30 protein-coding genes and 2 pseudogenes are annotated in these 42,782 nt (G+C 49.4%); 20 read left to right on the top strand and 12 right to left on the bottom strand.

Going from position 1 to position 42,782, the window contains the following annotated elements:
* From IAE30_RS28000 to IAE30_RS28030, 7 genes are all read left to right on the top strand, one after another.
* On the top strand, nt 1-535 hold a 535-nt coding region (locus tag IAE30_RS28000; protein ID WP_200681432.1), incomplete at its 5' end, for a cytosine permease.
* A 604-nt stretch (nt 536-1,139) separates the two neighbouring features.
* On the top strand, nt 1,140-2,489 hold the full coding sequence (locus tag IAE30_RS28005; RefSeq protein ID WP_234472889.1) for an amidohydrolase family protein: 1,350 nt from the start codon (nt 1,140-1,142) through the stop codon (nt 2,487-2,489).
* Nucleotides 2,490-3,146: 657 nt separating this feature from the next.
* Entirely contained in the window at nt 3,147-5,576 is a 2,430-nt protein-coding gene (locus IAE30_RS28010; RefSeq protein WP_200681433.1) for a membrane-bound PQQ-dependent dehydrogenase, glucose/quinate/shikimate family, read from the top strand.
* A gap of 125 nt (nt 5,577-5,701) precedes the next feature.
* Nucleotides 5,702-6,526 carry a sugar phosphate isomerase/epimerase gene (locus IAE30_RS28015; protein WP_234472890.1) on the top strand — a complete coding sequence of 275 codons (825 nt, stop codon included), beginning with the start codon at nt 5,702-5,704 and terminating at the stop codon, nt 6,524-6,526.
* A 106-nt stretch (nt 6,527-6,632) separates the two neighbouring features.
* Complete coding sequence (gene iolE, locus IAE30_RS28020) at nt 6,633-7,547, top strand: myo-inosose-2 dehydratase (RefSeq protein WP_200681435.1); 915 nt, start codon at nt 6,633-6,635, stop codon at nt 7,545-7,547.
* A 14-nt stretch (nt 7,548-7,561) separates the two neighbouring features.
* Nucleotides 7,562-8,992 carry a sugar porter family MFS transporter gene (locus tag IAE30_RS28025; RefSeq protein WP_200681436.1) on the top strand — a complete coding sequence of 477 codons (1,431 nt, stop codon included), beginning with the start codon at nt 7,562-7,564 and terminating at the stop codon, nt 8,990-8,992.
* Nucleotides 8,993-9,450: 458 nt separating this feature from the next.
* Nucleotides 9,451-10,527, top strand: a complete 1,077-nt coding sequence (locus IAE30_RS28030; RefSeq protein WP_370585642.1) for an oxidoreductase — start codon at nt 9,451-9,453, stop codon at nt 10,525-10,527.
* A 409-nt stretch (nt 10,528-10,936) separates the two neighbouring features.
* On the opposite strand, the gene IAE30_RS28035 is transcribed toward IAE30_RS28030, so the two are convergent.
* The gene (locus IAE30_RS28035; RefSeq protein ID WP_200681438.1) at nt 10,937-11,959 is read right to left on the bottom strand and encodes a LacI family DNA-binding transcriptional regulator; all 1,023 of its coding nucleotides are present in this window, start codon (nt 11,957-11,959) and stop codon (nt 10,937-10,939) included.
* Nucleotides 11,960-12,397: 438 nt separating this feature from the next.
* Here IAE30_RS28035 and IAE30_RS28040 point away from each other — a divergent pair, with 438 nt between their 5' ends.
* The 3 genes from IAE30_RS28040 to IAE30_RS28050 all read left to right on the top strand — a co-directional run bounded on the left by IAE30_RS28040 (nt 12,398) and on the right by IAE30_RS28050 (nt 15,465).
* Nucleotides 12,398-13,432: a LacI family DNA-binding transcriptional regulator gene (locus IAE30_RS28040; protein WP_200681439.1), complete on the top strand. Its 1,035-nt coding sequence runs from the start codon at nt 12,398-12,400 to the stop codon at nt 13,430-13,432.
* A 245-nt stretch (nt 13,433-13,677) separates the two neighbouring features.
* Nucleotides 13,678-15,024: an ISNCY family transposase gene (locus IAE30_RS28045; RefSeq protein WP_200538898.1), complete on the top strand. Its 1,347-nt coding sequence runs from the start codon at nt 13,678-13,680 to the stop codon at nt 15,022-15,024.
* A gap of 69 nt (nt 15,025-15,093) precedes the next feature.
* Nucleotides 15,094-15,465: a helix-turn-helix domain-containing protein gene (locus IAE30_RS28050; RefSeq protein WP_200538883.1), complete on the top strand. Its 372-nt coding sequence runs from the start codon at nt 15,094-15,096 to the stop codon at nt 15,463-15,465.
* A gap of 135 nt (nt 15,466-15,600) precedes the next feature.
* Here IAE30_RS28050 and IAE30_RS28055 read toward each other — a convergent pair.
* Together IAE30_RS28055 and IAE30_RS28060 are read right to left on the bottom strand one after the other, a co-directional pair.
* Nucleotides 15,601-17,133 (bottom strand): annotated as a pseudogene (locus tag IAE30_RS28055) (IS3 family transposase).
* Nucleotides 17,134-17,590: 457 nt separating this feature from the next.
* The gene (locus IAE30_RS28060; protein WP_200538881.1) at nt 17,591-18,061 is read right to left on the bottom strand and encodes a zinc-binding dehydrogenase; all 471 of its coding nucleotides are present in this window, start codon (nt 18,059-18,061) and stop codon (nt 17,591-17,593) included.
* A 377-nt stretch (nt 18,062-18,438) separates the two neighbouring features.
* On the opposite strand from IAE30_RS28060, the gene IAE30_RS28065 reads away from it, so the two are divergent.
* The 3 genes from IAE30_RS28065 to IAE30_RS28075 are packed head-to-tail and all read left to right on the top strand — an operon-like array spanning nt 18,439 to nt 22,578.
* Nucleotides 18,439-20,250: an AAA family ATPase gene (locus tag IAE30_RS28065; RefSeq protein WP_200681440.1), complete on the top strand. Its 1,812-nt coding sequence runs from the start codon at nt 18,439-18,441 to the stop codon at nt 20,248-20,250.
* A gap of 1 nt (nt 20,251) precedes the next feature.
* Nucleotides 20,252-21,151 (top strand): HAMP domain-containing sensor histidine kinase, encoded by a 900-nt coding sequence (locus IAE30_RS28070; protein WP_200538879.1) that lies wholly within the window; start codon nt 20,252-20,254, stop codon nt 21,149-21,151.
* A 2-nt stretch (nt 21,152-21,153) separates the two neighbouring features.
* Nucleotides 21,154-22,578, top strand: a complete 1,425-nt coding sequence (locus IAE30_RS28075) for a hypothetical protein (RefSeq protein ID WP_200538878.1) — start codon at nt 21,154-21,156, stop codon at nt 22,576-22,578.
* 261 nt (nt 22,579-22,839) lie between these two features.
* On the opposite strand, the gene IAE30_RS28080 is transcribed toward IAE30_RS28075, so the two are convergent.
* Both IAE30_RS28080 and IAE30_RS28085 read right to left on the bottom strand, forming a co-directional pair.
* Entirely contained in the window at nt 22,840-24,051 is a 1,212-nt protein-coding gene (locus IAE30_RS28080) for a PcfJ domain-containing protein (RefSeq protein WP_200538877.1), read from the bottom strand.
* Nucleotides 24,048-24,410 carry a hypothetical protein gene (locus IAE30_RS28085; protein WP_200538876.1) on the bottom strand — a complete coding sequence of 121 codons (363 nt, stop codon included), beginning with the start codon at nt 24,408-24,410 and terminating at the stop codon, nt 24,048-24,050. The genes IAE30_RS28080 and IAE30_RS28085 overlap by 4 nt, the downstream gene beginning before the upstream one ends.
* 426 nt (nt 24,411-24,836) lie before the next feature.
* Between IAE30_RS28085 and IAE30_RS28090 the strand changes: the two genes are divergently transcribed.
* Nucleotides 24,837-26,000 (top strand): SH3 domain-containing protein, encoded by a 1,164-nt coding sequence (locus tag IAE30_RS28090; protein WP_200681441.1) that lies wholly within the window; start codon nt 24,837-24,839, stop codon nt 25,998-26,000.
* 318 nt (nt 26,001-26,318) lie between these two features.
* Here the strand turns inward: IAE30_RS28090 and IAE30_RS28095 are convergent, their stop codons facing one another.
* Complete coding sequence (locus IAE30_RS28095; RefSeq protein WP_200538874.1) at nt 26,319-26,618, bottom strand: helix-turn-helix transcriptional regulator; 300 nt, start codon at nt 26,616-26,618, stop codon at nt 26,319-26,321.
* A 239-nt stretch (nt 26,619-26,857) separates the two neighbouring features.
* Nucleotides 26,858-27,643, bottom strand: coding sequence for a MipA/OmpV family protein (locus IAE30_RS28100; protein ID WP_200538873.1), 786 nt, complete (start codon nt 27,641-27,643; stop codon nt 26,858-26,860).
* A 125-nt stretch (nt 27,644-27,768) separates the two neighbouring features.
* Here IAE30_RS28100 and IAE30_RS28105 point away from each other — a divergent pair, with 125 nt between their 5' ends.
* From IAE30_RS28105 to IAE30_RS28120, 4 genes are all read left to right on the top strand, one after another.
* Complete coding sequence (locus tag IAE30_RS28105) at nt 27,769-28,464, top strand: response regulator (RefSeq protein ID WP_200538872.1); 696 nt, start codon at nt 27,769-27,771, stop codon at nt 28,462-28,464.
* Nucleotides 28,461-29,630: a cell wall metabolism sensor histidine kinase WalK gene (locus IAE30_RS28110; RefSeq protein ID WP_200681442.1), complete on the top strand. Its 1,170-nt coding sequence runs from the start codon at nt 28,461-28,463 to the stop codon at nt 29,628-29,630. The genes IAE30_RS28105 and IAE30_RS28110 overlap by 4 nt, the downstream gene beginning before the upstream one ends.
* A gap of 99 nt (nt 29,631-29,729) precedes the next feature.
* Complete coding sequence (locus IAE30_RS28115; protein ID WP_200538870.1) at nt 29,730-30,872, top strand: efflux RND transporter periplasmic adaptor subunit; 1,143 nt, start codon at nt 29,730-29,732, stop codon at nt 30,870-30,872.
* Complete coding sequence (locus tag IAE30_RS28120; protein ID WP_200681443.1) at nt 30,872-33,943, top strand: efflux RND transporter permease subunit; 3,072 nt, start codon at nt 30,872-30,874, stop codon at nt 33,941-33,943. The genes IAE30_RS28115 and IAE30_RS28120 overlap by 1 nt, the downstream gene beginning before the upstream one ends.
* 302 nt (nt 33,944-34,245) lie before the next feature.
* On the opposite strand, the pseudogene IAE30_RS28130 reads toward IAE30_RS28120, so the two are convergent.
* From IAE30_RS28130 to fdhF, 4 genes and pseudogenes are all read right to left on the bottom strand, one after another.
* Nucleotides 34,246-35,184: pseudogene (locus IAE30_RS28130) on the bottom strand (cytochrome d ubiquinol oxidase subunit II).
* A gap of 12 nt (nt 35,185-35,196) precedes the next feature.
* Complete coding sequence (locus IAE30_RS28135) at nt 35,197-36,564, bottom strand: cytochrome ubiquinol oxidase subunit I (RefSeq protein WP_200681446.1); 1,368 nt, start codon at nt 36,562-36,564, stop codon at nt 35,197-35,199.
* Nucleotides 36,557-37,039 (bottom strand): DUF1641 domain-containing protein, encoded by a 483-nt coding sequence (locus tag IAE30_RS28140; RefSeq protein WP_200681447.1) that lies wholly within the window; start codon nt 37,037-37,039, stop codon nt 36,557-36,559. Before IAE30_RS28140 ends, IAE30_RS28135 begins: the two co-directional genes overlap by 8 nt.
* Complete coding sequence (gene fdhF, locus IAE30_RS28145; protein ID WP_200681448.1) at nt 37,039-40,011, bottom strand: formate dehydrogenase subunit alpha; 2,973 nt, start codon at nt 40,009-40,011, stop codon at nt 37,039-37,041. Before fdhF ends, IAE30_RS28140 begins: the two co-directional genes overlap by 1 nt.
* A gap of 637 nt (nt 40,012-40,648) precedes the next feature.
* On the opposite strand from fdhF, the gene IAE30_RS28150 reads away from it, so the two are divergent.
* The gene (locus tag IAE30_RS28150; protein WP_200538866.1) at nt 40,649-41,542 is read left to right on the top strand and encodes an SDR family oxidoreductase; all 894 of its coding nucleotides are present in this window, start codon (nt 40,649-40,651) and stop codon (nt 41,540-41,542) included.
* A 252-nt stretch (nt 41,543-41,794) separates the two neighbouring features.
* Here the strand turns inward: IAE30_RS28150 and IAE30_RS28155 are convergent, their stop codons facing one another.
* Nucleotides 41,795-42,214, bottom strand: coding sequence for a DUF393 domain-containing protein (locus IAE30_RS28155; RefSeq protein ID WP_200538865.1), 420 nt, complete (start codon nt 42,212-42,214; stop codon nt 41,795-41,797).
* A gap of 262 nt (nt 42,215-42,476) precedes the next feature.
* Between IAE30_RS28155 and IAE30_RS28160 the strand changes: the two genes are divergently transcribed.
* A partial coding sequence (locus IAE30_RS28160) for a 2Fe-2S iron-sulfur cluster-binding protein (protein ID WP_200681449.1) occupies nt 42,477-42,782 on the top strand: 306 nt, incomplete at its 3' end.

The raw sequence follows: 42,782 nt of genomic DNA on the forward strand, positions 1-42,782 counted from the left end.
GGTCAATATTATCTGCCACAACTCAATGAATTTGTATGGTGCGGTATTATCACTGATTACGGCAGTACAAACATTCCGCCCACACTGGACGCCGGGTGCGACGGTGCGATTAGTGGTTTCAGCGCTGGTATTAGTGGGAAGCGTATTAGTCGCTCTGGCAGCATCACAGAACTTTGTTTCGTTCTTTATTAACTTGATTCTGGCATTGATTGCGGTATTGATTCCGTGGATTGTAATTAATCTACTGGATTTTTATTATGTGAATAAGCAAAAGTATGACGTTGAAGCGATATTTCGTGCAGACGGCGGACGTTATGGATTGCTGAATACCCAGGCCTTGCTGGTCTACTTCGCCGGGATTTTAGTGCAAATTCCGTTTGTTGAGAATGCGTTCTTTTCCGGACCTTATGCGAATTTAATACCGGGTGTGGATATTTCCTGGATTATCAGCCTCGTGGTAACCTGCATTGCCTACCCACTGTTTCACCGAAAAATGGAACCCATACTCACACGGGTTATTGATCGTGAAACTTGAAGTAAAAGTATCTTTATATTAAAAAAGGGTATAGATAAACATAAAAAAATATGTTGAGCCTTCTCTATCCAATCAGGAAAAAGTTGTCTGGTTTATAATAAAAAACCTAACCGAATTAATTCGTAAATAACCATGATCGAGGACCTGGATGACTGCATCCTAAAATGGATCTACTCGTATAGGTGAAGGTACAGATACGTGATAAATAAATTCCATGCAATTTCTAAAACTAAACAGAAAAGAGCGATTTTGTAGAGCGTGCAGGATAATAGCCATAATAATAGGGTAGTATAAAAGCACCTTGAATATTTTATTGCCCTCGATTATAACGCCTCGAGCTTAGGTGGGCTGACAGTAAATTTTATTAAATATGAACTCTATGTTTAAAATTAGTCAGGCCTTGGATTATTTATAAATAACTAAAGAGACGATCATCAAGCAATTGATAACAAGTTAGTTTCAAATGACTGATATAGTCTCATTATATTTAACAAGATATGTAAATTGCCAATAGAGTCATGCGTCAAGAATCACCGCTATCTAACCATATTTATGGCAATGCCTATACTCTGAGTTATCCTCATTAATTAGGAAAGGAGTAAGTATGTCCTGTAAAATTCGCACTATACTTTTTACCGTTAGCTGTGTTTCTGCTTCGGTTTTCGCCGCCCCAGATCACACGTTACTCATCCGCCAAGGTTACCTATTACCCATGACAGTCAACGGAAAGGATCAGCCCTCCACTGACATACTGGTGCGCAATAATCAGATAGTAAAGATTGGCAAAAATCTCGTCGCCCCTGACGCTAAGGTAATAGACGCACGCGGTAAATATGTCATGCCGGGGTTTGTCGATGCGCATAATCATTTATGGGTCACCACTATGCGTGGTCAGTTCAGAAACAAGCAGGGAAAATTTTTTCCCGTCAGTAACAAGTTAGCAAAGGGGATGCAGCCGTATGATATCTGGCAGGCAATGTATACGGGTTCGCTAGAACTGCTACAGTCAGGCGTCACTACGACGGGCGACTTCTTTGATAACATCCGCGGTCCAGCCTGGGGTGATGCTGGCTTCAGGGCGCTGCAAAAGAGCGGCATTCGCGCCATCATGTATTACGGTGGTCCCGATAAAACCACTAAAAACATGATTGATTTGGCGCACCTGGCGGAGCTCCAAAAGCAGTCAACAGATCGAATTCAACTCGGGCTTGGCTGGCGAATCCCTAGGGACTTATCCAGCCAGCAGAACTGGGCAATGCGGGATAAAGAATACAGGTTTGCTGTTCAACATAAATTGCCGATTCAGGTACATGTCAGCGGAGATGCCCGCGCAATGTTCGATGCACTGACAGACCGTCAATACTTATCGACATCACTGACGGTGGTACACGCGAGCGATGCACTCCCGCAGCAGTTGAACGCTCTGCAGAAAGCAGGCGGTGCGCTGGTCTTAACACCGATCAGCGAACAACGCGTCGGTTATGGGCTGACGCTGCTTAATCATTTTAAAAGCGTTGAAAAGCAGGGTCTTGGCTTAGACGGTAATGCCTTGTCTGGCAGTGCTAACATGTTTGAAACGCTTCGCACAGCAGCGCTGACTGATAGTGGTGAAGCAAAAGATGAAACACTTCCAGACCCACGCGCGCTTCTGGCGCTGGCCACTCGCCGCTCAGCTGAATCGATAGGACTGGGCAACATAACCGGCACACTTGAAGAAGGTAAGCGTGCTGACATCCAGATAATTAATCCCAACACATTGAACATGGCAGGATTTGGCGGTGGCGATCCAGCTGCGCTAATCGTCTACTCGGTTCAGCCGGAAAATGTTGAGACGGTCATTGTCGACGGCCAAATCATCAAAGCGGATGGAAAACTGCAGGGTGTCAATCTGGAAGAACAACTGAGAGCGGCTAACGCATCAGCAAAAAGGCTTCTGGAGCAAAGTGAGTTGTAGCTATAGCGATGCCGGCTAAAGTTGCGCACATAAGATGATTTACCTATCAAACTGAGAGGCATATTGCCTCTCAGTTGTGCAGGGAAAGGGCCATTGCATGTGATACCCCCGAAATCGATATTCATTTCTTATCCAGATCGACAGGGGTACAACGGTGAATCCCCATTGGGCTGATGCTAGCCAACTCTCCCTGCTAGACTGATGCAAACTGATTCGTAGAACCAATCTGACCACCTAGGTGTCGGGATATTACTGGTGACTGAGTTGGTTAATTTCATGCTTTGTTGAGTAGTGAAAACCCTCCTTGTTCCACTACCTAGCTCCTTTCTTACACCCCCTTCAAATCAAATCCGCATTATAAGACAGCACGTTTTTGAGTCTTTTTGAATCATTTTTATAAGAGTACTGGGTCTTTCTTATGTTCTGATGCCACACGCAACGCTATTTTGAGATTTTTTTAGATTGCATGATTCATTTCAAGATTTATTTGAAACAAAAATTCGATTTACGTCTCAATTTTGATCTTCTTCCATTGTTTTGTGTGTTTAGAATGATCTATTTTGTCTCTATTATGATTCGTTGTGTTTCATAGATAGACAAATTGCCGCAATAGTGGTGTTTCATAATAACAATGGTAAGAAAGTGGAAGAAGACGAAATGAAAAAATCTGTTTGGCTCCTGGGCGTTATCGGCGCTCTGGTAACATTAGCGGGGGTCGCGCTGGCAGCAGGCGGTGCGTATCTCGCGGTTCTGGGGGGAGCTTGGTTCTATTTGTTCGCAGGGATCCTTTTGTCCATTACTGGTCTCGGGTTGCTGTGTAGGCGTTACTATGCCTGGCCGGTAGCGATCGCGCTGGTGCTTTACAGCGTGATATGGGCCTTCTGGGAAATTGGCGGCGACTTCTGGCAATTCCTGCCACGCGTGACGGTATTTCTCGGCATCGGCATGCTGGCATCTCTCTGCGTGCCGTGGTTGACCCGAAAAAATGGTCTTCCAGTACCAAGAAAGTCTGCTTTCACCATGGCAGGTGCCTGCTTCATTGCACTGGTGGCACTGATTAGCGGCATTTTTTTCCCACACGCGGAAGTCACCGCTACGGGCGAAGCCGCGCAGGTAATTAATCCTCAGGCGGGTCACGAAGGTGGTAACGACTGGTCAGCCTGGGGGCGTAATACTCTCGGCGAAAAATATGTCCAGTTTGATCAGATCAATAAAAGCAATGTGAAGGATTTGAAAGTCGCCTGGACCTATCGCACTGGAGATATGGCCGTAGATGGTGCCGAATATCAGGTCACCCCGCTTAAAGTGGATGAGACTGTTTATCTGTGTACACCGCTGAATAAGGTTATTGCCGTTGACGCCACAACAGGGAAGGAGAAGTGGCGTTTCGATCCGCAACCGAAAGTCTTCGAAAGTAACAAGGGCTGGAAGCGTTGCCGCGGGGTCGGATATGCGGATCTTGACCAGTTGTCTGCAAATAACCCGAATACCGTCGGGGTTGCCGCAGCTGCAGTTTCTACATCTGCCACCTGTCGTAAACGTATCATTGAAACAACTATTGATGCGCGCATAGTGGCCGTGGATGCCGAAACGGGGAAACTGTGTGAAGACTTTGGCAACGGTGGCTACGTAGATCTCACGGAAGGACTTCCCGCTGATGCCAAAGGCGGTCAGCAGGGCAGCTATAACGTGACCTCTGCACCACTGGTGGCTGACGGCGTGATAATGGTTGGGGGCCGTCTGAATGATAACCTTACCATTGGCGAGCCTGGCGGGGTAGTACGTGGATATGATGTGGAAAGCGGCAAAATCCTGTGGGCATGGGATGCGAAGCGTGGTGCCAGTGACAGTAGCCCACTGCCAGCCGGCCAGACTTACCCGATTGAAACACCTAACTTCTGGGGAACCGCCGCGTACGATCCTAAACTGGGTCTGGCCTATTTCCCGACCGGCAACCAGACGCCTGACTTCTGGACTGGCGATCGCCATCCGTACTCAAACGAGTATAACGATGCCATCGTGGCCGTTGATCTGAGAACCGGCAAGGAGCGCTGGCACTTCCGTACTGCCAACATTGACCAGTTTGACTACGACGTCTCTACTCAGCCAATCCTGTATGACATGCCGCAGAAAGATGGCACTACCATTCCGGTAATCATCCAGGGCACCAAACGCAGTCAGATCTTTATACTGGACCGTCGTACCGGCAAGCCGGTTTACCCGGTAGAGCAGCGTAAAGTACCGACTGATGCGATGCCGGGGATGCAGGTCGCGGAAACTCAGCCTTATTCCGCGCTCTCCGTCGGCGTCGATCGGCTGAAAGAGTCTGACATGTGGGGAGCCACGATATTCGATCAGCTTTATTGTCGCGTTCAGTTTAAGAAACTGCGCTATGAAGGCGAGTGGACACCGCTTTCTGACAAACAGGATACGTTGATCTGGCCTGGCTACTATGGCGGTCAGAACTGGGGCAGCATGGCGATCAACCCGGCTACAGGAACCCTTTTCATCAACGACATTCGTATGGCGATGGTGGGTCGTTTCCTGTCTCGTGAAGATGCAGCTAAGGGCGGTCTGAAACCATCAACGGAAGGCGAATATTCTGAGCAGAAGGGCACGCCGTGGGGTGTGGAGCGCGGTATGTTCCTGTCACCACTGGGTACGCCGTGTTTTAAACCACCGTTTGGCTCACTGACCGCCGTCGATCTTGCCAGTAATAAGGTTAAGTGGCAGGTTCCGCTTGGTGGTATTCAGGATGCCCCGATCCACAACAGCTTCTTACCGAAGGAGGGCGTTGTACCGAACCTGTATATTCCGTTAGGTATGCCTAACCTCGGTGGTCCTCTGGTGACCGCGGGCGGACTGAGCTTCTTCCACGGAACTCTGGACTATTACCTTCGCGCGTTCGACAACGACTCCGGCAAGGAAGTCTGGCGCACCCGCTTGCCTGTCGGCGGCCAGGGAACACCAATGAGCTACATCGGTAAGGATGGTAAGCAGTACATTGTGGTGGTGGATGGCGGTGCAACCCGTACCGGTACCAACAAAAATCGCGGTGATTATGTCATTGCCTACGCCTTACCCTGATTTAGTTTTAGCTTAAATAGTCTGTTAAATAGCGCTCTGTAAATACAGAGCGCTTTCCAGGCAATGATAAGAAGATTCAGTTTCCGAAATAACGATCTTATTCTCTGAATAATATGGTGATTAAAATGCTGACCTCATTACATGGTATATCCACCAGTCACGGTAATTTAATAACGGATGTGCGCCTCGCTAAAGAGGCAGGATTCGACGCGCTCGAAATATTTTACCCTAAACTGGTTCGATATCTTGAAAATGGTGGAACGACTCAGGATATTAAACGAATAATTGCTGATAATGGACTTTCAATTTCTTTCCTCAGTGCACTGGACAGAATTGAGCGGCATGAGGTCAGTGAGAAACAGCAGTTGCTGACTGAAGCGGAAAAGATCACCCGTGAAGCCGTTGAGTTGGGCACCGACACCGTCATGGTATTACCGCGTAAAGGTATCGACCATTATTCAGATGAAAAGATCATGGACATCATGAGCGAAAATATTTCTGCGATAGCCTCAATCGGTGAACAGCATGGAATTCGCTACATGATCGAGCTGCCTGCTTTCACCAAATTCCGTACGCTCGCCCAGGCGCGGGAGGTGATCCGCCGCATCGGTAAGAGAAATGTGGGAGTGGTCGTAGACTTTTGGCACTTCTACGCCTCTGGCGCAACGCCCCAGGATGTAGCTGCTATGGATAAAGATATGATCTTTGGCGTGCATTTCGGAGACGGACGTGTGCCACATAATCCACAGGAACCCTGGGATGAAACGGTATTACGTGACTGCATACCGGGAGAAGGGGAAATAGATCTGCGCGCCTGGTCAGAAGCCGTTAAATCAACCGGATATAACGGAGCCTGGTCAATTGAATTAATCAGCCCTCGACTGTGGGAACGCGACCCAGCTTTGTTAACAAAGGATTTATTATCCTCCATTAAAAAGTACGCTTTTTAATTTATACAACAACAGATTATAGGTGTTAACGATCTTCTTAAACTAATCACTTCTGATTGTTATCACCTTTATTACTCCTGTATCCATGAGTGACTGAGAGAATAATATGAATAATCCGATCACAGCTCCGCGCTTACCTGTGAGGGTGGCCATCAGTCCGCTCTCGTGGGCAAATGAAGTGATAGAAGAGTTTGGTAAACATGCCACGGCAGAATTATGCCTGACGGGCGCATGGGCGGCGGGTTATGAGGGCGTTGAAATGAGCCGCTTATTTCCCCGCAGTCCTGACGAACTGAACACATTGCTGAGCAGTTATGATCTTTCCCTTGCATCCGGCTGGCACAGCGGCTTCCTGGCCGAGCGTAGTGTGGAGGAGGAGCTGAGCGCGGTTCATGAGTTCGCCACGCTGCTGCAAAAAACCGGTGCCCGGGTGATGGTATATGGCGAGTGTGCCGCGATGGCGGCAAACGCACTGGACGTGCCCATGTCCCAGCGCCATCGTTTAACTCCAGGACAAATGGCAGATTATGGTGCGCGGTTGACCGAGTTCGCCCTAGAGCTGACCGAACGCTACGGACTTGCAATGGCCTATCACCATCACCTGATGATGGTAGTTGAAACTCAGGATGAGATCCGCCAGCTGATGGCAGCAACCGGCGACGAAGTCGGACTGCTCCTTGACACTGGACATGCCCTGACGGGCGGGTTCAATTACGTCGATCTGATCAGTGAATTTGGCCCACGTATTAAGCATATCCATCTGAAAGATGTGCGTAAGCAGGTACTTGAAACCGTGCGCAGCAAAGATCTCTCTTTCAACGATGCGGTTCGTGCCGGCATGTTCACCATTCCTGGCGACGGTGTGATCGACTTTCGGCCGCTGTTCGAGTTTGTTAACAGCTCAGGATACAACGGCTGGGTGGTGGTAGAAGCCGAACAAGACCCTTCGCTGGAACTCCCGGAAGTAACTGTAGCCAGAGCACGTAACTGGTTCAGCACCATCCTGCCTTCCCGTTTATAACGGAGATCAACACAATGTCTTATCAACACAAGTTCAATGCCCGGTACGTGTATATGCTCTGCCTGGCTGCCTCTGCAGGCGGATTTATGTTTGGATATTCCGAAGGCGTAATTGCCGCTTCGCTGGATTCCATTAAGAAACTTTTCGGCCTGAATTCAGTAGAAACCGGGTGGGCGGTATCCAGCGTTATCTTTGGCGGCGTCATAGGCGCGCTGACTGCCGGGAACATGGCAAATAAAACCGGCCGGAAACCCGTCATGCTGCTCAGTGCAGTCCTGTTTGTTATAACCTCATATTTCTCAGCGGTCGCCGATTCGTTTGTTCTGTTTACAGGTTCGCGACTGATATGCGGTATCGCCGTTGGGCTTGCGGCGACAGTGGCACCGATGTATATCTCCGAGATTTCGCCAGCTAAAATGCGTGGCAGAGCCACCGGCACCTACGATCTTTCTATGGTAGTCGGCGTGCTGGCAGTCTTTACCGTCAACTTCTTGATCGCCCGAGGAATGCCTGAGGCATGGATGCTGGAGAAAGGCTGGAGGATCATGATGGCCGCACAACTGGTGCCATCAGTGGCGATGCTGCTATTGGTCATTTTCTTACCCGAGTCGCCGCACTGGTGTATCCGGCATAACCGCGGCGAGCAGGCAATCAAAGTGCTCTCGCGTATCTATCCAGAATTTCATCAGGAAGAGGCCCGTCAGCTGTTTAAACTGCCTGCTTCTGCGCCAAAAAATTCTACAAGAGTGCGAAAGGGTCCGGTGGCCGACAATCCGGTACTGCGCTATATCATGGTAGTGGGCGTGGCCATTGCGGTTTTACAGCAGTTCACTGGTATTAACGTCATCAACTACTACACGCCAATGATGCTTGAAGGTACGACCACGGACAAAGACATCATCTTTTTTGAGCATATTTTTGTGGCGCTGCTCAATGGTGTTGGCGCATTTATCGGTATGAACCTTTTCGACCACTACGGGCGTTTGCCGATAATGAAGATTGGCACTGTGGGCGCAATCGCGGGACTACTGATCGCTTCATGGGGTTTGTATTCCACTGATGTCGGATATATCGCCATTAGCGGCATCCTGATCTTTACGCTTTTCTTTGGGATGGGCTGGGGCGCAGGTGCCTGGGTGATGATCTCGGAAATTTTCCCTGACAGGATCCGTGAATTCAGCATGGGACTGGCCGTGGGACTGATGTGGATCAGCAACTTCCTTATCACTCTGGTATTTCCCATCGTTAACGACAACGCCTGGTTGCAAGAGCAGTTCCATGGTGCGTTTTCAATGTGGATCTTCGTAGCGTTCAATATAGTCTGTTACTGGTTCCTTTCACGATATGTCCCAGAGACAAGAGGCGTAGCGCTTGAAGATATTGAAAAAGTGGCGGAAGAGAAAATGTTGAAAAACAGACTGGCTGTACAAACGAATAAAGTTTAAAGACTCAGCGACTGACGAATATTACTCGCTTTCGTATTAAATCATAATAACGAAAAGCGAATGATATCACGGATCGATTTGAGCATGTAACTCTGTTCGTATCATCTGCCAGATGAGCATTTATACCGTTTGGCAGATGACTTTAGCCCCAGTTATTTAAGACAGGAAAATTCGCACCACCTTAAGAAGTGAAAATTACCGGTAGAAAGAATTCAAAAAATCGTTTTAGCTTTACACATTAAAAATTCCATTTCCTGAGATTGCGCTCGCGCCTGAATTACCTATTCTTGCAGGAGAGTTAACGTCACGACCGAAACTTTCAATCTAAGATGACATTGTCCTAACATTAATTGAAATGAGCAGTTAATAGAAAAAACAGTTTTTTAGAAATGTCTTTTAATTATATACAACGAAATATTCTCAAAAAAATATTTTGATAAAGAAGGAGATTCGACATGATCAACAAAGATTCAAATATTAATGTAGCACTCATTGGGTACGGGTATGCAGGCCAATATTTCCATGGCCCATTAATCAGCGAGACTGAGGGGTTACATCTAAAGACCATTGTTTCAAGTCAGATAAAAAAGATAAAGGCAGATTCATCCGACGTGACAGTGGTTGGTTCTGCAGAAGAGGCGATTAATGACAGAAATATTGATTTAGTGGTTCTAGCAACACCAAATGAAACCCATGCCTCACTTGCAGAAATGGCCATAAAAGCAGGGAAAAATGTGGTCGTAGACAAACCTTTTACCTTAACACTTCACCAGGCTCGTCACTTACAAAGCTTAGCCCATGAAAATCAGGTTTTGCTTTCTGTTTTTCATAATCGTCGTTGGGACAGTGATTACCTTGGCATTAAAGAAGTCATTGAAAGTGGTAAACTCGGACGCGTTGTACATTTCGAATCTCACATTGATAAATTTCAGCCACTCATCTTAGATCGCTGGCGTGATAAGAACTTACCTGGCAGTGGATTATGGTTCGATATTGGTCCTCATATTACCGATCAGGCATTGCAGTTGTTCGGACTGCCGGAGAGTATTCAGGCCAACATTGCCGGTCTGCGAGATAACGCTGAGATAGATGACTGGGCACATGTTGTTTTGAATTATGCAAAACATAAAGTCATTTTAAATTGTACAATGCTCTCCGCGGGTGGCGTTTCACGTTTCACTGTACACGGGACAAAAGGCTCGGTGACAAAGCGAGAAGCCGACAAGCAGGAAGACCAGTTGGTCGCAGGGATCAGACCAGGAACTCTGGATTGGGGAGTTGACAGCGATGACCTAGCACTGTTTGATGCAAATCTGAACGTAACTTCACTGCCGTCTCCAAGAGGCGATCAACGCCAGTATTATTTTGCCATCCGTGACACACTACTCGGTATTCGTGAAAACCCAGTTCCCCCTTTGCATGCCATCGCAGTAATGGCAGTTATTGATGCCGCATATTCTTCTGCAAAAACCGGTTGCACCGTAGAGTTACCTTTGACTACTCCTGAAAAGGAAAATTGGGTATCAGTTTCTTGAGAAGATATTTTATTTTTAAAGAAAATAATGGATGGACTACACGGCGAAAAAAGGCGCCGTGGATGCAGACTATGTTTACAGTAGGTTAAAACAGGACTTTTAGCCCCTATCCGAATGTCGTAAAGATGCCCTGGCTGATTCTGGAGTTCCCCCCATCAAGATTAATGAATCAACAGAGATATCCTGGTAAGGTTGCTGATTCTGGCAACCTGCCGCTCCCAAGTCAATCCTGACTGATTATTCATCTGGTCTCTGCGCATTGTGGGTAAAGATTCTGGCTGATGTAGTTGTTCGATGTATCATTGCAAAACTGAACATCCATCAGCGGCAGGGACCTATTTCGTTCGGGCAACTCTGTCAGAACCTGCAATAGGTCATCACTTCCAATGCCGATAACATAAATAAATATTTAAGGCATGAATGAGTCAGAGTGCTCAGTGTGTTTTTCTAGATGGAAGGGGAGGTAGTTAAACTCCTTGTAACGCAGGCGTGGACCAACGTCCATAAACGTAATTAGCACCATTGCGCGTTCAATTATTTCGTTAAGCGTATTACTGAACGAAGCATGATATCGGTTTACGTTAAACGAATTTTCTGCGGTGGGATTATTAATCACTTGCCCATTATGGCATGTTTCACTCTCAGTCAGACCACCTAATAAAAACAGGCAGTTTCCGGTCAAAAAGATAATTCTGTCGTTATCGCGAGTCAATTGAGGATTTAAAAATTTTTCACCCTTGAAAAACAAGCTCAATTCCGTTTTATGGATGTCCCTGATGAATTCACCGTTAAGATGCTTTCTGATGAAGGCCCTAAACCCCATTTCCTGCTGTTCATCAGAGATGAGATTTATCTGTCCCGGGACAATATATATTTCGGGTGAACAGTAAGACAGGTCACTTTTTAACTTTTCGGCTAGTGCCCAGCCCAGATCCCGGTTATCTATGCCAATGTAAGCTTGTCTGTGACTTGAAGGCAGGTCAGAGAACATCGTAAGCACTTGAATTTTATTGGAAACTTTCGCCAGTTTTGAACAAATCTCTATATCTTGCGCGCTGATTATTATAATGGCATTGAATACGGCGGTACCGGTAATAATTTCGGTCAGGTGCTGCTTGATAGAATCCTTACTGCAGCAATATACCGTAAAGCAAATCTCCTTATCTGCAGTGAAAGGGTTGGCATTATTGAACCCACCGGCAATATGGTATGCCGGGAATCGCGTTGAAACATCTATCAGGACTACAACCTGGAGATGGTCGTGGGTATGCACATCTGCAAACTGGGTAAATCCGAATTTCCAGGCGTTGCTTAAAATACGCCTCGTCTTTGAGGCTGATACATTTGCCCGGTTTTTCAATACACGGTCGACTGTGCTCACACTTACATCAGACAGACGGGCAAGATCGGTGAGCATGTTTCTTTTAGGCATTTGCTGAACAAACCTCTTATATCAATCAACCTTACGGCAACCCGTTCTCAGAGAAGGCTTCATGCGCCAAACTAGCTGACCTTAAATGAAAATTGACTTCTTGTCTGTCCCTTCAGACACATGATGTAATAGTGATCATTTTGATAGTTTTTGCAATTTAAAATGATCTTATTTGTGTCATTAGTTGATCGGCTTCACACTAGTAGCAAGAAAGCGACGCATGCTATTTTTCATAAAATTCAGTGTGATATTATTCAGAGGATTGTGTAATTGCTCAGCCAAAACGATGTCCACGAAATTTGGGCTTCAAATTACTCTCTTAAAGAGAAAAATGACATGCTATCTGGAGGCATTTTGCCTCAATCTGATAGCCTGGGACTTAAGCTCTTAAATGAGTTAACATCCGATGAATGAACAAGTTACTGCAGGCAAATGTTAATGAATCGCAAACCTACGATGAAAGAGCTTGTTGATGCAACTCAACTCAGTAGAGCGACTATAGATCGCGTATTGAATAATCGTCCTGGTGTAAATCCCAAAACCATAGAAGCTGTTCAGCATGCATACTCAGCCCTTCTTGTAGAGGCTGCAGGCTCGGTTCATGTACCTAAAATTCAGACATCCAGTGTATTTTCTGTTGTTGTGCAGGCAGGTGATGAGTACAACGCATCTTTGAAAGCTGCTGCTGAAAGAATTCAGGAGGGATTAGGATCGAAAGGGATCACCCTTCATGTCTGTTGCTGCTCAGATGTGGACGACGGCGAAGTCATCAGGTTGCTGAACACTCAAGCTGAGCGTGCCGATGGTATTGCGATTGTAGCTAAAAATACTCCCGCTATTAATGCTGCCGTGCACAAATTGAAATTAAATGGCAAACATATCATTGCCTTGGTTAGCGATATTGAACCCGATGTCAGAGATGCTTATGTTGGCATAAATAACCGAGCTGCAGGGCAGGCTGCAGGATTTATTCTGGGAAGGCATCTGCAATATTGTACTGATGCCAGTGTTGCTGTGATCGTGGGGACTTTGTCCTACAGTTGCCATGACGACAGAGAGATAGGATTCAGGGCACAAATCCGGAAAACCTTCCCGACGGTGAGTGTATCGGAAGTTATCTCTGGAAATGACAATACACAGCAAACCTATGATGCTGCAATACAACTCCTGAACAATGTTAGAAACATTCGTGCAATTTATAATGTTGCAGGAGGGAACGCTGGGCTTGCTGCCGCGTTGGATGAATTCAAAACTGAAATCCGCCCCATTTTAGTTACTCATGAAGTAAATGAAGTAACCGAAAAGTTAATCATTAACGAAAAGATTGACTACATAATATCTCAGGACATGTCTCAACTGTTAATCAAGACAGTTGAAAAACTTCAAAATATCAAGGAGGGGAATGAGTATGGAACGCATACTTTCCTGCCTATTGAAGTGATAACCAGGTTTACGCTCCCCACAGGTATGTAAGTATAAAAATCATTTTATTACGTGATCACGACATTCAGGTTTTGCTTCCTAGACAGTATTGAAAAGGGGAGGATAACGGGTGCAGTATAGAGACTGCATGCAATTTAACATAATAAGTATTTCGCGAATTAACACTATTACTGCAAAACGCTAATGTCGTACGGAACAATTCACAGATGTCGTCTCTGAACTAATCTTAGATCTCCTCAGGCTCAGCTCAGGATGCAGACTTTATGTTGGTGACCATGACAGATAAAGATCTATACCGGCTCGGCATCATTCAGCGCGTTCACGATCACACTCTGCTGCAGCGTGAAGCTGCGCGGCTTCTCGAACTCACCGTCCGTCAGGTTCAGCGTGTTCTGCGGCGTTATCGTGAACACGGCGCGGCATCGGTTGTATCAGAACGTCGCGGGCGTCCCGGCAACAACCGCATTCCTGACGATTTACGCTGCGCCGCTTTGCATCTGATCCGTCAACACTACGCCGATTTTGGTCCTACTCTGGCCACCGAGAAGCTTCTGGAACGACACGGCATTCCGGTTTCCGTTGAGACTGTCCGCAACTGGATGATTTCAGACGGACTCTGGCGGCCTCACTCACGAAGACAGGTACACATCTATCAGCCGAGACACCGGCGCGACTGCCTCGGCGAACTGGTTCAGCTGGACGGCTCTCACCATGCCTGGTTTGAGGACCGCGCACCGAAGTGCTGCCTTCTCGTGTACGTTGATGATGCGACCGGTCGCCTTATGCACCTGCGCTTCTGTGACTCAGAGTCTGCGTTCGATTATATGACGGCAACGCGCGAGTACATTGATGTTCATGGTAAACCCGTCGCATTTTACAGCGACAAGCACGCCGTTTTCCGCGTTAACGGAACGGACGCTCGCCGCAGTGGCACCACGCAGTTTGGCCGGGCGCTGCGCGATCTGAGCATTGAGCTTATCTGCGCCAACAGCAGCCAGGCTAAGGGGCGCGTTGAGCGTGCGAACCAGACGCTGCAGGATCGGCTGGTCAAGGAGATGCGGCTGAATAATATCAGCTCCATCAGCGAGGCGAACCGCTGGGTAACCGGCTTTATCGATGACTTTAACCGCCGCTTTGCGCGACCGCCAAAGTATCCGAAGGATCTACATCGTCCGTCAGGCCTGTCACCGGATGAACTGGACGATATCTTTGCCTGGCAGGACCTGCGGAAATTATCAAAATCGCTGACTTTTCAGTACGATAAAATGCTCTATCTTATTGAGCCCTCAGATGCAAACACCCGCATCGCCGGTGAAAAAGTCACCGTGTTTGAATATCCTGACGGCAGGATCAGCTTCCGCTATGCTCACCGGGAGCTGAATTATCAGGTTTTTGACAAGCTGGCCTGTGTGGATCAGGGGGAGATCGTCGATAACAAACGTCTTGGCGCCGTACTGCGCCTGGCGCAGGAAAAACAGGATGAGCAGGAAGCAGCCGGGAAACGCTCACGCAGTAAAAAGATGCCGCGCCGAATGGCTCAGGAGCGTGCACTTGAAGCGCTGAGGGCAATCAATCCGGTGCTGGTGAACCCTGCGGACTTTGTCTCAGACCTTAAACGCTGACGCCCTCACCCTGCCCGCTTCCGCGGACACGGCGCCTAAGGGAGGAAAAATGACTCAGGAAAAAAAGTAATGACCCTGCAGGAGCAACTTCGGGCCGACCTCATTGAAATGTATCTGGCAGGTCACGTCACCGCGGCAGAAGCTGCGCAGTCCATGGAAGTCTCTACCCGACAATGCCGGCGTCTGGTCAGCCGCTACCGCGAATCTGGTCGCACTGGCGTGATAAATCTTCGCCGGGGAAAACCCAGCAACTATCAGCTGAACGCAGAGCTGAAATCTCAGGTGGTGAAGCTTATTCGTACACGCTGCCGGGGCATGAGTCCGACCGGGGCATGGCGCTTACTCAACGCAGGCTTCGGGCTGAGCATCTCAAAGGAAACCGTCAGGAGGCTGATGATTGCCGAGAAAACCTGGGTAGCCCATCAGAAAGATAGTCTTTGACCAGCCAGACTCTGTCCATGTCCCAGATGACACTTTAACTTAGCCAGAAAGGCGACATCTTAATAATGGATAGACAAACACTGAGGGTCCAATTTGATAATGTCACTTTTGAGATGCGGATGTTTTCCTGGACTATTATGTTGTGATCCCCAGATGAGTCCGGTACTTTACCGGACTCATTGCACCTAATGATATTTTGATCCGACTCTCGTTATACCAGCGTATGTACCTGTCCAGGAAGCACATAAAATCTTCCAGCGTTGTGCCCGCCCAGTTTCTGCCATAGTACATTTCATTTTTGACCCGCCCGAAGAAGCCTTCACACGCCGCATTATCCGACGAGCAACCTTTGCGCGACATGGACCTTATAAGACCCGATGCGTTGATACGATCCAGCCATCCCGGCCAACGATAATGGCTGCCTCTGTCGCTGTGTATCACCGGCCTTTCATGTTCTCTGAGCGTATCGATCGCCTCATCCAGCATGGCATTCACCAGTTTTGCATCTGGCCGTGTTCCTATGGTCCAGCTCACCACTTTGCCATCAAAACAGTCGATGACTGGCGACAGATAAACCTTGCCGGCCGGAAGCTGGAACTCGGTTATATCGGTCAGCCACTTCTCATTTGGCCTGCATGAGCGAAAGTTTCTGGCGAGAAGATTTTCAGGTGCCTGGCCGATTTCTCCGCAGTAAGCGCTGTAACGGCGACGCCGTGCACGCTTAACTATCAGCTGTTCTTCAGCCATCAGCCTGCGGACAACCTTTTCTGAGATGTACGTGTTGTTTTTACGGAGCATCGCGTGGAGACGCCGGTAACCATAGCATCGGTAATTTCCCTCAAAGATCTTTGCCAGGGTTATGCGTATTTCCGCATACTTGTCATGCAGACGAAGGTCCGCTTTGTGATAAAAATAGCAACTTCGTGCGAGCTGCAGAGCACTGAGCAGTTCAGCAACTGGATAACTTTCCTTTAGGGCATCAACGAGTTGGTTTTTTTCCCTGTTCTACAGGGTCAGGACGCTGATGCCCATGTCTTTTTTTATCAGTTCATTCGCTTTTGTCAGGATGTCACGTTCAAGTTGTAGCTGATGAACCTGCTGTTTCAGCTGAATTATTTCATCGTGCAGTGCATCCTGCTGCATATCCGGAGGAGCTGGTTTTCGTTTACGCATGGACTGATAAGCCTCATCGTCGATCAGGTCTTTCTTCCATTTGTACAGGACCGGAACGCTGATACCTATCTTTTGTGCAACTTTAAGAGCTGTTCCACGGCGGGTGCAGAGCTCACGGACAGCCTGGATTCTTTCTTCCTGGCTGAAGCATTTATGTGTGTTGGAGCGAATAATCAGGGGCCGCCGTCCCGGATAAATCTCTTCGATCCAGCTCTTGAGCACTTCGTTGCTGGGATAGCCAAAAGTGCGGCGCGTATAGGCTAGGCAACCGCCATGCGTAAGGTAATGCTCGACCGCAGCGACTTTCTGCGCGTGTGAATAGCGTTTTCTGGGTTTTAATTCCCTGGGTAAGTCGCCGTATTTCTCAAAAATCCGAACCCACCGACCAAGCTGTTTAACGGACGGATAGCCCAACTCCCTGACAACAACTGTCAGCCTTTTTCCATATCTGAAATAAAGCTCCACAGCCCGGATACGATCTTCATATGAGTGCATGAATTATCTCCTGATGGTCCAGGAAATCGTCCACACCACCAAGCCGGTCATCTCTGCTTAGCTTTAACATATATATCATTGATTTAACGGTGATTTTATTTTGTTTTTAAGTTTCCACAGCCACATCGTGGCATCGACTTAGAAAGCAGATACAGAAGTTCCTGCTATGAAATTTAAGTATGTGATCACAACAGGTCAAAAATGTGACCGGCTCGGCATGGCATCGCTCCACCGGTCTGTTCACAATAAGGTCGTGAACATGCGATCTAAACGCCCTCGCATTTCTGCACGCTGATGCGCTTCAAACATTTTTTTAAGCTTAATCGAGATCATGCTGTCAACGGGCACCGTTAACTCACCGTTTGCTGCCATCTGCATCAATTCTTTTACCAATATAATTGCGATCTTCCAGAATGCCGATGATCACTGCGGTTCCCTAATCACGCATGCCTTCGACCTAATCAGATAATGCATCACCACCGATGATATCGATCAGTAAATCGACTTTATTACCGCCCTGCAGATCACGTACTTGAGCGCCCGCCTGCCTCTCGCCCACTACGATGGCTTGATCAAGGCCGGACTGGTGTAACCTCTCAAGTGATTCCACTCGTGTTCCGGTAACGATCAGGCGTGCGCCCATGCGTGATGCCAACTGAACGGCGCCGACTCCAACACCACACAAAATCAACATGGTCTGGCCGGCTTGCAATTTACCCAGAAGGTAAGCCCATGCAGCGGTACCCGGTGCAACTGGTATGGCGGTCGTTACGCCTTCGAGTATAGAAGAACAGTTATAAGATGAAACTGTACGACATGCTGCATAAGCGCCACGCCAGTTAAAAGTGGCCGCGTTTGTCCCGGAACCAAGCCATGGACATCGCTGCCGGTCGCAAGAATCGTGGCCGCAGAAGACGTTTTTTACCATCTACCGGGGACAGTGTACTATTTCCCATGTATAGTGGTTAATTTACCCGTTACAGTGTATCCAGACCCTCTCAAAGCCCCGAAAACAATGACTTAACGAGGGTCCTATTCTTGATTGATCTAAAGTTGATCCTTTCATGATCTTACTGTTTGATCTATCCAGTGAATAACCATCGAAACGTTGTAGGCAGACTCAGATTTTTCAGTTTTAATGAAATCAATCAGGACATTGAGGCAAGCACTTTGCCTAATGTAAGGAAAAAATTTCTACTTGGTTGTAAGAAGACATCATAGAATGATTAGCCAATATATGATTTATATGGATTTATTAAAATTTATGCACTTCACAGGAGTTAAATAACGATAATAAGAAGATTAATGGTAGAGGGAGGTTTTTTTAATTTGTTGGATGTGTCTTTCTCTGATGGGCTAAATGTGCTTGTTGGAGGCCGCGGAGTAGGTAAAACTTCAATAATAGAATTAATCAGATTCGCATTAGGCATTCCTAATTTGTCAGATTCAGCATCTAGAGATTCTTCTATGCATGCTATGTCCATACTACAATTATCAGGAAGAGTATCAGTTGAAGCAGATATAAATGGACAGACAGTAACAATTTCAAGATCAGCCAATGAAGCAGCCCTACCTTTGCCTTTAATTAATAAGCCAATTATATTTTCACAGACAGAAATAGAGAGCATCAGCTTAAATTCCTCAGGCAAATTGAATTTAATAGACAGCTTTGGAATAAATATAGATCCTGAAAGAAAAAGAATAAACTCTATTAAGAGGGAAATTGAATCTCTACATTCTGAATTCATTGTATTAAGAAAAGAATATGATGATGCTCATGAGTTAGCAGCGGAAAAGCAAAAGCTTAAAACTAAAGAACATGAGTTACTTCAACAACAAGAAATGTTTTCTGATAACAATCAAAACTTAAATGAATATCAGAAAAATTATACTGATATTCAAAAGCAACTTGATGTGATAAATTTAGAAATCAATAATCTCGGCTATATATTAAACATATTTGAAAGTAGGGAAAAAGAATTAACCAATATTAAACCTTTTAATAAGATTGTTGTGAACAATGCCTATGACACTTCTCCTTTCTTTGAAAAAGTTAATAACTTCATAAATATACAAAATGAAAAGATAGAACAAATCATACAATCGAATAAAGATATTCTAAATGAAGTACAGTTAAATTTATCTAAACTACATGAACAAAAAACCCCTATGGAGGAGACTGCAAGATATTATAGAAATGAAATAGGAAAAGTCACTGAGCAAGCTGGAAGCCTATTGGTACAATTGCATCATATTAAATCTGAAATTGTCACCTCTACCGGATGGGAGAATGTTGCAGCTAATAAATATGACCAAATGCTTATTACTTACAATAAAATACAAGATTCATTAAAAGAGTTAACTTCACTCAGAAAAGGAATTTACCTTAAAAGAGAAGAAATAGTAAATAATTTAAATGCATCTCTCAACCCAATGGTGAAAGTGGACTTAACTTATTCGACAGACACTTCATCTTATATGGATTCTATTAAGTCAACCCTTAAAGGGTCTGGATTAAAGTATAATGAGATCGTCAATGAAATATCCAATAAAATAAATCCACAATTCCTGTTTTATTATTGCTTTACAGAAAAATATAATGAGTTTGCTGAGTTATTATCTATACCTCTTGACAGAGCGACACGATTGCTCGGGTATCTAAAGGATATGGATATTGGAGAAATTTTAACTGCCGAAATCAATGATGAATTGAATTTTTTCTTGTTTGATAAAGGTTCTTATAAACGAGTTGAAGAACTTTCAATAGGTCAGAGATGTACAGTAGCTCTGTCAATAATACTTGAAAACAAGAACAGAGGGTTGATAATTGACCAACCAGAAGATCACTTGGATAACGAATTTATAGCTAATACGTTGATTAAATCCCTTGACGTAAGATCTGCTCACGCTCAAACAATACTTTCTAGCCATAATGCTAACATACCTGTTCTTGGTAATGCAGACAGAGTGATTAATTTAGAATCAAACGGAAGGCGTGGGTTTGTAAAACATCAAGGGAGTATTTTTGAAAATGAGATTAAACAAGCCATAGAATCGATAATGGAAGGTGGAAGATCGGCATTCCAGCATAGAGCTATGTTCTACTCTGGAGACTGAAATGAACTTTAAGGAATTAATAGAGAATTTAGATGAAAAAACTCCTGATGAACAGGTGGAGATCTTATCGGCAATATCTAAGCGAAGTGATAATAAAAAAATAATTTCCGATATAGAAGGGTCTTTGAAATATGTCTCTTCCCCATTCATCAGAAACGTTCTTACTGGTATTGTTAAATTAAAATCAGAAAAAATAAAGTCAGTTGGAGCACGAAAAAAAGTTACGCAATTGAATTTTTTTGATGCGGATTTAGATCTTGAATCAATAAAAAGTCAAGCAGTTATGTTAAATATTGGGCAAATGATTCATGAGCTAGAGCCCATAATAGGTTCTCTTAAAACTAACGCTGAAAATGAGATTGAAAATTTCGAGACATCAGAAACTTACAGTGATCTAAAACTTCTTGATGAACTCATGAAAACCTTTGAATCTTGGCAATTAGTAGAACAAGATCCGGATTATGAAACAATTAATGTTAAAGATGTTATTGATTCGACGCTTTCACATTTTAGAGATAAATTTAATGCCGATATAATACTTAATGTTTCAGAAAGTGTTTACTTCATAACTGATCGTTCACTTTTCCATATTATTATCTCGAACGCCATAAGAAATTCCATTCAGGCTACTCCTGAGGAGGACATAGAGAATTTACCCATTATGATTAGTGCTGGGTTAACAGACATAAGTTTCTGGTTGAGCGTTATTGATCATGGAAATGGTTTGAGTGAGCCTGTGGAGATACTGTTATCATCGGGATATACAACTAAAATCGGGAATAAAGGTTACGGTTTAGGTATTATGGAAAAGGCAGTAAAAAGTTTAAATGGAAAGTGGGATTTAAAAAATGGTACTGTTCGCGGAGCAGAGTTTTTTCTTGAGCTACCTTTAAGGAAGTGAAGGTGAATCTATTACATCTCGAAGATGACGTTTCATGGTTTGAGCGTTCTGTAAAACCGCACTATGAAAAAATTACTGGGTTAGCTTTTCAGCATGCTAAAAATACTGAGTCAGCTCAGTTGATTCTTTCACAGAGTGGTATAGATTATGTAGTACTTGATTTATCAGTTCCTGTTAATGATAACGGTGACTCAAATATGAGTCATGGTCTTTCTTTTGCGATGTTTGTACGTAATAATTATCCAGGAACACCCATAATCATTTTAACTGGTCAGTCAACGCAGAAAGCTGCCCAACGTTTTGAAGAGCAAAACACGTTTGCAGTTCATTGGGATGGAGAGAGTAAGAATCTAGTCAAGTTAAGAAGGAAAAGCGATCTAAATCATGTCATTAAGCTTTTAAAATATGAGACTGAATGCCTTAGGGTGTTGGATCAAATTGAGCTTGATTATGATGCAAGCGTACTCCAATTAAGTCGATTTCAAAAAAGAGTAATAAGACTTTTTTCTTTTTCAAATAATGCAATCGCAGCTACAGTACATCCACTGACTGGTGGACTTTCATCAGCGAAGGTTTTAAAAGTTGGATTATTAAATGCTACAGGGAAAATAATTCATTTAGCATTAGCTAAGGTTGATAATTTTAACAAAGCAGATAATGAAAAAAATAACTATACCTCTCATATAACAAAGCTTTCAGTAGGTTGTTTCCCCACCTTTATAAATGAGTATTCTGCCGGATGTGGTTCTGTAAAAGGTGTCTTCTTCCAGTTTGCAGATAAATATAAAGAAAACTACTTTGATTCTTTCATCAAGGGTGATGATTCATCATTTGAAACCATAAGTCTGATTAAGTCTTTATTCTCCTACTGGAAAGATAATACAGAACTAAAAAATTTATCAATTGGTGAGGTAAGGAAAATAGTTTGCAACGATGAGAAGTTCATTAATAAAGCATTTAAATACCTGAATGAATATGAAGATAGTATTAAAGAGCTTGAACTAAAATATGTTAATGTTAATTTTTGTATACAGCATGTTGATCTACACGGATTGAATATTCTACTTGTTGAAGATAAAAGAAGTCTACCGCTAATAATTGATTACGGTGATGTACAAAAGGCACCCGCTGCATATGACATTGTCACACTTGAATTGAGTCCCTACTTCCACCCTTATATTGTTGAAAAGTTGAAATTAGACTTAGCACCTCTTGATGCTTGGTTCAATGATAGTGTTGCTCCAACACTCGGACGAAACCCGGAAACATCACGATTTTTGAGAGCTTGGGCAAGGGAAAATGCATATTTGAAACAAGATTATGCTGCTTGTGTTTATGCATATGCCGTTAAACAACTCACATATGATGATACAGATAAGCGTGCGGCTCTAGCTCTTATTCAAGGTGTTTTGCGAGTGTTCGATTGATTTTTTTAAGGTAAGTGTCTTAATAGTGCTTACCTTCTTTCTGATTTTTTATTAACAGCGTGTCAAGGGAAAAAGGGCTTCAGTAAAATCCCAGCGATCGCCGGAGGAAAGCGATCTACGGCAGGACAGAAGAAATGAAGGCGGTAAAACGGATAAGAGATGCAACAGACGTCAGGAGCATAGTTTGTTTTTTGATAGCATGCCTGATGCTCACTCCTGCAGCATCAGGCAGCCTGTTGTCACCGGAGTGTCTGCGCAATGTTAAGCTGATTTGATTTCCATGGATTGTGAATAGTTCTCAAGAGTGGTAATGAGCCTTTTATTTTCCTGTTCTACCCAACCTGTAATAGAATTAACTGTAAGGTTATCTAGTGTCGAATTTTCTTTTCCTTTTATTTGAACCGGGATATAAGTCCCGTTAGACAAAACGAGCTCAACCGTGGCTCTTACCCCGCGTGAAGTACAGACAGAATATATGTAAGCGTCTCCGGATAAAGCTCTTGCCTTGTAGGAGGCAACGCAGTGCTTCATTTCCCTTCCCTCGGTTATGAGAGCATTCACAGAGGCGATAAACTTAATACCTGGAGCAGGAACCAGGCTGGGTTCTTCAAAGAAGATATCCTGCTGAATATATTTGGTGGTTTCCAGAAGTCGATTTGACCACTCATCATGTAATGCCCTAACCTCCTCCCGGCTCCGGCAATCGAGCACTATACTGGTCGCTTTCTTTATCCCGATATTTTCACCGATCCTGATGCTGTCCTTAACTGTATGTTCGATTGAGGACATCCCCGGTTTATAGTCCCTCAGATAAGGTTTACTCTGGAGAGTCAGTGACTTCAGCAGCTGAGAGCCTGCGAGGATGCGGTAGCGAAGTGACAGATATAGCTCCTGAAGTGATATGACCTCATGATGCTTATAGGCATCCATAATTTCATCATTGCCTAGGGAGCGTGCCAGCCATCTGAGTTCTTCCCTCCTGCCGGATAACAAGGCCGTTTTCTTCAGTATTCTGACGCGATTTTCGGTGGATGGTATGTCATTCAGCCAGGAAATTAAATGGCGCCTTTTCATTCTGGACAGATATTCGTAAACGTGACCACTTTGCGAATAATAATTCTGCAATACCATGACCCAGACCAGATTCGGGCAGTCGCTGAAGAGTTCCATCAGGGTTCGGCTTGATAACAGCGAGTTAAATAACTCAACCTGTGCATCCACGTATCTCAGTTGATATATCAACTCATCATCAGGCTGTCGACCAAGTAGATATGTCAAATGATTAACGGCATCCCGACCCATCACATCAACATTAAATAAAGGGATCCCACAGTCCATTTCACGGGACTGAAAATTACCTTCATGATAAATATCGGAGAGAATAAGACCATTCTCGATATAAACATTAATTGCAACGTTCAGAACAGGTGTAAAAGAAATGAATAATTTCTCCTTCAGTAGATACACCTTCATGCCACCTCCTTTTGAAGCATGTCTATATTTTCTCTTAACTCAAGAATCAGTCCATTAAGCTTAATGTGCTCTTCACTGGTAAAGCTTCTTGAGAAGTTTGCCCGTGTCACTTCTAACTCCAGCAGGCGTGTTCTGGCCATGACAAGGCTGAGACTGTTCATACTTTCAATCGCTGCATTGCCCTTGCGTGTCAACTCACCAATTTCAAGCTCGAAAAAACCAAGTTTAGCCTTAGCAGTGTTGCTGTCTGCCATGCGTCTTAAAAGGAGATTGATCGGCTTAAACATTATCACCATGCAGATAATAGAAGCGGCGGGCCAACTCAGAAATAACTGTAGAATCTGGATAGTTTCACTCATGAAATAAGTATCTACTGGTTTTTTTTGAATGATTGCTTAACTGATAAGTGCTGTCAACAGCACCTAGAACGATTAACATGATTAATGATATCTTTGAAAGGCCATGTCATCACTGCGTCCGCGAATTGTGGAAACCGGATACGCAGTAAAAATCTCTGTTCGACGACATCTGCGCCGCCCGGGGCATGCTTTATTTCCTTTGCCAACTCGTCAGGTAAAGCTAGAAATGGGAAAAGGATACGGGTGGGAGCCTGCAGTTTCACATCCATCAGTTCAGGCTCAACATCAGCCACGCGGTCCTTCACAAACGTGACATGCACTTTTACAGCTCAGAGGACATGAATAATGGGTTGTGCTGAACCCTGTGATCGGCAATGATGATTTTTTATCGGGCGCCCTGCGGCAGCATCAATGCGGATATAAATAATGACAGATAATAAAAAATCTCCGGCGGATATTTCGGCTTCACTGCAGTCACTGGCCAGCATGAAGAGCCTCAGTAACACCCTCGCCCTCTCAGAGAACCCTTTTAAAATAAGTAACCGGTATGCGGAGCTGATAAAGCAGGCGCAGGTTGTTGCGTTTCCGGGCGAACTTTTCAGGAATAGCCACCTGATGGGAGATTTAGCCAGAACGGTCAGTGAACTGACCATTACACGCAAATTCCCGGAGCCTGACTTCCGCACGAAGATGGCATTACGCGCAATCGAGGATGTTAAAAACAGTCCAGCACTTAAATTTACAGAGGCTATGAAGGAATTAAACGCATTACGCTCGGACAGTATTTTTAAAAACTGGCTGGAAATTCGGAACAGCCATGCTTTTAATATCATTTTGGATATCCAGAAGGAACACGGTGAGCGGGTAAATTCGCTTCTCAAGAGTATCGGACAAATGTCTGAAATTTTTCCTTCAAAGCTTGTCAGTGACAAAATGCTGGAAGGCATTATCGGTAAAAGTACTTTACCCGACTGGGGTAAATTGGCACGTCTAAGCATACCTGCGCTAAGTATCAACCAGCAGGAAAGAGCTTTCACTGCAGTCAGCGAAATCTTTTCGAATCACAGCGCCTATTTTTCTACGTTTACGACGGACGCCGTCAGATCTGTTAAGACAGACGAAATAGAACAGATTGCCAAATGGGTGGAAAGTGAGCCTGACGCCGGAAAGCAGTTCATGCTGCTCCCCACATGGCTTAAGTGGGTGGTCCTCACCATACTGACCCATCTTTTTTTGCCTACTCTGGAGGCGATCCGGGACGACGTTGCTCTGGAATACTTGAAGAAAAAATGCTTCACTTCCTACTTCTGCGAGAATAAACGTCAGCAGGCAAACATCATTACTACGGATAAGCCAGAAGAACTGAGTTATTCAGATTTAAACAAGTTCAGGCTAGTCACGAAAGATCACGTCAGGCTGAGAAGTTCTCCATCTATGAAAGGCGAAGTCATTGAAACCTTGCCTCTTAACCAGCCGCTGCTCATCATTAACAGAGAGAACAGATCATGGATCTTGATCCGCACCCAGATTAATGGCGAAAACATTGAAGGCTGGATAAACAGGGCATATACCAGAGCTATAATAAAGTAAAGCACCAGTTATCGGGATGTTGTTAATTCCATAAATATACTTAATCAGCTCATGGCATTATTTTTAGGCTGATATCTTCATTCCTTACTTACTTATTAACGTCGATAGAGTGGTGATACTAAAACCTAATAATTTTTTAATGAATTGCGCTTTGGTGGATAATGTAATTCAACATAACACCCGTTATGATCACTCTCATAATCTGCTGATTAATATGCATAAATATCATTTATTGCACCAACTTCAATTTTCCTGATATTCATTCTCCGATGCGGATGTTTTCCTGGGGGTCTTTGACGGGGGCGCCCCGGCATTCGCTTAAGCCTTATCTGCCGGGCACTGTGCTGGGTTTTCCCTGAGCGCAGCCACACGGTTTTCTTTACGCCAGACGCCGGGCGGCACGCCGTACCGACGCCTGAAAGCCCGGGTAAACGTATGCTGAGATTCGTAATGATAACGCTCAGCGATCTCCGCAATCGTTTTATCAGAATGAATGAGCTCTTCTGATGCCGCCGCCAGCTTCCGTAGCCGGATACAGGTACTCATCCCCATGCGCTGGCTGAACAGGCGGTTCAGATAACGCTGGGAATATCCGGAGTATTCGGCAAGTTCGCGCATGCCAATCCTCCCGTCCTCATGACTCATCGCTCAGCGGATCAGTTCTGAAAAAAAATTATCATTGGTCACAGCGATCACCAGTCAGTCACGGCCAGAACACCGGCACAGTTACCCTGTTACCCGGTCGTTTTACCCGCCCGCAGTAATGAACAGATAAACGATAAAATACACCACGCCGTAGCCGGCGGTGGCCACCATCATTGGAACGGCGTCTTTCAGGGAATACATGACCTGCCGCCTCAAAAGGTATAGGTGACGGCGACCGTACCGGTCCCTTCATTCCGGCGAAGCACAACCGGGCTGTCAGCGGCAGTGTCATCCAGCCACGTGTAGCCCGCGCTCAGCACGCTCCCCCAGTTGGCATCAAACTGATGGCTCCAGGACAGCCTGGTGTCGGTGCCGTAAAATCCGCCGGCCGCGTCATAGCGTGAGTAGACGCTGTTATGGCTCTGCGTCTGGCTGACGCCGTACCAGGTATTCATAAAACGCGCATCGCCAAAGAGCGCCGCTGACTGCAGCGCCACCGTGTCGCTCTGCGACTGCAGCGGGACCAGCGTCACCGACGCCTGATAGCTCGCACCCTGGTCGTCACTCAGCGGTAACACTGCTTTTCCCTCGACGCTGAACCAGGGGGTGACCGCCCATCCCAGCGCCAGCCCGGTATTGACGGTGGCCTTAATGTTTCCCATGCCCTTCAGATTGTCAGCACCGTCCCGCCAGGAAGCGTTCCTGTCGGCGCGCCCCAGTCCGTAACCCAGCGTATGCTCTAAATAAAAACCGCCGTCGCTCTGCAGGTCATAGCCAATGCCCTTTTGCGCATCCGCAAACAGGGCCCCTTTACGCGCCTGGAAGACCGGCACAGGCTGCAGGTTCATTTTGTCAGACCCGCTGTAGCGCGGGGCGAACTGCGCGCCCAGCCCGAGGGTGACGCCGTCCTGAGGTCCGCTGTCGTCGGCCTGCCCCGGGACCGCTACTACCGTCAGTACCAGGCTGGTTATGTACAACGCCGTTTTTCTGTTTATCATCGTGTCACCTCATCATCCGTCCGTATGCCACCCCTTGCCCGGGTGGTCGCATCGCGAAACCGGAGTATCCCGTGGCTGTGTCAACAAACCGCCAGGGATTTATGAAGAAACTGTCAAGGTGAGCCATGCAGAACAAAAATATTCTGATAATCGAAGATGACGCCGACGCGGCGGAGGTGCTGGAAGCCTACCTGCGCCGGGAGAACTATACCGTCAGGGTCACGACAGACGGTCTGAGCGGGCTGGAACAGGCGGAACGCTGGAAGCCGGACCTGGTGCTGCTGGATGTGATGCTGCCAGGTCTGAACGGCACCGAGGTGCTGGCAAGGATCAGACGCAGCAGCGACGTGCCGGTCATCATGGTCACGGCGATGGGCGATACGCCTGACCGCATAGGTGCGCTGCGCTATGGGGCTGACGACTATGTAGTAAAACCTTATCATCCGGGGGAAGTGGTTGCGCGCGTGCAGGCCGTGCTGCGGCGCAGCGCTGCGGTGCGACAGGCTGATGAGGTGCTGCGCTGGCAGGGTCTGGAGGTCAACACCTCCGCCATGACGGTGACCGTCACGACCAGTGAGGGGCCCGTCATCAGCGTGGAAACGACGCCCACCGAGTTTGCGCTGCTGGTCACGATGATGCGCGCGCCGGTTCGCGCGCTGAGCCGCCAGTATCTGCTGGAGCAGTGCCTGCCGGAAAGCGATGCGCTGGAGCGCGTGGTCGATACCCACGTTTATAATCTCCGCCGTAAGCTTGAGGCGGCGGGCATCCCCGACGTGCTGCTTAACGTCCGCAGCGTGGGCTACCGGTTCCGTCAGCCATGAAAGTAAAACGCCCTCAGACCCTCTGGCGCTGGCTGTGCCTGCGCATACTGACTCTCGCGATAGGGACCGTCGTTCTGATTGCGTTGTGCATGTGGCTGCGGTTCACCGTGCAGTATCTCTGGATCACGCACCATATGCCGCCTGCGCTGTTGCAGGAGTTCCTAGCCCTGCGCGAGCACCCGGAGGCGGATCCGGCGCGGTACCATGAAATCGTCGATGCCTGGTGGGGGATTCGTTATTCTGACCCTTCCATTGCCTCTTCTGACTGGATCACGGTCGGCATTCTGGTGCTGGTGACGAGTCCTTTTATCACGTCTCTGGGGTTGCGCTACGCCCGGCCGCTGTCCCTGCAGTTCAGCCACCTCAGGCGAACCGCGGAGGCAGTAACGGCGGGACGTTTTGGTTCACAGTCCGCGCTGGTTACCGGTGCGCCAGCAGAAGTGCTGCACTTTGCCGGCGACTTCAACGCCATGACGCGTCAGCTGGCGCACTACGAGCGGGAGCTCCGGGCGTCTCACGTCGCGATGGCGCATGAGCTGCGCTCGCCGCTGACGGCTGCGATAGGCAGGCTGCAGGGCCTGATTGACGGGGTTTTTGACGACGACCCGCGCCACCATGTGATGATCATGAGCCAGCTGCGGTACCTCAGCCGCCTGATTGATGACCTGCACCTGCTTTCCCTTGCGGATGCCGGTCAGCTTAACCTTGACTGCGCGCCCTGCGATCCTGCGGACCTGCTGCGCGAACGCATTGCCTGGATAAAGCCCCAGCTCGACGCGGCGGGCATGCAGATCGGGCTGACCGTCACCAGCCAGCCGGCCGTCACGGCGGATGCCTTCCGGCTGGCACAGGTGTTTACCATTCTTCTTGAGAACGCCCTTCGTTATGCCGGCGCCGGATCCTGCCTGCGTATTCGCCTGCAGCAGCGAGCCGGTACCTGCCTGATTGATTTTCAGGATAACGGACCGGGCGTTCCGGCTGACTTTCTGGCCAGTATGTTTGATCGTTTCAGCCGCGGGGAAACCTCGCGCGCGCGGCACTCGGGCGGCAGCGGTCTGGGGCTGTCAATAGCCCGGGCTGTCTGCCGCGCGCACGGCGGTGACATCAGCGCGACGCTTCCGGCCGGCGGCGGTCTGCGTATCCGGGTCGAACTGCCGGCCAGATAAACCCCTTTTTTACCGTCTTGATACGTTCTTGACCGTTTATCCGCTGAATCTCGATAGTCAGCGGATGTAATGGCGCGGTCTCTCTAAAGGAACTGTGCCATGACTGATGATTTCACCCGCCTGCTGAAGGAGGGAGCCGAACACCTGCTGGAACCCCGGCGCTTTGACCTGTTACTGCCCCTGCTTCCCTGCCTGCTTGTGCTGGTCCTGAGCGGGTGCGGCCATCCTCAGGAAGATACAGCGGCACCGCCGCGCCCGGTCCGGAGCGTCACTGCCCCCGCCCCGGCTGCCCCGGCCGCCCTGAGCCTGACCGGCGAGGTGCGCGCCCACGACGAGATGGCCCTGAGCTTCAGGCTCGAAGGACGGGTGCTGACGCGCCGCGCCGACATCGGCATGGACGTTCACGCCGGCGAGGTGCTGGCCACGCTCGACAGCCAGACCGTGGCGAACCAGGCCAGCAGCGCGCAGGCGGATCTGGCCAGCGCACGGGCAGCCGGGCAGCTGGCTTCCCTCAACCTGAAACGCATGCGGGCGCTGATGCCTTCCGGTGCCATCGCCCGGGCGCAGCTGGATTCAGCGGCGTCAGACTGGCAAACCGCGCAGTCCCGGATTCAGAGCAGCGAGGCGGCGCTGAAAACTGCGCAGGAAAACCTTCGCTGGACCTCGCTCACCGCACCGGAAGCCGGCGTGATCACCGGCGTCAGCGTCTCGGCCGGCCAGGTCGTCAGCGCGGGCCAGACGGTCGTGACCCTGGCTTCAGGGAACAGCCGCGATGTGATCGTCGACGTGTCCGATCCCGGCAGGATCCCGCGTGCGCCCGGCGACCTTTTCCGCGTCGCGCTGCTGACCGACCCGGCCGTGTCCGCGACCGGGCACCTGCGGGATATTAGCCCGCAGGCCGACCCGCAGACCCGCACCTGGCGGGTTCGGATTTCCCTTGACAGCCCGCCTGCCGCGCTGACGCTCGGTTCAACCGTCACGGTCATGCTACCCGGTACCGGCTCACCGGTGATGGAGCTGCCGGCGTCCTCCCTGACGCGGCAGGCCGGTCGTCCGGCCGTCTTCGTCATCGACCCCGGGCAGAACCGCCTCCATATTCGCCCCGTGGTGATTGCGCAATTTTCAGCCAAATCTGTGTTTATCAGCGCGGGCGTCATGCCAGGCGAACGCGTGGTGATCGCAGGCGTCAGTAGCCTGCGAGACGGCGAACGGGTCGCAAAAGATGAAGAAGGACAGTCCTGATGAAAAGCGCCTTTAATCTTTCGGCCTGGGCCCTGCAGCGTCAGCAACTGATGGCGTTTCTGATGCTGCTGACGATGGCGGCCGGCATTTTTTACTATGAGCAGCTGCCGCGCAGTGAGGATCCGGCGTTTACGATCAAAACCGCCGTGGTGTCCGCGCAGTGGCCGGGCGCCACGCTTAACGATACGGTCCAACTCCTTACCGATCCCCTGGAGAAGAAGCTGCAGGAAATCCCGTGGCTCGATTACGTTCAGAGCGAAACGCACGCGGGCCGCAGCGTAATATTCGTGAACCTGCGCGATGATACTCCGCCAGAAAAAGTACCCGGCATCTGGTATCAGATACGTAAAAAAATGCAGGACCTTTCCCCGTCCCTGCCCCAGGGGATTCAGGGTCCGACGGTAAACGATGAATTCGACGACACCTTCGGCACTATTTACGGCTTTACCGCCGACGGCTTTTCCCCGCGGGAACTGCGCGATCGGGTGGAGATGGTCCGCCGCGACCTGATGAGTCTGCCGGACGTGGGCAAAATTCAGCTGCTGGGCGAGCAGGAGGAGCAGCTGGTTGTTGCGTTCTCCCCGCGCAGGCTTGCCGGGATGGGGCTGAGTCTGCAGCAGGTGACGGATGCCCTGCAGGCGCAGAACGCGGTTGAGCCGGCGGGTACCGTCCGCACCGGCGATGACAACATTGCCCTGCGCGTCAGCGGCGCGTTCAGAAGTGAGGAGAGCCTTCGGGCGGTTACGCTGCACGTCAACGGGCGCTATGTGCCGCTCACCGATGTGGCCACTATCACAAGACAACCCGCGGAGCCCCCGTCGCCGCTGTTCAGGGTCAACGGGCGACCGGCAATCGGGCTGGCGGTATCCATGGCGCCCACCGGAAACATGCTGGATTTTGGCCAGGCGCTCAACGCGCGCCTGCGCGCCGAGGCGCAGCGTCTGCCGTACGGCATAGAGATGTCACGGGTGGCCGATCAGTCGGCTGTGGTCGGTGAGGCCGTCGGTTCCTTCCTCCACGTGCTGATCGAGGCGGTCATTATCGTGCTGGCGGTGTCGTTTGTTTCCCTCGGGGTGCGAGCGGGCCTGGTCGTGGCGGCCGCCATCCCGCTGGTGCTGGCGATGACGTTTACGGGCATGCACCTGGCCGGGATTGGTCTGCAGCGCATCTCGCTCGGTGCGTTGATTATCGCGCTCGGCCTGCTGGTTGATGACGCGATGATAACGGTCGAGACCATGGTCTCCCGGCTGGAGGCTGGCGACACGCGTCGGGAGGCGGCCACGTACGCCTTCAGAACCACGGCCATGCCGATGCTGACCGGCACGCTGGTGATGATAGCGGGCTTTATACCTGTCGGCTTTGCCGCCTCCAGCGCCGGAGAATACTGCTATACGCTGTTCGCGGTGGTCATGATTGCGCTGCTCTGTTCATGGGGCGTCGCCGTTCTGTTTTCCCCCCTGACGGGGAGCTGGCTGCTGCCCGCCCGGCTGCCTGCTCACACCGCAGGCCCCGGCAGGCTGGGCAGCGCCTACCGCCGCCTGCTCGGTGCGGTGCTCCGCCACCGGCTGACCACGATGGCCGTCGCGCTGCTCGCTCTGCTCATGGCGGGGGCCGGCACCACCCTGATGCAGGGCGAATTTTTCCCGGCATCCGATCGCCCGGAGCTGCTGGTCAGCCTGACGCTGCCGGCCAGCGCGTCGCAGGATGCGACGCTCCGCCAGGTGCAGCGCCTTGAAGCGGTGCTCAGGGACAACAAACTTATCGATCGCTATTCGGCCTACGTGGGCTCCGGGGCCATTCGCTTTTATCTGCCGATGGACGTACTGCTGGACGATGAAAATACCGCTCAGCTGGTCGTGGTCGCCAGAGACCTGCCGGCCCGCGAACAACTGCAGCAGCAGCTGAATGCAGTTCTCGCGCAGCATTTCAGTGAGTTTACCACTCGCGTGTCTCCGCTGGAGCTGGGCCCGCCTGTAGGCTGGCCGGTCCGCTACCGGGTCAGCGGACCGGACTATACGCGCGTCCGGGCGCTGGCCGGAGAGGTGGCGTCGACCCTGGGGGCATCATCACTCACTCGCGGGGTCAACCTGACGGCGGGCGATCCGGAGCGCGTGATAACCCTGGCCGTGAACCAGACCGCCGCCCGTGCGGCAGGGATTTCTTCCGAAGGCCTTGCGCAGTATCTCAACGCCATATGGTCCGGCCGCGTGGTCACGACGGTGCGCGACGGCAACCGAATGCTGGACGTTGTACTCAGAGCCGGCGAGGCGGACAGGCGCGATCTCAGCAGCCTGTCGGGGATGATTCTGACGTCGGATACCGGCGCGAAAATACCGCTTTTACAGATTGCGCAGCCTCAGGCAGGGCTGGAAGATATGGTGATATGGCGGCGTCAGCGGCTTCCTTTTATCACGGTGCAGACCGATCTTGCTCCCGGACTCCGGGCTCAGGCGGTCTCAGCCGGACTGCGTCCTGACATTGACAGGCTGCGGGCGAAACTGCCGGCAGGCTACAGCATCAGCGAGGACGGCACGGCGGCTGAATCCGATAAGGGCAACAATTCGGTGCTAAGCGTCCTGCCGGTGACCCTGCTGGTCATGCTGGTGCTGCTGATGGTCCAGTTGCAGCGGATCTCCCGCATGCTCCTGGCGCTGTTAATGGCGCCCTTTGGCCTGCCGGGGATCGTCATGGCCATGTTGTCCACCGGTACCCCAATGGGATTTGTGGCGCTGCTGGGCATTATTGCGCTCGCGGGCATGATTATCCGCAATGCCGTCATCCTGATTGTGGAAGCCGACGGCAAAGTCAGAGCCGGAATGGCCGCGGATGATGCCGTTACAGCCGCAGCCCTGCACCGTGCCAGACCCATTCTGCTGACGGCCTGCGCTGCCATACTGGGCATGCTACCGATATCCCAACAGGTGTTCTGGGGGCCAATGGCCTGCGCAATTATTGGAGGGCTTCTGGTGGCGACGGTGGTGACGCTTACCGTCCTGCCTGCTGCACTGAGCGTAATGATTCAATATGAACAAAGCGGAACGCCAAGATGGAAGATTCTGCAGAAGGCCTAGAGGGTTTGACGGGCTACATGGCGAGCGCAACAAAACGCACTTTCTCTACGGGAGGTTAACAACATTGCTTGTGCTTGCCACTTATCACCTCGATCCTTAGCACAGGACAATCCTACAAAAATCCCTATGACTATGTGTTACAAGTGAGGCGTCCGGTTTGAACGGAGGCTATTACAGTGAGAATTAATGATCTCTGTTTAACGATAACGCAATAGGTAGACGCATTGTTGAACTTAATATCTAATTAAAATCCTCTCAGTATCAAAAGTTCTTTCAATTTCTTTGGCTTAAGCGCATAGAACTTACGACTTCCGCTTCATGACCCAGAATGACCAACTGTGATAAATCAGCGTAAGCGGAACAATGATGGCCGATCCGATTAAAACAAAAACCTGAGCGGTTTGAGGTGCTGCACCCTGATAAATATCTAATTCATTCATCAAAATCCAGGGATGCATGCCAATACATCCACCCAGGAATATCAATGCGACCAACGCTTGGGTGAATACCAGTCACATTAACGGATGTCCGCGCCAGAGCCCCCACACCTGTAGGCAAGCCGCGACAGTCGCCATCAGAATCACCAGTTTCCCAATCAAAAGCGCCCAGCACTGCTCCCACAGGGGCATATTAAACCACAGCAGTACTGCAAAAATTAGCAATGAAACCAGCCACCATACCCAGCACCAGCCTCCTGCAAGGGGAACCGTTGTTTCCCCCAGCCGCCAGCGTACCCAACAGCAGGCCATGAGGAGATAAACAGCAATGAGACCCAAACCCGACAGGCATCCCGTCAGGTTGAGGATATCAGCCATCGCGTCCGGCTGCGTGCTCAGCACAGCATTCATACACAACCCCTGAATCATAGCCGCAAGCCCGGAGCACGCCATCATCAGGCGATCGAGCCAGCGTTTGAGCTTCACCCCAGCTTCAGCGCGATACTCCAGCGCCAGCGCGCGCAGAAACAGGCATAAAAGCATGACAAAAACAGGCAAGGCCAGAGAACTCATCATCAGGCTAAAGGCAGCAGGAAAAAGCGCAAACATTCCCCCAGCCAGAAGCACCAGCCAGGTTTCATTTGCGTCCCACACCGGCAGAAGCGTATGCGTCATCTGTTCCCGCTGCTCATCTGCCCTAAACCAGAAGAACAGCATGCCGGTTCCAAGGTCTGTTCCATCCAGCAGAATGTACATCAGTAAAGAGAAGCCCAGGAGGACCGCTGAGAAATCTGCCAGTAGCATGTTCAGCCTTCCTTAATGGGGTGTTTTCAGGGCAACGGCAACCATACCTGGCTTATCAGGGATTGGAGCAGAAGCGTGGCGCAGGAGATATCTCAGACCCAGCGTGAAACCAGAAGCGTAAACAACCAGGATGGCGACAAAGATGATGACAGTGGACGTCAGAGAAAGGGGTGAAACACTCTCTGAGGTGCGCAGGATGCCGTATACCGTCCAGGGCTGTCGCCCCACCTCAGTCACTACCCACCCCGCAATGAGCGCGGTAAAACCTGACGGTGTCATGCAGACCAGCCATCGCAACAGTTTAGCGGAATGATTAAGCCTGCCACGCTTGAGTTGCATTAGTGCCACCAGCGAAGTGATCAGCATCAGCACTCCAAGCCCAACCATTATCCGGAACGCGAAAAATACGGGAGCAACAGGAGGTTGATCCGCTCGCGGGAATTCACTGAGGCTTTTAATGTGACCCGTGAGATTATGGCGCAGATAAAGCGAGGCAACCGAAGGAACCAATATTTCTGCCATATTACGTTGGGCCTTTTGGTCGGGCCAGGCGAAAAGTCGCAGCGGCTCCCCTTCCCCTTGTGGCGGCGGTTGCCAGCTTCCCTCGATAGCCGCCAGTTTGGCGGGTTGATACTTCAGCGTGTTCTCGCCGTGGAGATCACCGGTTACCATCTGCAGCGGCACGGCGAGAAGCGTCAGAGTCAGCGCGCTCTTCAGCATGAGTTGAGAAGCCATTTCTCCCGGAAAGCGCAGCAGGCGCCATGCCGCGATACCCATCATAAAATACGCGCTTCCGATTAGCGCAGCGGTCACCATGTGGGCAAAGCGCCAGGGAAACGAAGGTGCGCGAAGGAGAAGGATTATGCTTTCAGGAACAAAGTGCCCCGCGTCATCCCGGGTAAAGCCCACCGGTGTCTGCATCCAGGAGTTGGCGGCCAGGATCCAAAAGGCACTTAGCAGCGCCCCAAAAGCCACCATGCAGGTCACGGCAAAGTGAACATGGGGGGGGATGCGGCCAAAGCCAAATAACATCACGCCAGTGAGTGCCGATTCCAGAAAAAAAGCGGTAAGCACTTCATAAAACAGAAGCGGCCCGATCATGCCGCCCGTTTGCTGAGAAAAAGCAGCCCAGTGTGTCCCGAACTGAAACTCCATGACGACGCCAGATACGGCTCCCACCGCCACGGTCAGGGAAAATATCTTTATCCAGAAGTGCAGCGCATCACGCGCCGCAGTGTTTTTTTGCCACAACCAGCGAGCTTCAAACCAGACCAGCAGGGGCGCAAGGCCCATGGTGAGCGCTGCCAGCACGATATGCATCGCCATGGTCAGAGCAAACTGCACGCGCGCAATCAGCAATACCCATTCGGCGTCATTCACGCGTGGGCTTTCCGCTATAGCGTGTCACCGGGAGTTGTTCCTTACGTCGTATCTCCGTGACAAACGTTTCCAGCACCGCCATCAGTGGGCGGAGGCTTTGCCAGAGCTCATCGTCGTTGAGAAGTTTGATAATGCCCCGCAGACCCGGTGCTTTCTGACCCTCATTCAGTTCACTGGCGGGTTTCGTCGCCATCACAGCCGCACGCAGCGCCAGAAGAATGTGGTTAAAGCGTTCAGGAGGAATGCTGCCTACAGCCATCATCATCAGGGACAGGTTCTGTACCGCATTACGCGAACCGGGGCGGTTGAGCCCGGCCACCAGAATTTTTCCTATTTCGCTGTTTGCCTTAACGATATCGTTGGCCAGTCGGATAAAACCGTGCTGGTGCAGATTTTCCAGCAGTTCACTGAGCGCGTCCTGTGCATTCTGCTCATCCTGAACTGGCGGTACGGTGTAATTGAGTCGCTCTGCCATCAGTATTTCTCCGGATGATCGCTGTGTTCGGGCGGTTCGCGGTATCCCTGCTGCTGCCATTTTTCCTCAACCGCCAGATGGGAAACAGGGGTGCGTTGGCCGTAGCGGAAATTATGTGTGGGTAAAGGATTGGGCTGAGGGTGGCGGCCAATGCGCGTCATTTTCACCGCAATTTCTTTATAAGCAGGCGTGTTGACGTCGGGATCGTGATGGTCTCCGGTGAGGCTGTTGATCCCCTCTTTTCCATGGTGAATGGGAATAAACAGGACGTTTCCCGCTACGCGTGAGGTCACGACCACCGGCACCTCAATATTACCGCGCCGGGAACGCAGGCTGACCCATTCGCCTTCCGACAGCTGGCGCTCAGCGGCCAGCTCAGGAGAGATTTCGACAAACCAGTTAGGCGAAAGGGACATAATGCGGCCTCCCTGCCCGGTCTGATTCGTTGACTGGAAGTGTTCGAGCATGCGTCCATTATTCAGTAACAGGTCGTAGTCATCATTCGCCTCTTCCATGGGAGGCTGCCAGCTGAGCGGATAGAGCCTTGCTTTACCGTCGGGGAAATGGAAGCGATCGGTGTAGAGCAGGGGTGTGCTCTTCCCGTCAGGCGTAACCGGCCAGATCTGTGACTGCCAGCCCACGAGATTTTCATAACTCACGCCAGAAAATATCTCCGCGATACCCGCGGCTTCAGCCATAATTGCGCCGGGATTGGGGTAATGCCAGTGGTGGCCCAGACGGGCTGCAACGTCGGTGAGAATAGCCCAGTCAGGGCGGCTGTCGCCCAGCGGTTTCAGCGCGGGGGAGAAATGCTGAATACGCCGTTCGGTGTTCACAAACGTCCCTTCTTTCTCAACGCTCGGGCACCCCGGCAGAACCACATCCGCAAACTCTGCCGTACGGCTCATGAAGATGTCCTGAACCACCATGAATTCCAGTTGACTGAAGGCTTCATGCACTTTGGTTGAGTCAGCATCAGAAAAAGCGGTTTCTTCCCCTATCACGTACATCGCCCGAATCGTGCCTTCATGTGCATGCTGAACCATCAAGAAGTTATCAGCACCGGGTTTATCGGACAGCGATTCCGGGGAGACATGCCAGGCGCGGGCCCATTTCTCACGGGAAGAAGGATCGCTGACCTTTTCATAACCGGGATAAACGTTGCTGAGGCAGCCAAAGTCACTTGCCCCCTGGACATTGTTATGGCCACGCATTGGATAGCCACCCGTGCCGGGTCTGCCGTAATTCCCCGTGACCAGCAGCAGGTTAGAAAGCGCCGTATTGGTATCCGCACCATGGCTGTGCTGCGTAATCCCCATGGCCCACAGGATACACACGCTTTCGGCCCGACCAATTAACTCTGCCGCTTCCTGCAGTTCATCGACAGAAAGTCCCGTCACGGCACTGGCAAATTCCAGCGTAAACGGGGCAAGCGAGGCCTTATACTCCTCAACGTGATTAACCCGCTGTTCCAGAAAAGGCAGATCGGCATAACCCTGCTCAAAGGCATATTTCGCCATCGCAGATGCCCAGACCATATCTGTACCAGGGCGGATACGCAGGAAGCAGTCAGCGCGGTCTGCCATTTCATGTCGCCGGGGATCCACCACCATCAGCTTCTGCCCCTGATGCTTGTGGCTTTGCTTAATATGGGCGGCGATGACGGGATGATTCTCAGCAAGATTGCTGCCCAGGGTAATGATGAGGTCTGCTTTCTGCAGATCCCTGATGGTGCCGGCATCTCCGCCGTATCCTACCGTCCGAAACAGCCCCTCAGTGGCCGGGTTCTGGCAGTAGCGTGAAGAGTTATCGACGTTGTTTGTTTTGAAAATCAGGCGGGCAATTTTTTGCGTCAGATAGGCTTCCTCATTACTCGCCTTACTGGAGCCGATAAAGCCAATGGCATTTCCACCGTGACGACGTTCAACGTTGCGCAGCCCTTCCGCCACACGCTGCAGAGCCTCGTCCCAACTGGCCGGACGAAACTGACCGTTCTCACGAATTAACGGTGTCGTCAGGCGGTGCGGGCTGTTAACAAAGTCCCAGCCGAACTTCCCTTTGATACAGGTTGAGATTCCATTAGCGGGTGCTTCTGCCACCGGCTGGATTTTCATGATGTGGCGATCGCGCGTCCAAATTTCGAAGCTGCACCCTACGCCGCAATACGTACAGACGGTTTTGGTTCGCTTGATTTCTGCCTGCCGCATCGCATTATCAATAAGCGAAACGCCAGTAATGGGTTCCATGCCGATGCTGGGCTCCAGCGATTTCACAAAATCGATAAGCGGTCGCTTGAGGTCCGGCTCCATAGCCGTAAAAGGACCACTGTCAGGTTGCATGGTTTTCTCAAGCAGGGCATTACAGGGACACACCGTTACGCAGTGACCACAACTGACACAGCTGGAACCCGCAATTTTGGTCCCTCCATCCCACAGAACACGCGGATGAGGCGACTGATAGTCAATCGAGAGTGTTTCGTTGACTTCAACGTTTTGACAGGCTTCTACACAGCGCCCGCAGAGAATGCACTGGTCCGGATCGTAAGTGTAAAAAGGATTGGAGGTGTCTTTTTCCGCAGGCTTGCGTTCGTAGGGGTAGTACTGAATCGGAATATGCATATCGGCAACGGTATCGTGAAGCGTGCAGTCAGCGGTGTTGTGTTCACAGACGGTACAATAGAGTTCATGTCGCTGAAGCAAGCGATCCATGCCCTCCTGCTGGGCCGCCTGCATCATTTCGTTCTGGCTATTGACCACCAGCCCGTCTCTTGTGGACAGCGTACACCCGCGCACTTTTTCACCGTCGGCCTCGGCCCAGCAGACATCACAGCTCTTAAGCGGCGGCAACGCCGGGTGATAGCAGACATGCGGTAGCTTTTTCCCCTGGAGTTGCAGGAAATCAATTAAAGGTTGATTAACCGCTCCGGTCAGTCGCTCACCATTATATAGAATGCTGCAACTCGCTTCGCTCATTAATCGCCTCTCAACGGACGGGATGGAAATCCCCGTAATGAATACTCGTGTAATTGTAAAGTTATGTCTTCAGCTTAGTGAGCAAAGTGAATAATGCAATATTAATGGTTTCGCTTATATATCCATTAAGGTCAGGGTCAAGAAAAATTAGCACAGGAAGTCATTGATGTGAATTAATAATCTTATTTACAACTACTGCCCCAGGGCGTTGGGAAATTAAATTTATCTCGTCTCGCTTATATTACACCCAAAACTTTTCTTATATTGATGATGAGTTTTTTTTGTAAATCACACACCCCTGCAAAGCCATGTAAGATATTAAATCAATAAAATCAACAGACTACATAACACTGAAGATTAGTTCTCACTTACATTTAATCAGGCATTTATAACAATAATTTAAGTGGGGTCTGTATTTATAGTTTTTCTTTTCGCATGCTATCTGGACAGATCCGTAAGCTTCATCTTTCTAAACCTGACTGGGCCAATTTTAAAAAAATATCCCTACCTGTTTTTTCTTGATAAAAACCACTTAACTAAACGCTGCGCTTAAATAGTTTAGCTAATTCACCCGTTCTTACGTGACAATCATCACATCTTTGCCAGGCTTAATTAACATGCTAATTATGAGGTTAAGATGAATTTATTCACTAACAAAACACTTATCACTCAGGAATATCCCAAGCCGCCATTTGAACAACAACATCAGCCCATTCCGGGACTGGCCAGCAAGATGGAACCGCGCCCCGATCATGGTGAAACGAGCTATCGCGGCATGGGACGTCTTACCGGCCGTAAGGCGCTGATAACCGGTGGGGATTCGGGCATAGGTCGCGCCGTTGCTATTGCGTATGCCCGCGAAGGTGCAGATGTTGCCATTAACTTTCTTCCCGCCGAGGAGGAAGACGCGGCGGAAGTAGTGAAATTAATCGAAGCGGAAGGTCGCAAAGCTGTAGCGATCCCAGGCGATATCCGTTCTGAAGAATTCTGCCAGCAACTGGTGAAAGAGGCGGCGGAAAAATTAGATGGCCTGGATATTCTGGTGAATAATGCCGGCCGTCAGCAATACAATGAATCTATTCGTACACTTTCCATCGAAGATTTTGACGCCACGTTCAAAACCAATGTTTATGCGATGTTCTGGATAACCAAAGCGGCGCTAGAGTATCTGCCGGCGGGTTCTTCCATTATCAATACTTCTTCTGTACAGGCTTATGAGCCGAGCGCCATTTTGCTGGATTATGCCCAGACCAAAGCGGCGATCGCTGCTTTCACCAAAGCCCTTGCGAAGCAGCTGGGTGAGCAACAGATTCGTGTCAACGCCGTGGCACCTGGCCCGTACTGGACGGCATTGCAGGTCTCCGGCGGTCAACCACCTGAGAAGATCGAACAGTTTGGGGCCACCGCTCCCCTGGGCCGTCCCGGCCAGCCCGCTGAAATCGCACCGCTGTATGTCACTTTTGCGGAAATCAACAACAGTTTCACCTCTGGCCAGGTCTGGTGCTCCGATGGCGGCACCGGCACGGTCTGATATTCTGCAAATTAATCAGAATGTGGTCGCCTGCGCGAGCACATTCTTCCATTGATGTTTGCGGCATATTATCAACTTGCAAAACATACCAACGAAGATCCACGTGAAAGCACATTTTTATTGCCGCGGGTAAGGGGGGCCCTCTTCTGTGCTTACTGAACGGAAAATACACTAAATACTATCTTCTGCATCCAGCGCGTTAAGCCCGGACTAGCGCTGGCTCACAAAGCAGGATGTCGATGCGCTTCACGCTCATAAAAATCTCCCAGGATAATCCTCCTTGATTTCATGAACATCATCATAATGCCCAAATAACCGATAGCGATTCTGTGCAATACGATTGTAAATAAAGTTAGTAATAAAATCAGGCAGGAAACAAATGACAGACAACACCTTCCAGGGCCACGGCATAAATGACATTGCCCGGCATATCGCCTGTGACCTCAGCCAGTGTTGATTCTGATTAATCAGAACGATTGTTCGAATATTTTCATCGGGCAAGCCGGCATATCTCAACAGCGTTTTACCCTTCTCACTCTGAATGGCTACAAAGCGTATTTTGCGATCGATGTGATGGCTCAGCAAAAAAATAACCCAGGCATTGCACAACTTACAGACACCATCATAAATGATGACTTTATCCCCGGCATTGAGAAAGGGCGGCATCGACATAACGATTTTTCCATTCGATAAACAGTCAGTACGGCACATCTTACTCTTACGTCAAGCGATGCGGGAAAGTCTCAATCTAAGCGAGACGGTTTACTGCCCTACTCAGCCGTGTTTAAGCTGTTTTATTTCCCATTCTGCTTATCTCCTGGAAGGAAATAGCCCGGCCAGCCCGCAATGCTGAATTGACGTCTATGCTTAGTGTTTCCAAAAAACCTTATAAACAGAGGTGCCTTAGGCACCCAAATTTTTCTGGAGGCCGGGTATGAGCAACCCAAACGATGTCAACCACCAGCAGGCTAGCGTCAAAGAAGGCGCCAAAACAGCGAACAACGATTCATCTGCGACCGCGTCGGGCAAACACGCGTTAGCCACCACACCGCCACCCGCCTTGATGCCAGTAACCTTGAAAGTGAATGGTAAAGAGCAGTCCCTGCATCTGGATACCCGCACCACGCTGCTGGATGCTTTACGCGAACATCTGCATCTTACCGGGACCAAAAAGGGCTGCGACCACGGTCAGTGCGGTGCCTGTACCGTTATCGTAGATGGGCGACGCATTAATTCATGC

The sequence above is a fragment of the Pantoea sp. S61 genome, assembly GCF_016625145.1.
In the GTDB taxonomy this organism is placed as follows: Bacteria; Pseudomonadota; Gammaproteobacteria; order Enterobacterales; family Enterobacteriaceae; genus Pantoea; species Pantoea rwandensis_B.

Bases quoted from the DNA above. Each gene is read 5' to 3' on its own strand.
- IAE30_RS28005 (WP_234472889.1), top strand. From the start codon at position 1,140: ATGTCCTGTAAAATTCGCACTATACTTTTTACCGTTAGCTGTGTTTCT.
- IAE30_RS28010 (WP_200681433.1), top strand. From the start codon at position 3,147: ATGAAAAAATCTGTTTGGCTCCTGGGCGTTATCGGCGCTCTGGTAACA.
- IAE30_RS28015 (WP_234472890.1), top strand. From the start codon at position 5,702: ATGCTGACCTCATTACATGGTATATCCACCAGTCACGGTAATTTAATA.
- iolE (WP_200681435.1), top strand. From the start codon at position 6,633: ATGAATAATCCGATCACAGCTCCGCGCTTACCTGTGAGGGTGGCCATC.
- IAE30_RS28025 (WP_200681436.1), top strand. From the start codon at position 7,562: ATGTCTTATCAACACAAGTTCAATGCCCGGTACGTGTATATGCTCTGC.
- IAE30_RS28035 (WP_200681438.1), bottom strand. From the start codon at position 11,959: ATGCCTAAAAGAAACATGCTCACCGATCTTGCCCGTCTGTCTGATGTA.
- IAE30_RS28040 (WP_200681439.1), top strand. From the start codon at position 12,398: ATGAATCGCAAACCTACGATGAAAGAGCTTGTTGATGCAACTCAACTC.
- IAE30_RS28045 (WP_200538898.1), top strand. From the start codon at position 13,678: ATGACAGATAAAGATCTATACCGGCTCGGCATCATTCAGCGCGTTCAC.
- IAE30_RS28050 (WP_200538883.1), top strand. From the start codon at position 15,094: ATGACCCTGCAGGAGCAACTTCGGGCCGACCTCATTGAAATGTATCTG.
- IAE30_RS28060 (WP_200538881.1), bottom strand. From the start codon at position 18,061: ATGGTAAAAAACGTCTTCTGCGGCCACGATTCTTGCGACCGGCAGCGA.
- IAE30_RS28065 (WP_200681440.1), top strand. From the start codon at position 18,439: ATGGTAGAGGGAGGTTTTTTTAATTTGTTGGATGTGTCTTTCTCTGAT.
- IAE30_RS28070 (WP_200538879.1), top strand. From the start codon at position 20,252: ATGAACTTTAAGGAATTAATAGAGAATTTAGATGAAAAAACTCCTGAT.
- IAE30_RS28080 (WP_200538877.1), bottom strand. From the start codon at position 24,051: ATGAAGGTGTATCTACTGAAGGAGAAATTATTCATTTCTTTTACACCT.
- IAE30_RS28085 (WP_200538876.1), bottom strand. From the start codon at position 24,410: ATGAGTGAAACTATCCAGATTCTACAGTTATTTCTGAGTTGGCCCGCC.
- IAE30_RS28090 (WP_200681441.1), top strand. From the start codon at position 24,837: ATGACAGATAATAAAAAATCTCCGGCGGATATTTCGGCTTCACTGCAG.
- IAE30_RS28095 (WP_200538874.1), bottom strand. From the start codon at position 26,618: ATGCGCGAACTTGCCGAATACTCCGGATATTCCCAGCGTTATCTGAAC.
- IAE30_RS28100 (WP_200538873.1), bottom strand. From the start codon at position 27,643: ATGATAAACAGAAAAACGGCGTTGTACATAACCAGCCTGGTACTGACG.
- IAE30_RS28105 (WP_200538872.1), top strand. From the start codon at position 27,769: ATGCAGAACAAAAATATTCTGATAATCGAAGATGACGCCGACGCGGCG.
- IAE30_RS28110 (WP_200681442.1), top strand. From the start codon at position 28,461: ATGAAAGTAAAACGCCCTCAGACCCTCTGGCGCTGGCTGTGCCTGCGC.
- IAE30_RS28115 (WP_200538870.1), top strand. From the start codon at position 29,730: ATGACTGATGATTTCACCCGCCTGCTGAAGGAGGGAGCCGAACACCTG.
- IAE30_RS28120 (WP_200681443.1), top strand. From the start codon at position 30,872: ATGAAAAGCGCCTTTAATCTTTCGGCCTGGGCCCTGCAGCGTCAGCAA.
- IAE30_RS28140 (WP_200681447.1), bottom strand. From the start codon at position 37,039: ATGGCAGAGCGACTCAATTACACCGTACCGCCAGTTCAGGATGAGCAG.
- fdhF (WP_200681448.1), bottom strand. From the start codon at position 40,011: ATGAGCGAAGCGAGTTGCAGCATTCTATATAATGGTGAGCGACTGACC.
- IAE30_RS28150 (WP_200538866.1), top strand. From the start codon at position 40,649: ATGAATTTATTCACTAACAAAACACTTATCACTCAGGAATATCCCAAG.
- IAE30_RS28155 (WP_200538865.1), bottom strand. From the start codon at position 42,214: ATGTCGATGCCGCCCTTTCTCAATGCCGGGGATAAAGTCATCATTTAT.